Annotated in this window: 47 protein-coding genes (1 of these 47 running past the window's edge); 26 read left to right on the top strand and 21 right to left on the bottom strand. The window is 42.3% G+C overall.

Annotated features, from left to right (window positions below; genetic code table 11):
* The 3 genes from ABH008_RS14700 to ABH008_RS14690 form a co-directional block, all read right to left on the bottom strand.
* Positions 1-443, bottom strand: the 5' portion of a protein-coding gene (locus ABH008_RS14700; protein WP_347986367.1) for an NAD(+)--dinitrogen-reductase ADP-D-ribosyltransferase. Its footprint begins 424 nt before the window's first position; the window shows 443 of its 867 coding nt (coding positions 1-443); its start codon is at positions 441-443; its stop codon lies beyond the left edge, outside the window.
* 321 nt (positions 444-764) lie between these two features.
* Positions 765-3,560 carry a phosphoenolpyruvate carboxylase gene (ppc, locus tag ABH008_RS14695; RefSeq protein WP_347986366.1) on the bottom strand — a complete coding sequence of 932 codons (2,796 nt, stop codon included), beginning with the start codon at positions 3,558-3,560 and terminating at the stop codon, positions 765-767.
* A gap of 2 nt (positions 3,561-3,562) precedes the next feature.
* Positions 3,563-4,228, bottom strand: a complete 666-nt coding sequence (locus tag ABH008_RS14690) for a carbonic anhydrase (protein ID WP_347986365.1) — start codon at positions 4,226-4,228, stop codon at positions 3,563-3,565.
* A 111-nt stretch (positions 4,229-4,339) separates the two neighbouring features.
* Between ABH008_RS14690 and nhaR the strand changes: the two genes are divergently transcribed.
* Entirely contained in the window at positions 4,340-5,275 is a 936-nt protein-coding gene (nhaR, locus tag ABH008_RS14685; protein ID WP_347986364.1) for a transcriptional activator NhaR, read from the top strand.
* A gap of 131 nt (positions 5,276-5,406) precedes the next feature.
* Positions 5,407-5,601, top strand: a complete 195-nt coding sequence (locus ABH008_RS14680) for a hypothetical protein (RefSeq protein ID WP_347986363.1) — start codon at positions 5,407-5,409, stop codon at positions 5,599-5,601.
* Positions 5,602-5,936: 335 nt separating this feature from the next.
* On the opposite strand, the gene ABH008_RS14675 is transcribed toward ABH008_RS14680, so the two are convergent.
* The 3 genes from ABH008_RS14675 to nagZ are packed head-to-tail and all read right to left on the bottom strand — an operon-like array spanning position 5,937 to position 8,226.
* Positions 5,937-6,677 carry an S-methyl-5'-thioinosine phosphorylase gene (locus ABH008_RS14675; RefSeq protein ID WP_347986362.1) on the bottom strand — a complete coding sequence of 247 codons (741 nt, stop codon included), beginning with the start codon at positions 6,675-6,677 and terminating at the stop codon, positions 5,937-5,939.
* Complete coding sequence (locus ABH008_RS14670; protein WP_347989984.1) at positions 6,674-7,219, bottom strand: hypoxanthine-guanine phosphoribosyltransferase; 546 nt, start codon at positions 7,217-7,219, stop codon at positions 6,674-6,676. Before ABH008_RS14670 ends, ABH008_RS14675 begins: the two co-directional genes overlap by 4 nt.
* A 5-nt stretch (positions 7,220-7,224) precedes the next feature.
* Positions 7,225-8,226, bottom strand: coding sequence for a beta-N-acetylhexosaminidase (nagZ, locus tag ABH008_RS14665; protein ID WP_347986361.1), 1,002 nt, complete (start codon positions 8,224-8,226; stop codon positions 7,225-7,227).
* A 70-nt stretch (positions 8,227-8,296) separates the two neighbouring features.
* Here nagZ and ABH008_RS14660 point away from each other — a divergent pair, with 70 nt between their 5' ends.
* On the top strand, positions 8,297-8,704 hold the full coding sequence (locus tag ABH008_RS14660) for a flagellar basal body-associated FliL family protein (protein WP_347986360.1): 408 nt from the start codon (positions 8,297-8,299) through the stop codon (positions 8,702-8,704).
* A 237-nt stretch (positions 8,705-8,941) separates the two neighbouring features.
* On the top strand, positions 8,942-9,418 hold the full coding sequence (locus ABH008_RS14655; RefSeq protein WP_347986359.1) for a hypothetical protein: 477 nt from the start codon (positions 8,942-8,944) through the stop codon (positions 9,416-9,418).
* A gap of 262 nt (positions 9,419-9,680) precedes the next feature.
* Here ABH008_RS14655 and ABH008_RS14650 read toward each other — a convergent pair whose 3' ends face one another.
* The gene (locus ABH008_RS14650) at positions 9,681-10,124 is read right to left on the bottom strand and encodes an HIT domain-containing protein (RefSeq protein ID WP_347986358.1); all 444 of its coding nucleotides are present in this window, start codon (positions 10,122-10,124) and stop codon (positions 9,681-9,683) included.
* A gap of 315 nt (positions 10,125-10,439) precedes the next feature.
* Between ABH008_RS14650 and ABH008_RS14645 the strand changes: the two genes are divergently transcribed.
* The 3 genes from ABH008_RS14645 to ABH008_RS14635 all read left to right on the top strand — a co-directional run bounded on the left by ABH008_RS14645 (position 10,440) and on the right by ABH008_RS14635 (position 12,121).
* Positions 10,440-10,679 carry a hypothetical protein gene (locus ABH008_RS14645; protein ID WP_347986357.1) on the top strand — a complete coding sequence of 80 codons (240 nt, stop codon included), beginning with the start codon at positions 10,440-10,442 and terminating at the stop codon, positions 10,677-10,679.
* Between the two features lie 5 nt (positions 10,680-10,684).
* Positions 10,685-11,245 (top strand): 2OG-Fe(II) oxygenase, encoded by a 561-nt coding sequence (locus tag ABH008_RS14640; RefSeq protein ID WP_347986356.1) that lies wholly within the window; start codon positions 10,685-10,687, stop codon positions 11,243-11,245.
* Between the two features lie 132 nt (positions 11,246-11,377).
* Complete coding sequence (locus ABH008_RS14635; protein ID WP_347986355.1) at positions 11,378-12,121, top strand: DUF2076 domain-containing protein; 744 nt, start codon at positions 11,378-11,380, stop codon at positions 12,119-12,121.
* A 184-nt stretch (positions 12,122-12,305) separates the two neighbouring features.
* On the opposite strand, the gene ABH008_RS14630 is transcribed toward ABH008_RS14635, so the two are convergent.
* Positions 12,306-12,848: a hypothetical protein gene (locus ABH008_RS14630; protein WP_347986354.1), complete on the bottom strand. Its 543-nt coding sequence runs from the start codon at positions 12,846-12,848 to the stop codon at positions 12,306-12,308.
* A gap of 598 nt (positions 12,849-13,446) precedes the next feature.
* Here ABH008_RS14630 and ABH008_RS14625 point away from each other — a divergent pair.
* Entirely contained in the window at positions 13,447-14,517 is a 1,071-nt protein-coding gene (locus ABH008_RS14625; protein WP_347986353.1) for a transglycosylase SLT domain-containing protein, read from the top strand.
* Between the two features lie 60 nt (positions 14,518-14,577).
* Here the strand turns inward: ABH008_RS14625 and ABH008_RS14620 are convergent, their stop codons facing one another.
* A complete protein-coding gene (locus ABH008_RS14620; RefSeq protein ID WP_347986352.1) occupies positions 14,578-15,744 on the bottom strand; it encodes an ABC transporter substrate-binding protein in 1,167 nt (388 codons plus the stop codon).
* 140 nt (positions 15,745-15,884) lie between these two features.
* On the opposite strand from ABH008_RS14620, the gene ABH008_RS14615 reads away from it, so the two are divergent.
* Together ABH008_RS14615 and ABH008_RS14610 are read left to right on the top strand one after the other, a co-directional pair.
* A complete protein-coding gene (locus ABH008_RS14615) occupies positions 15,885-16,280 on the top strand; it encodes a PilZ domain-containing protein (protein WP_347986351.1) in 396 nt (131 codons plus the stop codon).
* Between the two features lie 11 nt (positions 16,281-16,291).
* Entirely contained in the window at positions 16,292-17,113 is an 822-nt protein-coding gene (locus tag ABH008_RS14610) for an MOSC N-terminal beta barrel domain-containing protein (protein WP_347986350.1), read from the top strand.
* 88 nt (positions 17,114-17,201) lie between these two features.
* Here ABH008_RS14610 and ABH008_RS14605 read toward each other — a convergent pair whose 3' ends face one another.
* From ABH008_RS14605 to ABH008_RS14595, 3 genes are all read right to left on the bottom strand, one after another.
* A complete protein-coding gene (locus ABH008_RS14605; RefSeq protein ID WP_347986349.1) occupies positions 17,202-17,705 on the bottom strand; it encodes a DNA-deoxyinosine glycosylase in 504 nt (167 codons plus the stop codon).
* Positions 17,705-18,814 (bottom strand): tRNA guanosine(34) transglycosylase Tgt, encoded by a 1,110-nt coding sequence (gene tgt / locus ABH008_RS14600; protein ID WP_347986348.1) that lies wholly within the window; start codon positions 18,812-18,814, stop codon positions 17,705-17,707. The genes ABH008_RS14605 and tgt overlap by 1 nt, the downstream gene beginning before the upstream one ends.
* Before the next feature lie 144 nt (positions 18,815-18,958).
* A complete protein-coding gene (locus ABH008_RS14595) occupies positions 18,959-19,609 on the bottom strand; it encodes a hypothetical protein (protein ID WP_347986347.1) in 651 nt (216 codons plus the stop codon).
* Between the two features lie 329 nt (positions 19,610-19,938).
* Here ABH008_RS14595 and ABH008_RS14590 point away from each other — a divergent pair, with 329 nt between their 5' ends.
* The 3 genes from ABH008_RS14590 to ABH008_RS14580 all read left to right on the top strand — a co-directional run bounded on the left by ABH008_RS14590 (position 19,939) and on the right by ABH008_RS14580 (position 21,921).
* A complete protein-coding gene (locus tag ABH008_RS14590) occupies positions 19,939-21,330 on the top strand; it encodes an OFA family MFS transporter (RefSeq protein WP_347986346.1) in 1,392 nt (463 codons plus the stop codon).
* Positions 21,331-21,338: 8 nt separating this feature from the next.
* The gene (locus tag ABH008_RS14585; RefSeq protein WP_347986345.1) at positions 21,339-21,470 is read left to right on the top strand and encodes a hypothetical protein; all 132 of its coding nucleotides are present in this window, start codon (positions 21,339-21,341) and stop codon (positions 21,468-21,470) included.
* Between the two features lie 298 nt (positions 21,471-21,768).
* Positions 21,769-21,921, top strand: a complete 153-nt coding sequence (locus tag ABH008_RS14580) for a hypothetical protein (protein ID WP_347986344.1) — start codon at positions 21,769-21,771, stop codon at positions 21,919-21,921.
* 242 nt (positions 21,922-22,163) lie between these two features.
* Here the strand turns inward: ABH008_RS14580 and ABH008_RS14575 are convergent, their stop codons facing one another.
* The 9 genes from ABH008_RS14575 to ABH008_RS14535 all read right to left on the bottom strand — a co-directional run bounded on the left by ABH008_RS14575 (position 22,164) and on the right by ABH008_RS14535 (position 33,512).
* Positions 22,164-22,769 (bottom strand): PEP-CTERM sorting domain-containing protein, encoded by a 606-nt coding sequence (locus ABH008_RS14575; protein ID WP_347986343.1) that lies wholly within the window; start codon positions 22,767-22,769, stop codon positions 22,164-22,166.
* Positions 22,770-23,190: 421 nt separating this feature from the next.
* Complete coding sequence (locus ABH008_RS14570; protein ID WP_347986342.1) at positions 23,191-25,542, bottom strand: penicillin acylase family protein; 2,352 nt, start codon at positions 25,540-25,542, stop codon at positions 23,191-23,193.
* 160 nt (positions 25,543-25,702) lie between these two features.
* Positions 25,703-27,043, bottom strand: coding sequence for an exodeoxyribonuclease VII large subunit (gene xseA / locus ABH008_RS14565; RefSeq protein ID WP_347986341.1), 1,341 nt, complete (start codon positions 27,041-27,043; stop codon positions 25,703-25,705).
* Between the two features lie 216 nt (positions 27,044-27,259).
* Complete coding sequence (locus tag ABH008_RS14560) at positions 27,260-28,549, bottom strand: adenylosuccinate synthase (RefSeq protein ID WP_347986340.1); 1,290 nt, start codon at positions 28,547-28,549, stop codon at positions 27,260-27,262.
* 12 nt (positions 28,550-28,561) lie between these two features.
* Positions 28,562-29,755, bottom strand: coding sequence for an ATP phosphoribosyltransferase regulatory subunit (locus tag ABH008_RS14555; RefSeq protein WP_347986339.1), 1,194 nt, complete (start codon positions 29,753-29,755; stop codon positions 28,562-28,564).
* A gap of 75 nt (positions 29,756-29,830) precedes the next feature.
* The gene (hflC, locus tag ABH008_RS14550; protein WP_347986338.1) at positions 29,831-30,685 is read right to left on the bottom strand and encodes a protease modulator HflC; all 855 of its coding nucleotides are present in this window, start codon (positions 30,683-30,685) and stop codon (positions 29,831-29,833) included.
* 1 nt (position 30,686) lies between these two features.
* The gene (gene hflK / locus ABH008_RS14545; RefSeq protein WP_347986337.1) at positions 30,687-31,898 is read right to left on the bottom strand and encodes an FtsH protease activity modulator HflK; all 1,212 of its coding nucleotides are present in this window, start codon (positions 31,896-31,898) and stop codon (positions 30,687-30,689) included.
* A 465-nt stretch (positions 31,899-32,363) separates the two neighbouring features.
* Positions 32,364-32,615: a hypothetical protein gene (locus ABH008_RS14540; RefSeq protein ID WP_347986336.1), complete on the bottom strand. Its 252-nt coding sequence runs from the start codon at positions 32,613-32,615 to the stop codon at positions 32,364-32,366.
* A 570-nt stretch (positions 32,616-33,185) separates the two neighbouring features.
* Positions 33,186-33,512, bottom strand: a complete 327-nt coding sequence (locus tag ABH008_RS14535) for a hypothetical protein (RefSeq protein WP_347986335.1) — start codon at positions 33,510-33,512, stop codon at positions 33,186-33,188.
* 663 nt (positions 33,513-34,175) lie between these two features.
* Between ABH008_RS14535 and ABH008_RS14530 the strand changes: the two genes are divergently transcribed.
* The 13 genes from ABH008_RS14530 (at position 34,176) to ABH008_RS14470 (ending at position 57,665) form a co-directional block, all read left to right on the top strand.
* On the top strand, positions 34,176-37,091 hold the full coding sequence (locus tag ABH008_RS14530) for an EAL domain-containing protein (protein WP_347986334.1): 2,916 nt from the start codon (positions 34,176-34,178) through the stop codon (positions 37,089-37,091).
* A gap of 365 nt (positions 37,092-37,456) precedes the next feature.
* Positions 37,457-40,009, top strand: a complete 2,553-nt coding sequence (gene acnB / locus ABH008_RS14525; RefSeq protein ID WP_347986333.1) for a bifunctional aconitate hydratase 2/2-methylisocitrate dehydratase — start codon at positions 37,457-37,459, stop codon at positions 40,007-40,009.
* Positions 40,010-40,505: 496 nt separating this feature from the next.
* Positions 40,506-41,126 (top strand): GspH/FimT family pseudopilin, encoded by a 621-nt coding sequence (locus tag ABH008_RS14520; RefSeq protein ID WP_347986332.1) that lies wholly within the window; start codon positions 40,506-40,508, stop codon positions 41,124-41,126.
* Entirely contained in the window at positions 41,126-41,563 is a 438-nt protein-coding gene (gene pilV, locus ABH008_RS14515; protein WP_347986331.1) for a type IV pilus modification protein PilV, read from the top strand. Before ABH008_RS14520 ends, pilV begins: the two co-directional genes overlap by 1 nt.
* The gene (locus ABH008_RS14510; RefSeq protein WP_347986330.1) at positions 41,560-42,795 is read left to right on the top strand and encodes a PilW family protein; all 1,236 of its coding nucleotides are present in this window, start codon (positions 41,560-41,562) and stop codon (positions 42,793-42,795) included. The genes pilV and ABH008_RS14510 overlap by 4 nt, the downstream gene beginning before the upstream one ends.
* Entirely contained in the window at positions 42,795-43,388 is a 594-nt protein-coding gene (locus tag ABH008_RS14505) for a PilX N-terminal domain-containing pilus assembly protein (protein WP_347986329.1), read from the top strand. Before ABH008_RS14510 ends, ABH008_RS14505 begins: the two co-directional genes overlap by 1 nt.
* 20 nt (positions 43,389-43,408) lie before the next feature.
* Positions 43,409-48,364, top strand: a complete 4,956-nt coding sequence (locus ABH008_RS14500) for a PilC/PilY family type IV pilus protein (protein WP_347986328.1) — start codon at positions 43,409-43,411, stop codon at positions 48,362-48,364.
* A gap of 27 nt (positions 48,365-48,391) precedes the next feature.
* On the top strand, positions 48,392-48,835 hold the full coding sequence (locus tag ABH008_RS14495) for a type IV pilin protein (RefSeq protein ID WP_347986327.1): 444 nt from the start codon (positions 48,392-48,394) through the stop codon (positions 48,833-48,835).
* A gap of 166 nt (positions 48,836-49,001) precedes the next feature.
* Positions 49,002-50,405, top strand: a complete 1,404-nt coding sequence (gene argH, locus ABH008_RS14490; RefSeq protein ID WP_347986326.1) for an argininosuccinate lyase — start codon at positions 49,002-49,004, stop codon at positions 50,403-50,405.
* 148 nt (positions 50,406-50,553) lie between these two features.
* On the top strand, positions 50,554-53,361 hold the full coding sequence (locus ABH008_RS14485) for a class I adenylate cyclase (protein WP_347986325.1): 2,808 nt from the start codon (positions 50,554-50,556) through the stop codon (positions 53,359-53,361).
* 267 nt (positions 53,362-53,628) lie between these two features.
* Positions 53,629-55,215, top strand: a complete 1,587-nt coding sequence (gshA, locus tag ABH008_RS14480) for a glutamate--cysteine ligase (RefSeq protein ID WP_347989983.1) — start codon at positions 53,629-53,631, stop codon at positions 55,213-55,215.
* A 5-nt stretch (positions 55,216-55,220) separates the two neighbouring features.
* Positions 55,221-55,946: a phosphoadenylyl-sulfate reductase gene (locus ABH008_RS14475; RefSeq protein WP_347986324.1), complete on the top strand. Its 726-nt coding sequence runs from the start codon at positions 55,221-55,223 to the stop codon at positions 55,944-55,946.
* Between the two features lie 738 nt (positions 55,947-56,684).
* A complete protein-coding gene (locus tag ABH008_RS14470) occupies positions 56,685-57,665 on the top strand; it encodes a WecB/TagA/CpsF family glycosyltransferase (protein WP_347986323.1) in 981 nt (326 codons plus the stop codon).
* Positions 57,666-57,671: the final 6 nt, after the last annotated feature.

The raw sequence follows: 57,671 nt of genomic DNA, 5'->3' as shown, positions 1-57,671 counted from the left end.
GGCTGTTTATGAAAACTTGGAAACAAACCAAATCGGCTTTCCACCCAACCTTTCAAAACCGCAGCCTGTGCATTATTAGAATCCAGCCCCCAATCCTGTATCAAACTTAAATAACTGTTACGGTAACGCCGCCGTCCTGAGGCGTCTTTACACTTCTGTTCATCTTCATATCCAAACACATCGCACATATAAGCCTGAAACAACCGCCCGCAATGCAAACGTAGGCTGGTATTGTTATCAGGTAATTCTTCATCAGAACGTTCAGTTTGTCCAAGCCCTGTGGCAACCAGTTTTGTCAATGCCGCAAACAAACTGACTGCTGCCTCGCGGGTACCAGCAATATGTAATCCCCCTGGCTGTACATTAAAACCTTCGCAGGCCAAAAATGCCGTAGATATACCCAATAGATTACTGCTATAGCCGCCCAGATAGTTATTACTCATGTTTAAATATAAATCGTTGTAAAAGCTTCTACAGCCAAATTTCCAAGGCTGATGATGAAAATTTGTTGATTGAAATTGAAAAAAAGGCCGTTCGTGCTTCGACATGATCAGAACGAATGTTGATAAATGGTAACGCTTTCTAATCTTTCACTCCATCAATTCGTTACTCACCCGCATGTAGTCTGGATGTAATGAAATGGAATCCGGGGATCGAAGCTAAGATGTTTAAAGGTTATCGAAACATGGAAATGACTTGTAGGGTGTCAGCTGTATTAAAACCGACACCCCGTATTGTGTATACACTCCATACGGGATACTTTATCAACCCGTATTGCGCATCCCTGCCGCAATGGCATTGATGGTGCGTAGTAATACCCGTAAACTAATATCGTCTTCCTGATTTGCTTCCCTCGCTGCTCTAACCCGCCGCAATAACGATACCTGGATATAATTAAGTGGCCCCAAATAACTGTTACGGCTGCGTAACGAGGTAGCCAGCATGGGATTGTCTGCCAGCAATTCTTCGGCACCCACAATATCCAGTATCCAGTCCACACACAATTGATATTCCTGGGCAATTTGCTTATGTACGCGTTTGCCAACATTGCTGTCCACACACAAACCAGCATATTCTTTGGCAATATCCATATCGGTTTTGCTTAAAGCCATTTGCACATTACTGAGTAAGTTTCTAAAAAATGGCCATTCCTTATACATGGTTTGCATGGTTTTCATGCGTTCTGGTTTACCCGCACAACAAGTTGATAGACTGCTGCCCAAGCCATACCAGGCCGGAAAGGTTTGTCGTGATTGCGCCCAAGAAAACACCCAGGCGATGGCGCGTACCGATTGTTTAGAACGATCCTGGTGTTTGCGATGCGAAGGGCGTGATCCCAGATTAAGCTGACCAAACTCGCTAACCGGGGTGGCTTCGTAAAAATAATCCAGAAAATCGCTGGTATGTTCGGTTAATTCCCTAAAACTATGCTCACCTATGCGCGCCAATTCCGTCATCATGGGATGATAGGCGGTATAGTCCATCACTGGGCCTTGGATTAGCGTGGTGCTGGCCTTGATTAATCCAGTTATCCCCAATGTGAGTTCGTAAACAGCGGTTTCCATATTGTTATAGCGATAAAACAACATTTCACCTTGTTCGGTAAACTTGATTTGACCGCGTACTGTATCGGGTGGCTGGGCAAGTATGGCTTCGTGGGTAGGGCCGCCACCGCGACCCACTGTACCACCGCGGCCGTGAAATAAGCGGCATTTAATACCACGTTGATCGCAAATCTCAATAATTTGCAGCTGCGCCTGATATAAGTTCCAGCCCGAAGCGATAATGCCACCATCTTTACAAGAGTCCGAATAGCCCAGCATAATTTCCTGGCGTTGACCTGACGCGTTGAGTAATTCCCGATAGGCGGGTACATCAAATAAGGTATTTAGAACGCTAGCTATATGTTTAAGATCTTCGATGGTTTCAAATAAGGGGCTAACGCCAATACTGCAATACCAACGACCCGCAATTCGTCCCGCCAAGCCGTATTGGGTTGCCATCAGTAACACTTCTAAAATATGGCTGGCAGCATGGGTCATGGAAATCACGTAACGACCAAAACAGGCTACACCTAATTCAGAGCGCATTTGTGCAACGACTTGAAATAAATCCAGTGTTTCTCGAGTTGCGGCTGACAAATCGTTTCTGTCATACAGCAAGCCGCCGGGCGCACCTATGGCCTCACTTAATACATTCAGCCTTTCCTGTTCATCTAATTGATGATAATCAATTCCCAATGCCAAATTAAGTATTTCCGCAACCGCCTGACTGTGGCGGGTGGATTCTTGTCTAACATCCAATTGCATTAAATGATAGCCAAAGGTCTCGACTAAGTGGATCAAATCCTGCAAATCCAGTGCAGCAATGTCAGCATCGCCATGCGTATTTAAAGAATTGCTTATCAGCTTAAGATCGGCCAAAAAAGTAGAACAAGGATATAAATAGCCAGCCGTCATGCCAGAGCCTGTTTCTATACACTGTTCTATCTGCGCCAAAGCATGTTCCATGCGATGTTTCATGATAACCAGTTTATGCCGGTAAGGTTCTTGTAAATAACGATCTTCCAGGCTTTTTACCGCCTCGCCTATATAATCCTGATCCGCTTTCAGGCTGGCTAGAAATTCAACGCTGGGTTGGCATAAGCCATAAGAAAAAGACAGCTGATCACAAAGTTCCGCCAATCGGCGAATATATTCTTGCAATACGGTGCGTGATTGCAAACGTAATGCCAATGCAGTGGTTTCAGGTTTTACATTGGGGTTACCATCACGATCACCCCCTATCCATGAACCAAAATTTAAAAATTTGGGCAGATGAATTCGTTCGGCTTCTTTACCATAAACATCGTGCAGAGCGTTCTCAAAATTACGGTAAACCTGTGCCGTGGCAGCAAATAATGAACTAGGAAAATAAGACAAACCAGTTTCAATTTCGTCTACCACGCCCATACTGTGCGCCCGCACTTCATCGGTTTTCCACAAAAGATGAATCTGGCTTTCTAAGGTCTGTAAAACCTGTTGTCGATAATAACCTTTTAGCCTGGGATCAGTCAGTTTTTCATAGGTTAGGAAAATATTACGCAAACTGCCTTTGATCGTTCTCCGTTTTGATTCGGTAGGATGAGCGGTTAATACAGGTAAATATAATAATTCGTTGCATAGAGTCTGAAGTTGATCGCCCGTTACGCCGGCTTGTTTCATTGACAGTAAGGTGTCCTGAAAAGAACCGGGCCAATAATGCCCACCGTGTTCGGTTAAAGAACGTCTAAGTTTTAAGGCATAAGATTCTTCGGCAATATTAACCAAACTAAAATACAGATTAAACGCACGTACCACTTTATCTGTCAGTTCCGGGGATAAGCCTTCTATGGTGTCTTGCAAATGTTTATGAAGGTTGGTAGAGCCATTGTCATGAATCAGGCCATTAAAATCACGTTGCAGTTTTTCTACTATGCTAGCCACTTCGGGACCGGCAGCAATTTTAAGCCGTTTTGCCAGCAAAGAAACTAGCACTCGGCGACTACGACTCAGTTCTTTGTCATCATAGACTTTCAGCATTATTAAATCTCCGCATTATTAAAGTGTTTATCAGCAATAACATCATGACGATGTAGTTTTAGTAACTCAAATTGGTCATGCTTCGGTGAAAAGTTAAACACTTCGCCCGTTTCAATTTTATAGACCCAGCCATGCAATTTCAATTTTCCTTTGGCTATACCGGCAGCCACTACTGGGTGGCTACGTAAATGCTCCATTTGCACCAACACATTTTCCTGGATAGTCGCCATTAGCAAGGCTTCACCGCTTAATTCGGGATATTTATTATCAATAATTGTGCGATTGATATTTGCATGATTTAGCCAACGGGATAAGGCCGGAAATTTTTCCCTTAGTGTTGGATCAACAACCGCATTCATAGCTCCACAATGCGAATGGCCGCAGATAATAATATCTTTAATGCCCAAGCCAGACACTGCAAATTCTATTGTTGCCGCTTCTCCTCCCCATACTTCACCGTAAGCAGGAATGATATTGCCCGCATTACGTAAGATAAATAACTCACCCGGATCAGTCTGGGTAAGCAGATTAGGGTTGATCCGCGAGTCTGAACAGGTAATAAATAATGCCTCAGGCGATTGTTTTTTGGCTAAACGTTCGAAAAGCTCGCGCTGTTTACCGAACAGTGTATTCTGAAAATGATGAATACCTTGTATCAATTTTTGCATGATTTTTACCGATTCTGTTATGAGTGGATGATTTGTAGTCTAACTTTAGTTAAATTCATTGTAAAATAGAATATATCTAAAACTTTTATAGAAAAATACGATGCAAAGGTTATGGAACGCATAAATTATCAACATTTATATTATTTCTGGCAGGTGGCCAAAGAGGGCAGCATCATGCGTGCCTGTGAAAAACTGCATCTTGCCCAACCTACTATCAGCGGTCAGTTAATCGTTTTTGAACAGGCTATTGGCGAAAAGCTGTTTTTCAAAGAAGGCCGAAAATTAGTACTAACTGATACAGGCAGAACTGTCTTTCATTATGCCAATGAGATTTTTGCCATTGGACGTGAGTTAACAAACACATTAAAAGGTCGCATTGGTAGTAAAGGCTTAAGGCTTAGTGTCGGTGTAGCCGACGCTTTGCCTAAATTGATTACCTATCGCTTACTCGAACCCGTAATAAACAGTATTGAACCTGTGCAATTAACCTGTTTTGAGGACAAGGCAGATCGGCTAATTACCGAAATAACCTTGCATAGTCTGGATCTGGTATTGTCAGACCGACCCGCATCACCGGCAGTGGGTGGCAACGTATTTAATCATTTGCTGGGGGAGTCTTCGGTAGCAGTGTTTGGTTTGCCAAAATTTGTCGAAAAATATGCTCAAGATTTTCCGCGCTCTTTGAACGGCGCACCCTTTTTATTGCCTACAGCCAATACCGCTTTACGCCGTTCTCTGGATCAATGGCTTGATAGCGAAGAAATTTGCCCGGATATAAAAGCAGAAATTGAGGATAGCGCTTTATTAAAAACCTTTTCATCTGCCGGGATTGGTATGTTTGTCGCACCTATTGCGGTGGCGAATGCCATTCACCGTCAATATGGTACACCGATTGTTGGACACATTGATAACGTCTTCGAGCGCTTTTATGCCATTACCGCACAACGCAAACTTAAGCATCCAGCAGTAATGGCAATACTGGAACAAGCGCAGAATCGATTGTTTGGTTTGTTGGATTTACCGTCCTCTCTGTGCGCAGAAGAATAGCTATCTATTTAAGCATAAGACCAAAATGCAGATTTGTTGATCTGCATCAAATTTGATAAGGCTTTTATTGTTATTCTGATATCCGTTGAATTACTTCAGCGCCATCAAAAACAACAAAAGGAAGGTTTACAATGAACGAAACACAAGAAAAAGACAATTTTTGGTTGTATATCGGTCTGGCAGTCGCATTATTTGCCGGCGGTATTTTTATGGTAAAAAGTTCGGAGCATGATAAATATGCCGCTTCTTCCAAAGCAATTGCGGAAGACTCAAGTAATTCAGCCTATCGCAATGATGTGCTGCATAACAAAGGCGCTACAAAATAATTTGTCATTACTCAGTGAACGGGCGTTACTTGGTGTAGGTTAGATGTGCAATTTAAGCATTGACGTCGAATCTCACCATGGGTAGAAGAAACCCGTTAGCTTTATTTAAAGGCTTAACAAACGTTATGCTGAGCAGTACAATAAATTTTGAGTGTCAAGCAATATCGGCATGGTCATAGCGCATACCGGTACTGTTTAAGCTGTAGGATGTGTTGAACGATCTGTCGCGATGATGCTCCTCTTGGCATCGGCACATCCTATACAGGCTTATCGTTACGTTTCATGCTAAGTAATTAGGTAGAACATTGCGCGGAATGTTAACCCTTTCATTATGCTTATGCGTTTAACGTAGCGATACTTTTTAATAACGAAATTGCTTTTTGCATGCCAGATTCAAGATTTTTTTCAATTTCTTCCATGGTAATTTCACCTTCAATTAGGCCTGCGCCCCAGTTGGCTATCACAGAGATATTGGCGTAATCTAATTCCAATTCTTTAGCCAGCGCTGCTTCCGGCATACCTGTCATACCCACCAGATCGCAACCATCATTAGCCAGACGTTTAATTTCCGCAGCAGTTTCCAATCTTGGTCCTTGTGTGCAGGCATAAGTGCCATGCGCAATAACGTCTATTTGTGCAAGTTTTGCGGCTGTTAAAATGCGTTCACGCAAGGCTTGCGCATAAGGCAGGGTAAAGTCAATATGGGTAACATGCTCTAGATCGTCGGCAAAAAAGGTATGTTCTCTACCATAGCTGTAATCAATAAGTTGGTCTGGAATTGCAATCACCGATGGAGCCATGGCTGCGCCAATACCACCCACTGCTGCTACGCCAATAATCTGTTTGGCACCTAGCTGTTTCAAACCCCAGATATTGGCGCGGTAGTTGATTTTATGCGGTGGGATACGGTGGGGGTTGCCGTGACGGGCCAGAAAAATTAGAGGTACACCGTTTAATTCTGCTCGTAAAAAGGGAGCAGAGGGTTTGCCAAAAGGTGTGTCCAGATCACAGTGTTCTACTATGTTTAATTCTGCAATCTGGGTTAAGCCTGTGCCGCCAATTATTGCCAATGTCATAATATTTCCTTGCAGGCATATACGCCCGCTGCATTTCTGAGATAACCTTTGTAATCCATGCCATATCCAAATAGATAGTGGTTTTCAACCTGTAAACCAACAAAGTCTGCAGTAATAGGTTTAACACCAGGTAATTGTTTATTTAGCAAGGCGGCTGTGTAAACGGCTTCTGCACCTTGTTCTACACAATAGTCCACAATGGCGCGTAAGGTGTGTCCTTCGTCCAGAATATCATCAACAATCAGTACGGTGCGATCTATTAATGGTGTGGTAGGCGTAAATAACCAGTGTATGTCTTTGCCTGACGTTGAGTTACGGTAACGGCTGGCATGGATGCTATCCAGCATTAACGGAAAATCTAGTCGAGGTAACAGTTTACCTGTGGCAATGATTCCGCCGTTAATTACGCATAAAATCAAGGGATTTTTGTCGGCCAGTTTTGCGGTGATAGCGATTGCCATTGCATCTAACGCCGCTTCAACCGCTTGTTCATCATGCAAACATAAGGCATGGTTTTGGATTTGAGCTATTTCATTGAGCATAAAAATTAAAGGCTGTTGAGTTGAGCTGAAATGTTTTGCCATTGCTCAGAATGCTGTAAATCCTGATGGCTAATCGTATTATAGCCACGCATGGTCTCTAAGCGCTGTTGACGGAATTGGTTTGCCTTAGGAGTAAAACCATCTAGCACCTGTTCAGCTGCTGTAGCATTATTGCATACTAACAGCATATCACAACCAGCCTGATCAGCCAGTTTGGCTCGTTCTAAATAATCACCCATAACGGCTGCGCCCGCCATACTCAAATCATCGCTGAATACTGTGCCGGTAAAGCCCAGTTCCTGGCGCAAAATCTGATCGACCCATATTTTTGAAAAGCCAGCGGGTAATTCGTCTACCTGAGGATAAACCACATGAGCAGGCATGATGGCTTCCAGACCTTCAGATATTAGCTTCTGGAATGGAACTAAGTCTTGATGTCGTATGCTGGCTAAGTCGCGCTCGTCTATCGGTAAGGTTAAATGCGAGTCCAGTGCAACAGCACCATGACCTGGAAAATGTTTACCCGTAGCAGACATGCCTGCACGGCGCATACCGCGTCTAAAGGCACTGGCAAGTAGGGCTGCTTGTTGGCAATCGGTAGAAAATGAACGATTACCAATAATTTCACTAACGCCAGTATCAACATCCAATACCGGGGCAAAACTAAAGTCCACGCCCATTGCAAGCAACTCAGCGGCCATTAACCAACCGGCACTTTCCGCCAGCTGTGGATAATCAGCATAGCGTGCGGCAGGGGGTAAGCGGGTAAACCCATTTTGAAAACGTTGTACACGTCCACCTTCCTGATCGACAGCAATTAATAATTCCCCCGATCTGGCTTTGCGAATGTCTTTGATCAGTGCTTGTATTTGTTCTGGATTCTCAAAGTTTCGGCTAAACAGAATTAAAGCACCGGTATTGGGGTGAGCAATTTTCTCTTTATCTAAAGCGGTCAGGGTTAGACCACCTATATCGATCATCAGCGGACCAAAAGCAAGTTGTTTCATAGTAAAAAAATGAGTAAAAAAATGGACTATACTGATTAACAGTTACCATCACATTATATGAGGAATCAAGGTGCGAAAGCTTATTTTATTAATTGCATTAACGTTGCTGCCGATGCAGGCTTATGCCAATTCTGAAGAAAAAGCGCCTGACGAAAGTGCTGGCCCGGTTATTGAGTATATGGAAATGAAGCCTAAATTTACAGTTAATCTGGCCGAACCCAAAAAATACTTGATGATTAACATTCAGTTAATGGTAGAAGGCGCGGCGAATGTGGCAAAAGTAAAAAAATTTATGCCTGTATTGAGACATGAAATGATCATGATGCTCAGCGGTTTACATGTGGATGAGTTACAAACCATGGAGCAACGTGAAAACCTGCGGGTAAAAACCAAACAGCTCATTACCGATAAACTGACTAAACTGGAAAATAGTGATGGGTTTAGAGATGTATTTTTCTCGGAATTTTTGATTAATTAGGGTTAGTAGTTAAGCCGATTATAAAAAGTCACAATGCTTAGCGTCATTCAGTCTGTTCGTGGTGAGCTACATCGAACCATGAATAGACTGAGCGATCCGATACATGAGTTACATGCTGATTTATCACTAAGTGCTTAAGTTAAAGAAAAGTAATTACTCAGCGTGGGTTAGAATTGATAACGGAAGAACAAGCCGAACACGTGCTTGAAAACCTGTTAATCAAAGAAGGCTTTAAAAATGAGTAAAAATGACGAAATTGTTGAAACAATCATCCAGAAGTTTACAAATGAATTAAAAAACCAAGCATCTCTTTCTTATGCGGGTCATAAAAATCTTTGGATTGATTTAGGTTGTGATCTTTCCCAAGGTGACAGAGAGATTTGTAACCATGTAGAAGAAATGCTGCGCTTGCTGGTTGTGAATCTACCTGAAGATATAAATGAAATAATATGGTCTGAATCTTGGGGTGGAAAAACCAAGATAAACGATATTATGGAAAGCCTAAACACTAAAAGTTACGATTTCAGTAAAGAGGGTAGTGCTGAAGCTGATGATATATTTGAAGATATTGTTGAATATCTTAAAGATAGAATATTTATAGCCGCTGAAACAGCGTATGTTCAGAATCAAGATATCGACAGTGAAGAAGAATTTGAGGATGATGATAGTGAAGAAGAGGATGATGAAGATGGTCACGAAAATTATGATGATTAAATCGATACTCATTGTCGTTGCCAAAGGGTAGAGAAAGCTTTTATAAAGTGTATTAGTGTGATTACACAAACCTTAATAGAAATGGGTAAACCCCTAGAATTTTCCGTAGTGGCGGAAGGAGTGGAAAACTTAGCGCAACTGGAAATTTTAAGACATTATCGCTCAGGGTTATTTTATTTCTCAATCGCTACCGATAGACTGAATGAGCCAATTACTGAATAGAAACCAAGCTTTATAGGCGATATTAAAATTCACTGAATAGTTAGTAATCAATTAAATAAGCTTGTAAAGCCATACGCATTCGAGATATTTCTGCTTCTGCTTGTGGCTCTGAATAGGGAAGGGCTGGTAGTTTCCCCCAAACCGGTGCTGGCCATGTGCTGTCTTTCTGATAGCGTACTATGTGATGCATGTGTAATTGTGGTACCAGATTACCGATAGTCGCTATATTCAATTTGTCGGGTCGGTAGATGAGTTGCAACTTTTCTGCCAGTAGGCTGGATTCTGCTAATAATGCCTGTTGATCAGTAATGGCTAGTTGATAAATTTCGTTGATGTCAGGACGGGAAGGTACCAGGATATACCAGGGATATTGGCTGTCGTTCATCAACATCAGTGTGCATAAAGTCATTTGTCCAACGGTTAAGCAGTCTTGTTCTAATCGTGGATGCAGTTTAAATCCTGACATAATTTTGTTTTTACTCATCAAAAAATCAGTATTACTATAGCAAATTATGTGGCTCGGTATGATTTTAGACATAATTGCTGTTTAGGGTATCCAGAAGAGTAAATTAAATAAATCAAGTTTGCTGTTTTTTAAGGTGATGAATTCCTGATTGAATAGCCATTATTATTTATTTTAGATGTTAGGCAAATTTGCCATGTAAAGCATGTATAAGTTATTATCCAAAAAAGGGCATTTGGATTTAAAGTGCTAACTACCCATGCCTTTTTCAGGCTTAGTTATTTTGCTGTTTAACGCTGTTTTTATAGCAGCTTTTATCTATAACCAGGATATGCCATGGAATTAATAAACCCATTTGATCATGAAGCATTAAAGCAAAAAATTAAAGCGGCTGAACCCTTTCCGCATTTTTGTATCGATAATTTTTTGAACGAAGAGTTTGCCAACGAAATTTACAATGCTTTTCCCTCTTTTAACGATGCGCAGGCGATTGGGTTTGAATTTAGTGCAGTTAATGAGCAGAAAAAATTCAGATTACCGATGCTAGTAAATTTCCACCCGCCATCGCCAAACTGAATAAATTGCTTGCTTCTGAACAGTTTGTAAAAATGATGTCTGATTTAATGGAGATACCTGATCTTATTGCCGATGAGGAATTAAATGGTGGGGGCATTCATGAAACCAATACTGGTGGTCGGCTTGATGTGCATGTGGATTTTAATTATTTAACCCATAAAGCTTATCATCGGCGACTGAATATTCTGATTTATTTCAATAAGGATTGGAAAGAGGAATATGGTGGATATCTGGATATTTGGGATAAGGATGTTAAAAAATGTTATGGCGAATTTGCACCTGTTTTTAACCGGGCATGTGGTTTTGCTACCAGTGAAATCAGTTATCACGGCGTAACACCGTTAACCTGCCCACCTAATATGTTGCGTAAATCTTTTGCTACATACTACTATACAAAAGAGGCGCCAGTAGGATGGGATGGAACTAAGCATTCAACCATTTTTAAAGCGCGTCCTGATGAATGGATGCGTGGTCATTTATTAATGCCTGCAGAAACTTCGTATAACAAGGTTTTGCACGGATGGCACTTAGTTAAAGATAAGATTAAAAAAGCAATTGGTCGGTAATTTTTGGAATCATAGCTAGTGCGTTCTCTTGATTTTTTTTATTTCATGCCTCATTTAGGGAATTATTGTTAGATTTAACTATCTTAGCCAATAGTGGCATTTTGCCATTTTTAATTCAACACTGGAGCGACTATGAATACACAGGAACGCGATCAACTGACTCAGTTACTTAAGTCTTTGATTGAATATAAATTACCGACTAAAGATGCGGAGGCAGAAGGCCTTATCCGTGACGCAGTAGCACGTCAACCCGATGCAGCTTATTTACTGGTACAAAGAGCATTATTAATGGATCATGCCTTGAACAGTGCTAAAGCTCAGATCGATCAATTGCAAAAACAATTGCAAAGCGTGCAAAGTCCAATTGGTTCAGGTAGCTTTTTAGGTAGCGATCCCTGGGCGCAACCAGTGGCTAGCTCTGGTCCAGTTCCAGGTGCAACCAACTATCAGCCCGCACCGCGTTATGCGCCACAAGCGCAAGCACCTGCGCCACAACCTGCACAAAGTGGTGGTTTGTTTGGGGGCGGTTCCAGTTTTCTTGGAAATATGGCAACCACTGCAGCAGGTGTCGTAGCGGGGGGCTTTTTGTTTCAGGGAATTGAAAGTCTGATGGGGCATCATGGCGGTGGCTTTGGCGGTGGTGGTTTTGGTGGCGGCGGCTTTGGTCAGCAACCTTTTGGTGGTGAACAAATTACCGAAAATACAGTCGTCAATAATTATTATGGAGATGATGCTGGATCGCAACTTGCCGATAATAATCAATACGGTGCCGGACAGTACGCTAACGACAGCTATTCCGGTAATGATTTTTTAACCAGTAGCAGTGATGATAGTTTTATGGATGATAGTGGTAGCAGTGATTCTGACTGGATTTAATGTGTAACCACAAAAAACAACTTCAAAATCTAAATATGTTGGGTTAGCTCAGTAGAGCATAACCCAACAAACATAGGGCTATACGTTGAATCGCTAAATGAGAGAGAGTGGGTGCTTACTCAATCAGTTTTTCTAAATTAATGTAACTATATCAACGTTAATTAACACTTTATATCGGGTTGTTTTACCAGTGTTTATGGTGATCTGGAACATTATTAATTTGAATTGTACAATTTAAAGTGTTGTTTGCTGTGCCTAGAGCTGTTGAATTAGGGCAGGCAGGTTGTGACCAAGCTGACCAATAATTATTATCACCATCTCTATCAGCACCCACATTCAGAATTAATTCATCACCCACTGTGGCGCCGGTAAGATTGGTCTGTAATTGTCCTGCGGCATTAACGTTATAAGTTGTGATGCCAACTGTTTCTTTGCCAGGTTGTAATTTTAAGGCAGCCCGAATTTGCCAAGCATTGGCGTGGTCGCGGTAGGAGGTGTTGCCAAATACACCTAAGGCTCCCACTTTTTTACCATTCAGATATAGTGCCAATCCACCGCCAAACTCATTAACACCGCCAATGCGATTACCAATTAAAGGGTCAGATGCGCTAACTTGTACACCGGAGGTGTTGTTAACGCTATAGTCTACTGGATTGCCGCTATAGGCAATAGCAGAGTCAACCGGGTTACTGTGTTGTAAACCGTATAAACTGCCGTCAGGATGCACGGCGCTATACAGGTTTGCCGTTGATATAGCATAACCATCAAGACTAAAATCATTGGCTGTATTCGCTTTTGGGCTGAAATTATGCGGCTACCTAACCAGGCATGGTTACTGGCAGCAGCACCTGCCTGGCCGGTTGTCACCACTGCGAAGGCTACACCAGTTTCGTCAATTACGGTTGCCCCATGGGTAAGCCATATCCACCGGTATTTTGGGTATTTTTAGCAGCAGTCAATAATTTATATCAGAGCAAGCAGCTGTGATTGCCTGTGATATCGGTAATGTGCAAAGTAGGGCTAGCATTGTTTTTTATAGATTATTAAATTCCTCATCAATTTAGCGTTAATAAAATGGTGTACCCTATATTCTATAATGTATTTATGTTCCAGCTTTTTTCTGGTAAAAGCTTTATAAATTAAAACGATATCGAATACAAGTATGATTATTTACTGTTTATTTGGCACAATATTTGTTACCTAATATCACGTCGCACCGCGTGGTGTCCCCCTTTAATAAGCATATCTGCCGACAGGATAGGCGGTTAGTAGTACAATAAATTAACCCGTTGGAAAGAAGCCAACATCGTTACTATACTATTGGCATGATCAAACCAAAACCAACAATCAGGCCATCAGCTAAATCTGCACAACGTAAAGGTAAAACCAAATCACATAAAAAAGGATTGACCTTACTGTCCAGTTTTAAACGGAATATGCCTTTATTCATTATGGAAAGTTTAGGCGTGATCATCAGCGCTAGTTTGGCAACCATGATTGCGTTAGGCTTTGCAGCAAATAGTTTTACGGGTACTGAGTTTTTTGCCAATATATTACCGTTTACATTGGGTGTGGTTTGTTGGATTGGTTTGGCTGCGCTTGCCTTAATTAGTTGGATTAAACTGCGTAGTTGGTTAGTTAAGCGTGCCGTTTTCTTACCCGCTTGTTTGGCAGTCATCTTGTCTGGTGGGGTGATTTGGTATGTGGCTCATGCGGGTTACACTTCTGTATTTACGCATTTTCGTGGTTTGGTGGGGGGAAAACAGCAAGCAGCCAGAACCACACTGGCGCATCAGGTTTATGCAGCCTATCGGCGTTATGATCAGACCGATTTGCAGAAAATGATGGAACGCTCAGAAACCTTTAAAGCCGATGTTACCGATGCTGCCGCCCATTTCGATCTTGATTTGGATATTTTATTAGGTGTTGCCGCTACAGAGTCTTCTTTTTTACCCCGTGATAGCCATGACGGTGGGCACGGGCTATTTCAAATTACGGCAGTACCCAAATTTTTGCTGGAACAGGCTAAACAACAACTTAAGATTGATAAATTATCGTTGTTAGATCAGCGACATAATGCTTTTGTAGCTGCAGCTACATTAAAGTATTATTTAGCAGAAATGAATAATGATTTATTTTTAGGCTTACTAGCCTACAACATAGGCCCAAAAAATGGAGGCCTAAAGTTTATTATGGATCAATACGGTGCCAACGATTTTATCAGTATGCAGCCGTATTTACAGCAGTTGCCGCGTGATTATCCGATTAGGGTGTTGTCTTATTCGCTGGCTTTCAGACTTTGGCATCAAGAAGGTAAATTACTAGCTTATCAGGACGGTGATAATGCTGTGCATATCCAGCGTATGGGCATTCCAGGTTTAGTGACTGTATTTTAACTAATCAGCGAAATATCGAACACCCACCCGTATTGGGCAATTCGACAGATTTCATACACCTTATTTACAACTTGTTTCCGGCTGATCATAACCCAGTGTATCTAATTCTGTTTTTGGATGTAAAAAACCATCTAAGGGTGCTACGGACACCAATTCGCGAGGTGCAGCCAACAGAACAGGTTGCCTCAATTGCCCATCCCAAGCCCTAAACGACAAAGGCACACCTTTGTAACCCTGTAATGCAAAGGTATTGGATAGCAGGTAATCTTTTATGGATTGCATTTGATTCGACTTGGTACGCAAACTGGCTTCGCCGATAGCTCTTACAGCAATATAGGCAGCATAATCCTGTTCTTCCATCCCGCGTCCACTAAATGCCCGAAAGCGGTTTTGCAATTGTGTTGCACCCCATAGCTCATGGGTTTTGTGCCAGGCAGTCGCAATCAACCCTTGTGTACCTATAACCGGGCGTGGACTCCAGGTGCGATAATCCAGATATTCTCCAAACACGCCTTCCTCATCAGCGACCACTAATACGTCATAATCTACCCCTTGAGTAAACTCAGGAACATCTGATTGAGCAGTGCGTCGCGAGTCAAAGTTATTCGTCCAGCTTTTTTCGGCGACTATCTTCATACCAAAATGTTTTGCGGCTCGTTTTATAGCCTGTGCATATAATTGATCGGCAGGACTTTGACCGGTGACCAAAAACCATTTTTGCCAACGCTTTTTTAACATGTACTGGGCCAGTGCATCAGCACGCATTGCGCGGCTGGGTAATATATGTAACACCTGATGCCGACACAGACCATTACGTAACTCATCATCACTGGTGGCCACATCAAACCACAGTTTTTGCTGGTTGTTTGTCAAATCAGTCAATTTCAATAATTGTTCGGCATTTACCGCCAGCAAAATCAAATTGGTATCATTATCAATTTGTTTTTTATAGGTTTCAACAACATCAGCACCCAGCGGTATATTGATAGTTTTTAAAACGTATTTCTGACCCGTAAATTCTCCCGTGGTATTATTATCACTGATAGCTAATTCTGCGCCGCTTATTCCTTTGTTAGGTACAAGCACATCCAGATTGGATAAGGCAACCGGTGCAGGTAGTTCTTGTATAACATATGCAATCTTAATGACTTGATTATTCGATGCACTCCAACTCGGCGTATGGATAAAAAGCAATAAGGAGAATAGGTAAAACTTGGCGTTACACATTAGTTAACAGTGGGTGATATCAAAGCATCGATTGTACCTAAAAATTAAAATATTGTACTAGTTCTCTTAATGGTACTTTGACACTTGTATTTTTCAAAGGAAGTCTTAATACTTGGCGAATAATTTCAATCGGTTTTTTTATGTCAGAATCAGAACTTCCCGTCGATATTTTCGATGAATTGGATAAAGAAATACCTCTGTTCGACGACTCTAACGTCAATAAAAGAATGGCTGTGCGCTATCGACGTAATGATATAAAAGCAGTGGTAAAACTGGGTAAACTGATTCTGCCACAGTTGGTGCCAGTCATAATTGAAGATATCAGTAGTAAAGGGGCGGGTATCAGGACAACTAAAAATTTTGGTCGTAGTAAGCAAGTTTTTCTTTATCTGTTGTTTCAGGATGGAAAACGCTTTGATATTGAAGCGATTGTCGTCTATACAGCCACAAATAAATACGGCCTTAAATTCAAACGTTATAATAAACCCTTAGGCGACCATATTCTCAAAACTCAAACGGATTTAATCTTCGTTTAAACGCCATTCTTATGCCAGTTCTTAGTCAAATTCACCTATACCCAGTTAAATCTCTGGCTGGTTTTCAGGTCTCCACATGGCCAGTCGACCAGAATGGTTTACGTTATGACCGCAAATGGATGCTGGTCGATGAGCAAGGTGATTTCCTATCACAGCGCCGTTTGCCGCGCATGGCTTTAATTAGTACACAAATCAAAGAACAACGCTTGTTTTTGACTGCTCCGGGTCATTCTGAGTATAGCGTGGCTTTAGAGACTGAAGACGGAGAAGAGCTAACTGTGCAAATCTGGCATGATCAGTGTATTGCCAAAACCTGTGATGCTCGACTAGATAATTGGCTAAGCGATTATTTAGGTACCTCATGTCGTTTGGTTTATCTGCCAGAACACAGTATTCGTCGTGTCGATCCAAACTACGCGTTGTCTTCCGATCAAACCGCATTTTCAGATGGATTTCCATTTTTGTTGGTGTCCGAAGCTTCATTGCAGGCTTTAAATAACGCCATGTCACTGGAACTGGACATGATCAGATTTCGTCCTAATCTGGTAGTGGCAGAATGTGCTAGCTATGCAGAAGACAGTTGGCGACAAATCATCATTAATGATATTCACTTCAGGCTTCCCAAGCCCTGTTCACGTTGTTCTGTTCCGACCATTGACCCGCAAACAGCATTAAGTGGCAAAGAACCTTTAACTACCTTGGCCCGGCTTAGAAAATGGCAAAACAAAGTGTATTTTGGCCAAAATGTACTGCATGATCAGCAGGGTGTATTAAGCGTAGGCAGTTTAATTGAAATTGTAGAGACAGGTGAAAGACAGCCACCTTTAGCATGATACAAGGTTTAACTTAACTCAAAAAGCCTCGTTGGAAGCCTGTATACTCTTGTTGAGGTGCTAGCCGAAACCTGGCAAGATGCTACTATTATATATATTCAAGTATTACCCGCCAGCTTTCCAGTTTTTGTGAATAACTGAGTGCCGCGTGTGCTGGGCTGGTAGAAGGAAGTCGTTGTAAATGCAAAGCCTTGTTATTTAAATGTGCTAATACGAAATTTGAAAATGTTTTTTCCGCCGTACTACCATTAAAAAATATAGCTTTTATCTGTGGATAGCCACTTAAAAAATCGCTAAAGTCATTATTGACCATCGATGACTTATTGATGGCCGCATCCAGGCTTCCAGTGCGTGAACAACTCTTTAATACATCCCATACCGCAATACCTTTACTGGTGAGTATGCGGGTGCGTTCCTGATAAGAAAGTGTGGGGGCAGCTCCCAACAGTTCACCCATGATAGGCCAAAATAAATTGCGCGGATGCGCATAATATTGTCCGGCCGTCAGCGAAGCCGTACCCGGCATACTACCCAAAATTAAGAGTTTGGCTTCTGCGCTAACCAAGGGAGGGAAACTGTATACAGTCGCCATTAATCTAAACAGCCTTTTGTACGTAATGCGTAAAAGCGTGCTACAAACTGCGAAAATTGCTGTTCTTTAATGGCTGTGCGTATTTCCTGCATAAGCTCTAAATAATAATGTAAATTATGAATAGTATTTAGGCGGGCGCCGAGCATTTCTTTACATTTATCCAGATGCTTTAAATAGGCGCGTGAGTAATTACGACAAGTATAACAACTGCAGTTTTCATCTAACGGTCGGGTATCGTATTGATATTGTTGGTTTCTAATTTTAATTACGCCATGCCGAGTAAATAAATGACCGTTACGCGCATTACGGGTTGGCATCACGCAGTCAAACATATCAATGCCACGACTCACTGCTTCAACAATGTCTTCTGGCGTGCCTACGCCCATCAGATAACGTGGCTTATCATATGGCAGATGTTGATGTATGGCTTCCAGGGTGGCCATCATCTCGGCTTTTGGTTCTCCTACCGACAAACCACCAATTGCATAACCATCAAAGCCAATTGCTTTTAAACCTTGTACCGATTCCAGACGTAAATCGGCATACATGCCGCCTTGCACAATGCCAAACAAAGCATTTGGGTTACCCTCATGCGCACGTTTACTGCGTTCTGCCCAACGTAACGATAAGCGCATGGAATCTGCTGCTTCGTTATAAGTAGCCGGATAGGGGGTGCATTCGTCAAAGATCATTACGATATCAGAGCCCAAATCGGCTTGAACCTGCATGGATTCTTCGGGTCCCATGAAGATTTTGCTACCATTAATGGGGGATTTAAAGGTGACACCTTGTTCCTTTATTTTGCGTAAAGCACCTAAACTGAAGACCTGAAATCCACCTGAGTCGGTGAGTATCGGCTTTTGCCAACGCATAAAATCATGTAAATCTCCATGCGCTTTCACCACGTCCATGCCAGGTCGTAGCATTAAATGAAAGGTATTTCCCAATATAATTTGTGCGCCCAAGGTGGTTAAATCCTCAGGTGTTAAGGCCTTAACGGTACCATAAGTGCCTACAGGCATAAAAATGGGGGTTTCCACCACGCCTCGAGCAAAGGTTAACTGTCCACGCCGGGCATGTCCGTCACTATTATGTAAATCAAATTTCATTAGTTGTTGGGCAAAAATTCGCTAATTATGCTTGCTTTTGAGCAGACAGGCTAGTTTAAATGTGCTCTGAACAGTAAATCTCACTGCTAATGAAATTGTTAAGAGACCTCATAGTCTGATGGTTTGAATTACTTTTTGTGATAGTTAAGCCTGTTTTACAACCTCTCTTAAAAAGAAAGTTCCTCCATTTTTCCAATATTTTTGCGTATAAAACTCCCAAGTCATTGCTTTTCGATAACCGAAAGTAGTTGATTTAAGCTCTAAAGCACCATCAAAGTCTGCCATATAGTTAAGTGGATTAATGACTTGAATGTTGTTACCTAATTGATGTTTTAATCTTTGTTCCTGTTCCGAACGTTGAAATTGCCGAGCTCCATCCATTCCAAATATATTTTCATGTTTTAAACCAAATCCTGATTCGTTTGCATGGGCAACCCGACAAGCACCATCACCCGTTTGCGAACCAATGCCAAAGCTACAGCCATCCATTGTCGCGGTAAACATATAACGTGATTCCGTGTTGAGTACACAAGTTAAAGTTTGGTTTTGTGAATATGGACACCAATAAGCTTCAAATACTCCCCCTAATGTAGCTGGGTTTATTCGTGATGAATATTTCATCAAAATCCATTTGTCGACATCTTTACCATTTTGTCTGGCAGGAACACTGGACTTAACCAAGCACATTGTATGTATACCTGAGTCAGCTTGGTTTGAACCAATTTGCGCATGATGAGGAACAACTAGGTTATTCTTCATAAAATCGATTGGGTCAATCAAAAAATTACCTGGCATTGAAAACTCCTTATTATGAAATTGAAATGAAAAAATGGGTATCAGGTTTTGTATTTTGGTTCTTCGAAATTACTGTTAAGGTTATCGCTGTCAAAAAAGATATAAAAAATACCAAACTAATGAGGATAATGCTTAGCAACTACCTTCAAAAATCGATTGTTACCGAACGTCACAGTTTTAAATAGACAGTAAGATAATCCACAAATTATACATCGTTACTTTTTGATTGTAGGTAATGAAAAGTTTATGAATTGCAAAAGCTGTGTTTACAATCTCTAGCATTACTCGGCATAATTGCAGTAATTTTCATAACAAAAGGAGTCTGGGTGATGCCAGGGTTTTTTTCTAAGCAACGTATAACAGCCAAGCCGGGTTTTAGTCGTTGGCTAGTACCTCCGGCGGCTTTATCTGTACATTTGTGTATTGGGCAAGCTTATGCGTTTAGTGTGTTTAATGAACCGCTGAGCAGAATTATTGGTGTGACCACTAGTGCACCCGATGATTGGAAGCTAACCACCCTGGGCTGGATTTTTAGTTTAGCTATTGTATTTTTGGGATTATCAGCAGCTTTTGCTGGTAAATGGTTGGAAAAAGTAGGACCTCGCTTAACCATGTTTGTGGCTGCCTGTTGTTTTGGTGGCGGTTTTTGGGTGGCGGCATTAGGGATTTATTTACATACAATCTGGCTGGTTTATTTGGGTTACGGTGTGATAGGCGGCATCGGTTTAGGCTTAGGTTACGTATCACCGGTATCTACCCTGATTAAATGGTTTCCAGACCGACGAGGGATGGCAACGGGTATGGCAATCATGGGCTTTGGCGGCGGAGCCATGATAGGGTCGCCCTTGTCGGTATTATTGATGGAGCATTTTAAATCAGCTAGCTCTGTGGGTGTTATGGAGACTTTTTGTGTGATGGGAAGTTTCTATTTTATTTCCATGCTGATAGGTTCACTCACCATTCGAATACCTCCTTCAGACTGGCAACCCGCTGGCTGGACGCCTGCGATAGTCGAAAATCGTATGATTACCGATAAACATGTGCATATCGATCAGGCCTTGAAAACACCGCAATTCTATTTGTTGTGGTTGGTGTTGTGTATGAACGTTAGTGCGGGTATTGGCGTATTGAGTCAGGCCTCTGTGATGATACAGGAAATGTTTAAAGGCTCGGTTACGCCTGCTGCCGCAGCAGGTTTTGTTGGTTTACTCAGTTTATTTAATATGGGTGGTCGATTTTTTTGGTCTTCCACATCCGATTATCTGGGGCGTAAAAATACCTATTTTATATTTTTTGTACTTGGTGCTTGCCTGTATGCCACCATACCCAGTATGGGTATGCATGGCAATATGCTGATGTTTGTGTTGTTGTACGCAGTGATTATGAGTATGTACGGTGGCGGATTTTCTACCATTCCAGCCTATTTGGCAGACATATTCGGCACCCGATTTGTGGGTGGTATTCATGGTCGCTTGTTAACCGCCTGGTCTACAGCCGGTGTTTTAGGGCCTGTATTAGTCAATTACATTAGGGAATATCAGATTCAGCAGGGTGTCGCCAAAGCTGAAGCTTATAATGTCACCATGTATATCATGGCGGGATTGTTACTGATTGGGTTTGTCAGTAATTTGCTGATACGTCCGGTACATGAAAAACATCATATGAGGCATGATGAGTTTGATGAATTGGATGGTGCTTATCCGCATACACAAGTTAAATAGGAGTTTATATGATGCAACCTACCGAAATACCTGTTTCAACACCACTCTGGCAAATACTACTGTTTTGGTTGTATGTGTCCATACCCTTAACTTGGGGAGTATGGTCAACTGTTAAAAAAGCGATGGCATTGTTTAATTAGAGTGGCATCTGGTTTTATTCAAGATAGAGAATAATGAGCTTAGGCCATTTATATCTGCTGATTTTTATGTTTAATGGTGAGCCCGACTAAGTCAAAGTCGGGTTTTTTACAGGTTTCATAAATATTTTTATATATTTATCATAGATATAAATAAAAATTCAAAAATTTATCCGTTGTATTGTACTTTGGTCGGTATTTATTTAAGAAAAAATTATTAATAATAGATTCTAACAAATTCTTTCACGCATTCTGTGTACAACATGCTGAAGTATTGTTTTTATTAATTATGAGGATTTTTATGTACGATAAAACCCCTATGCAAATGGTGAATGAACTTAATTCTGCAGGTTATAAAGATGCAGCAGAGTTAATAAAATTGCTTTGCAGACAGAGTTCACAACTGGTTAAACAAAGAGATGTGTTATTACGATTACTTGAGAAAAACACTTAATCTAGTACAGTATTTATCTTATCGTCTATTCTAGGGTAGTTTATGGAATATGTTGGCTAACTTGGTAATGTTTATCCTTACAACTTGCAGGCAAGCACTGATATAAGCAGGCACTATGGCTTAGTATATTTTTGAATTAATACTGCACCATACTGCCTTACATCATTAACATGTCTCTATAAGATATATGTCGAGTAAACATACATAGGTACGATAAATTCCAAGTAAAACTTAACTGTTATTTAAGCTACTTTAATCATTTGTTTGCGACGCACCAACCAAGAAATTAAAGGCAGGCCAATTAGAAACAGAGACAATTGTTCTGGTTCTGGTACTTGTCCGGTAATGCCGCTCGATGTAATATCTATCGTGTAGTGAGCACTGGTTCCTGCATTAAGTGATTCAGTACCTTTGATTTCAAGAGTGGTATCAGTCGTAAAAGGCACACCATTTGCCGTTGATGTAGCAATAGCAGTAGAGATAACATCATACGCACCATTAGCAATGGGAGCATTAGAAAAGGCCGCACCATTAAAACTGGATTGAATATTGCTGAAAGCACCCTTATCGAAAGCAAAATTCCATGATTCATTTCCGGATTGTAATACAGCATTAACAATAGGATCTTTAAAATGGATGATGAAATCAAAAGCACTTCCATTTGCTGCACTTAAATAACTAGCTATGGTTCCGTACCCTAGTGTATCGGTAATTGTTGAAGTAGGCGTATAGGTGCCAGCGGCACTAACAGTAAAGGTATCAGTTCCTAAAGCACTGGCTGTTGGCAAATAAACGGTAGCTGTCAAAGCGATAGCACTGGCTAATAAAGTTTTTTTTCGCATAATCATATTGAATACTCCAAAAAGTTAAAATCGTAACGCTAGAATTTAAAATTCGACAGATGCAGATTGTCCTAGAAACTGTAAGGTTCATAGTTCATCAACATGCTGCCACATACTGCTGGTGTTCGGTGTTAGATTCTAATGAGTTTATACAGAATGAATATACGTAGAAATACCTATAGAGTGAAGAATTTAGGCGGTAAGATTAGAGTTTGTTATGTATAGGGAGCTTCGAAAAACCACCCTTCGACAAGCTCAGGGCGAACGGTGGTATTTATATATCAATAGCCTACCGTTCGTGCTGAGCCCTTCGATATAACTCAGAAGAGCTCTATCGAAGCACAAAAGCTAGGTTTTTCGAAGTTCCCTATAGCTTGCTACTGACATTGCTCAGAAAACTTAGGCTTGGCAACATTATTGGGCAAATTTAGGGTGTAAATTGCAGGGTTTGTACGCTTTCAGTAGGGGTAAATGGCGTTATTCCTCCTGCATACCAAAACGGATGCTGATCTCGGTAATGTCTGGAAAACGGATGTCCTGATTGACCGCCTGGCATTTGCAGTATGCCGTCCTCTGGATGTGCTGGCGATACCACTAGGCGCTCACTTGCTCCATGCGCATTTGCCAATACCTTGATACAGAAACCTGCACAACCATCGCTATTAAAATCATCAATGTTCAATAGTGTCGCCAGCATGGGCAAACCTTTACTGAGGGGATGGGTTAGAGAAACGCGATTGACGGTTTTCCAATCAAGTTGATCTATTGTAGTCTGAGGATATTTATCTGCTAGATTAACAGCGGATGATTGCAATGTTTGTAAAATGAATTGATCCCAATCATCTTGATATTGGGCAGGAAGAACACCAGCAGGACGTTGCGTTAGCAGTGCGCGGAGCGGAGTTTCCATTTCTCGCCAAGCATAAACAAAATCTGGATCAGATTGTCGGCAGCGCTCAACCACTTTAGCGAATAAGGCTTCTGCTAATTGACTGCGAAACGCAATTAATAAGGCAATGCCTTTACTATCGCTATGCATATGGCCGTCCCAGGCGCGTATGGCGGATTCTATTTGGCTATTTGCTGAGCCATTTAATACTTTCAGTGCCAGATCACGATAAAAATCAAAAATTTCTGAGCGGGTGTCTAGCTGAATTTGCAGCATATCCTGTTCGGTGATTGCGTTGTTTTGTCCCAATAACTCTGAGATACGATAGGCTCTATAACCAAGTGCCCAGTTATAACCCATAATATAAGGATATTCTTTCCCTAGTGTGCGGTTATTAGCCGTGGCAATAAATCCGGATGCTGGATCGAGCAGGCGCGGTAATTCCTCTGCTGGAATAAATCCATCCCAAATTGAAGACGCCTCAGACCAGGATAGACTGACAAGACCATCAAATCCCTTGCGCTTTGGAAAACGTCCCATATACGTCCAGCCTATATGGCCATCACTATCGGCTAGCACCACATTTTGTGGTGGGCCACCAGCTTGATTAAGTACCGTCATAGCTTGTGCTACGGATTTAACTTTATCCATATCCAATAAGCCAAAATCGACAGCGTTGGGTTCAAGAGCAGTCCATTTAATAGCAACTGGTTGCTCTAATAAAGGTTGATTAGATACCGGTCCCCAAATAGTAGAGCGCAGTTCTATCGGTATTTCTTTACCCCCCTTAATCTTGATGATGTCAGACTGTTGGGTAAATCTACGCCAACCTTGCGGAGTAAGGTATTCCTGATTATTGTCTGGATTAATGTTTAGGCGAACTAAATCCAGCAAATCAGCTGTTGCATTGGTAAAACCCCAAGCAACATATTGATTACTTCCCACAATTTGTACCGGCAAACCCGGCAAAGTCACACCGTTAAGAAAGTACTCTCCATAGCGTAATTCGGCGCGGAACCAAATATTAGGTGTGTTTAGTTTTAAATGCATATCGTTAGCAATGATGGCACGTCCATCCAAGGTTTTGGTACCCGCGACGACCCAATTATTTGAACCGGCAATGTTGGTTTCCGTGTCGACTGCACCTTGTGCTAATTTGATAGTTTGACTAGTGAGTTGTTTAAAATCGGCAATTGGAATTGCCGATGCCGGCCGATGCGATAGCGCCCCGCCCACCAAAACGGTTGCGTATTGATCCGTATCGGGTGTCAAAAATTTAACTAGCGCTGGTGAAAGCATTTTATCCATCACGCTTAACATGCGTTCATCCTGTTCTTGACCATTAAGCGTTTGAAACATGTGTAGAGCAACCAATAAACTATCTTCTGCACGCCAGGCATCAGGGCGATAATTGAGTGCTATAAATTCAGGGGGTAAAATTGGGGCTTGAGCGATAAATGCATTCACTCCTTCGACATAGGCAGAAAGCACGGCAAGTTGGTTTTTAGGTAAGTTTCGAACGATGGATGCTGCTGTCTGATTGAGTTGGTAATGACGTTGAGTCTTATCAATGTTAATGGCTTTTTCGCCAAAAACTTCAGCCAAACGCCCGCCACTCATGCGGCGCATCAAATCCATTTGGAAGAGTCGATCACGCGCATGTAAAAAACCTAAAACGCGAAAAGCATCATTACGATTGTTGGCCTGAATACTGGGTATGCCTAATTTATCGGCATTAACGGTAACGCTAGCGCTTAAGCCAGTTAGTTGCTGCCTACCATTTTCTATGGGCAATGAAGCAAATAGTAAATAGGATAAGCCAATAGCTAATAAACAAACCAGTAATACAAAACTGATGAATAGTGATTTCAAGGGTTTGGGAACAAACACTGTTTTTCTCAATTAGGATGCGAAACTAGGATAGTGGTTTTGCAAACTGTTCTTAATTGTCCTTGATTCATTTGGTAATTCCACCTTGGACTAAAAACGGGATAGGGGCAAAAGTGAATACTAGGGCTATTTTTTCATATTTAGAATAAGCAAGATAGCTTTAATCAATCACTATTTTTTTTACCTGACTCACTATTTGACCATGCGCTAAGCGATTAACGATTATATCGTCCACTTTTAGTTGTGTTGCGTGTTTTACGAGTTGCAAATTGTCCTGACGTTGTGTAATGGTATAACCGCGCTGTAAGGTAGCCAGGGGACTGACTGCATTGAGGGTTTGACTTAATGCAGCTTGGGTATTTTGCAAAACCGTCAGTTTGGCTTTCATGGCAGTGTGCAAGCGTTGCTGAAAAAAAGCCAGTTGCTGCTGGTGGCTGGTTATTCGTTGCTGCGGTTGCCATTGTTTAAGTTGGTGACTGTAAATTGATACCTGCTGGTTTAAAGCTTGTATTTGCCGATACATTGCTTGTTTGATACGCAACTCCAGCTCATCTAGCCGTTGAGCATTGCGTTGCAATTTTTGCCCAGGATGTTGTTGTTGTAACGCTTTTATCAGCCAGTGCAATTTTTGCTGTTGTTGCTGAAATCGACGTTGCAATTGTTGCGTTAAATGTTGTTCGTAGGCCTGAAAGTTCTGTAACCATTCGTTTTGTTCAGGTACCGCATGTTCTGCGGCAGCAGTTGGTGTGGCGGCTCGTAAGTCGGCTACAAAATCGGCGATGGTTACATCCACTTCATGTCCGACGGCAGAGATAACAGGAATTTTACTGGCAGCTATAGCACGCGCTACCCGTTCTTCGTTAAACGCCCATAAATCTTCTAGCGAACCACCGCCACGACCCAAAATAATGACATCGACCCGCTGTTGTTGATTTGCCGTTGCCAGCGCCTGCTCAATTTCCGTTTTGGCCGCATCGCCTTGCACAGCCACGGGATAAATGATGACGGGTATGGCTGGAAAGCGACGTTTTAATACACTGAGAATATCGTGAATAGCTGCTCCGCTAGAGGAGGTTATAACACCAATACAACTAGGCAGTAACGGCAATGGTTTTTTTCTGTCCTCGGCAAACAGACCTTCTTGTTGCAATTGGTATTTTAGTTTTTCAAACGCCAGCCGCAAAGCACCATCGCCAGCTTCTTGCATATGTTCAACCACGAGTTGAAAATCACCGCGTGGTTCATAAAGACTGACCTGAGCGGTCACTACAATCTGTTTGCCGTTGTCAGGTTTAAAGCGTAGGCGTAGTTGCTGGCCCTTAAACATGGCACAACGGATTTGCGCTTGCGCATCTTTGAGAGTGAAATAAATATGTCCCGAAGAAGGCATGCTCAGATTAGAGATTTCACCGGCTACTTGTACGCTTAAAAAATGACTGGCCAGCAGGCGTTTGGTTTCACGGTTAAGTTGCGATACGCTGTAGACGGTTTCAGCTTGCATGGTTGGCTGTATGGTTTTGGGAGATTTCAATGGCGTTGGGTTAGGCGCAAGCGTAACCCAACAAGTACAGCTATAAAATACATTAAAGCTGCACTTATTGGGTTCTGTGCTTCCGGGGCAATACGCTACGCTATAGACGCCCTATAAAATACCGATTTAAGGTGAATTTTTCAAAACACCAACATCGGTTTTTTAAGTAAGCTACACAGTGCAGGGTTAGAAAGGGCTCTCTAAAATAATGGTTTCGTTACGTTCCGCACCAGTAGATAGAATAGTTACCTTAACACCAACTAATTCCTCGATACGCGCAATATACTTTTTAGCATTTTCTGGCAAATCGTCATACTGTGTAATACCTGCTGTGGTAGTGTTCCAGCCTGGCATTTCTTCAATTATCGCCTCGCACGCTTCATACTGATCCGCGCCCAGTGGCGCAGTAGCCGTCAGCTTGCCATTGATTTTGTATGCATTACAAATACCAATTTTGTCCAGACCATCTAGTACATCCAGCTTGGTTAAGCAGATGCCACTTAAACTGTTTAGTTGTGCCGATTTACGCATAGAAACGGCATCAAACCAACCGCAGCGGCGTTTGCGTCCGGTAGTTGCACCAAATTCATGACCTTTAACGCCTAAATGCTCTCCGTACGCATCGGTTAATTCCGTCGGAAAAGGGCCGTTACCAACGCGAGTGGAATAGGCTTTGGTAATGCCAAGCACATAGTCTATTGCAAGTGGTCCAACCCCAGTACCGGTAGCAGCGCCACCTGCAGTCGTATTTGATGAAGTGACATAAGGGTAGGTGCCATGATCTATATCCAGTAAAGCGCCCTGAGCACCTTCAAATAAAATGTTACTACCTTGTGATTGCAGCTGATGCAATTCTTCACCCACATCTGTAAGCATAGGTTTTATCAGTTCGGCCATTTGCAGGGTTTCAGTTAGAATTTTTTCATAACTGACTGCTTCAGCATGATAATAATTAACCAACATGAAATTATGGTAATCCACCAAATCTTTTAAGCGTTTGGCAAATTCTTCACTATTGTTAAGATCTCCAGCACGTAAACCACGACGCGCCACTTTATCTTCATAAGCAGGGCCAATACCACGGCCCGTAGTGCCAATGGCTTTATTGCCTCTGGCTTTTTCACGGGCTTGATCGATAGCCACATGTACTGGCAATATCAAAGCACAGGCTTCACTGATTTTTAAGCGTGTACGTACAGGTACCCCAGATTTTTCCAGAATATCGATTTCATTTAACAAAGCTTCAGGACACAATACTACGCCATTACCGATCAGGCACTGTACGCCTTCGTGTAATACACCAGAGGGTATTAGATGTAAAATTGTCTTTTCACCATTAATCACCAAGGTATGACCAGCATTATGACCACCTTGAAACCTGACAACAGCAGCTGCCTGTTCTGTTAAAAGATCGACGAGCTTACCTTTACCTTCGTCGCCCCATTGTGTACCGATTACTACAACATTTTTTCCCATGATTTATAAACCTTATAATAATTCTTTAACAATCCAGCGGTGATCCTGTTTTTCCAGCGTAGCGGTACAACCCAAATCCGCGGCGCTCCCTGATTGATTGGGCAGAAACTGAATGACGCGGCTGCCTTCAGCACGCAAGTCACGTATGGTTTCTGCCAGTTCGTGATCATCCACAAAAGGTGCGAATATCACGGGTATTTGTGCAGTTGTCTGGCTTTGTTTGTAGATGCCGACCAACACTTTTAAATCGGCACTAAAACCTGTAGCAGCCCGGGCGCGTCCAAAAATTTGGCCGATATTGTCATAACGACCACCGCGAGCAATCTCCCTGCCAATCGCCGGTATGAAAGCTGCAAAAACCAAACCGGTATGATAGTGATAACCACGTAATTCAGCCAAGTCAAAACTGACAGGTAGGGCAGGGAAGTCGCGACGCAGTTTGTTCCCTATATTTTGCAAATCTTGCAATGCCTGGTTGATATGCACATTGTTGATACCTTTAAACAGATCGATTGCTTTATGTAATACATCAGCACTGCCATTTAATTTGGGTAGAGCGATTAACAGCTCTTTGTAAACTTTATCAATAGCCAGTTCCTGTATCAACTCTTGTAGTTCGCTGCCCGCCTTGCGTTGTAAAATATCAAACAGCACACTTTCTTGCTGACTATTTAATCCCGCCTCGGCAATCAGTGCGCGGTAGATACCCACATGTCCCAAATCAAGGTGTACATTTTCCAGACCACTGATCGACAAAGTTTCCAGCATCAGGGAGATGATTTCATAATCGCTTTCTATGCCCGCATGACCATACAATTCGGCACCTATTTGCATAGGGCTACGGGTTTTTTCTAGCGGATCACCCAGAGTATGCAAAATGGTGCCGACATAACATAGGCGGGTTGGCCAGTTATGTTTTAAATTATGTGCATCAATTCTAGCCACCTGTGGAGTCATATCTGCACGTACCCCCAGCATTTTTCCGCTTATCTGGTCCGTCAGTTTAAAGGTTTGCAAATCCAGATCGTGTCCCGATCCAGTAAGTAGCGAATCCAGAAAGTCCACAAAGGGCGGAATAACCAGATCGTAACCCCAGCAAGCAAAGGTGTCGAGTAGTTGGCGGCGTAAACGTTCAAGGGGTTCTGCCTGTGCAGGCAAAACTTCATCAATACCTTCCGGTAAAAGCCAAGAGTCTGATTTTTGCATATTTTGTATATCCCAATCGCAGAAAACGCCCCATCGTCAGACGGAGCGTTTATGCAGCATTTCGAAAGTGTAAGCTTATTTCTGATTCTTGAAAAATTTGAAGAAATCCGAATTTGGTTCCAATACCATAATATTTCCAGATTTACCCAAGCTGAGTCTGTAGGCAATCATGCTGCGATAAAAAGCATAGAAATCAGGATCTTCACTATAGTTTTTAGCGTAAACTTCTGCGGCTTTGGCATCACCTTCGCCGCGTAATACTTCAGAGTCACGATAAGCATTTGCTAGAATGATAGCCTGTTGTTTGTCGGCATTGGCACGAATGCGCTCAGCTTCTTCAGAACCCTGAGAACGAAATTCACGCGCAACCCGAGCGCGTTCCGCTTCCATACGTTGATAAACAGAGTTGCTGACTTCAGGGGGCAAATCAATACGCTTAACCTGTACGTCTACAATCTCTATGCCCATTTTTTTTGCATGTGGTGAAACGTTGGTAATCAGGGCTTCACGAATAATGCTGCGGTCGGTAGATACCAGTTGCTTAATTTCTCGTTTGCTGAATTCACTGCGAAAAGAGTCTTTGATAATTTGATCCAGACGTACATTGGCCTGATTAACATCACCAGATACTGTCGTATAAAACACTTTTACATCGCCAATACGCCATTTAACAAACGAATCGACGATGACGTTTTTCTTTTCGGCAGTTAAAAAACGTTCGGGAGTGGAATCCATGGTCAGAATGCGCGAATCAAACTTGATTACATTATTCACAAACGGCCATTTAAAGTGCAGTCCAGGCTGAAAATCAGTGCCTATAATTTCACCTAATTGAAATTTAATGACACGTTCAGTAACACCTACAGTGAAAACCGACATGGATAAGAGTAAAAGCAATGCGCCAGCGGCGACTAAAATCTTATTCAGCATCTTAACGTCCTCTTAAATCGTGTTCACGGCTGGCCGCTCTGTCATCAGTTTTTACGGTTTTTACCGGAACTGAAGTTTGAGCTGCGGGGGCAGGGACAGGTTCGTGGTTGATAACCTGTTGCTGTATTTCCTCTGGTGTTTTTACACCTATTTTATCCAGAGGTAAGTACATGATATTATTGCCGCCTTTTACATCAACCAGAATATTGTTGGAGTGTCCAAGTACCGACTCCATGGCTTCTATATACATACGTTGCTTGGTAACTGCAGGTGCTTTTTTGTATTCTGATAATAATTGCGAAAAATGGCTGACATCGCCATCAGCTCGCGCAATCACATTTTGTTCGTAACCTTCAGCTTCCTGAACGATACGTGATGCTTTACCACGTGCTTTGGGTACCACATCATTCGAATAGGTTTCTGCTTCATTAATCAGGCGTTGTTTGTCTTCACGAGCTTTAATAGCATCTTCAAAAGCACCTTGCACTTGTTCAGGAGGCTGAGCATCTTGTAAGTTAACACTGGTAATTAAAATACCGGCTTGATAACTATCCATCACCGTTTGAATTTCAGTTTTAATGGCTTGTACAATTTCGCTACGGCCTTCGGTCAGAACAAAATCCATATCACTGTGACCAATTACGCCACGTAACACACTTTCTGTTACCTGTTTTAAAGTAGATGCGGGATCAAGGACATTAAAGGCAAAGTCTTTAGCATCTTTAACCTGATATTGCACCGCCAAACGCACATCAACGATATTTTCATCTTTGGTAAGCATCATAGCTTCTTTGGGAACCGACCCTGTTGCCTGGCCACCACCGGAACGATAACCGATTTCGATAAAGCTTTGGTGTTCAACATTAATATTTAATTGTTGTTCAATCGGATAGGGAATATGCCAGTTTAAGCCGGGTTGTGTCGTACCTACATAGGCACCCAAACGCGTGACAACGCTACGCGTACCTTCGTCTACTGTGTAAAATCCAGTTAACCCCCACAGTACTGCGGCGGCTGCACCCAGAAATGCTAAGCCTTTGAAGACGGAATCATTGCCGGGTGTCTGATCACCACCACCCGAACCGCCACCGAAAAGGCCGCCTAATTTTTCCTGTAACGAGCGCATTACCTCATCCAAATCCGGAGGATTTTTATTATCGTTGCGACCACTCCAAGGGTCTTTTTTGTCGCCACCAGGCTCATTCCAAGACATACAAAATACTCCAATTGGATATTAAAACTTTACAGATGACTGCATAAAACAAATTTATCCGGCCAGCAAAAAAACAGGGGGTTAAATTCAGCGTAAATCCACTCTGACTAGAACTAGATAACTGACTTACACCGCCCGCTATGAGCAAGTGCATAAATTGACATCTCAGTACAGCTAGGGCGATTATGCAGATAATCCGCTATTCTATCGTAAATTAGTTTATCGGGTTGCGCAGAATGTTATCAATAGTAGGTTAGAAAAATAAAAATACGTAAAAACAGTGGATTAACCAGTAATAAAAAATAGTCGCTTGTTTGAATGATCGAATAAATAGCATGCGGAGAAATCGGGGTAGTCAGTTTCTGCTAGCCCGATTTGAATAGGCAATATATTGATTTCAAGCGCTTACTTGATCGCTATAGGCATTTTAAAAGCTTTTGTGTGAAATATTCAGTTATCGGATATTCAATGGTGATGATGTCCCCATCCCCCTCTAAAACCAAACATAGGGCCAATGCCTATGCCAACAGCTGGCGGATAATAGGTCGGTCCATAACCATACGCCGGATAGGCGCCATAGTTATTATAATAACCGCCATAAGCTGGATATGCAGATGTAACAGCCATTGGTCGGGGTGGCGGAACATAGCCTACGCATCCCTGTGCGATTATCATTAATATGATAATGCCAAAACATTTAAACAATACAGTTTTCATAATAGTTAATCCTCGCTAACCTTGTTAATAGAGCATTCGTATCGTTAACAGTCAGTATTATCACTATTAAAGCAGCATGTATGCCAACTTTTTTGGTGAGAACTATCTGGTTGTTAAGTCTTTAATGTTCAGAAAATCAGTGCATTTGCACCATTCACATGGTGGATATAAACCTTATTTAATTATTCCGATAACAGTAGGTAGGTCAGAAAGCTTGAATGTACGCAAAATTATAAGAATGGTGTAAATGTTGCTTGTTATTGCAGAGAGGCTAAGTGTCACAATGTTTTAGCCGTCACAATTGTAAGTAATTAAGCTTTAAGGGAGTTCATCATGAAAACCTTCATTGATACTGTTATGCGTAAAGTCGATTATATTTTGGAAAAAATTAAAAGTCTTGCTGAAGTCTGATTCGGTAGGTAAATCTTTAGGAAACTTCGAAAGACCGCCCTTCGATACAACTCAGGAGAGCTCTGTCGAAGCACAAAAGCCGGGTTTTTCGAAGTTTCCTTTACATTGCTACGATCAATCTGGCTAGAGAAATCAAGAAAAAACAGTCGGACGCAGGTGTTACTGGCTTGGTGTAGCTTTGAAGCGCACGTTAGCTTTACCCATAGGAATGACACGTTTTGTCGGCGCTTGTTGCCCCATTTCGGGTATATGACGACCATTGTTGCTTAGTGCTTCCCCCATCGGTAGCATTTGCCTATTGGCATGTGGGGCGTTTTTGGGGATTTGTTTGTTATTTTCTGGAATGTTAACTGTAGGTGTACTGTTAGCAACTATGGGTGTATTTTTCTTATTAGGAACCAGTTCAGCAGTTAATCCTGTCTGTGTTGGTGCCATAGTCATACCGCTTGTCAATAACAGTGCTGGCAATAATCTAGGCGATATCATACTGTTTCTCCTTGCTAAATTTAAGCATCAAGTTAAGTTTTATAGGATTGATGAGCATCTATATTGTGATGGGTACACTTCACCTCATTCAGTACACTCTATAGCTCATTGTTTTTTTAATAAAAAACTGTGCTGTATAGTGACTCTTTGGGCTTATTATTGTAAATAGGCAGGTCTTATGCCGCTCGGCATCTTTTTTATATCTCGGTTTATTTTGCACTGGGTTTTACCTGTCACAATCGATATCAATTTTGCTGATTATAGTTAAACCATTAAGTAAACACGCTGTTGGTTATGCTGTAGCAACGACTTAACGTAAAACCTCTGCTTGTATTATTGTAATTGTTGGTTATCATTCTAGTAATAATGGTGATTTGCTTTGGCGAATCTGATTAATTTTAATTTTTTTGTGTGCCTAATAGACATTGCAGATGAATTTGCACGGTGTTCATGATAACTTATCCCCCAATTTTGGTATTATTATTTCAGTTAAGAATAATCTGGCCGCTATAGGCTGTAAGCATAATTAATTTTTCTGTACTGATAATGCCTTTTCTAATAAAAAAATAACTATGTTGTTGATGTTTATAATCAATTGTATTCCTGTCAACAGGGGTTGTCTGTGAATAGATCAAAATTAAATTTGTCAGGTACTCACAGCTAATGTGGTATCACGACAGTCATAAATTAGAAATACAAAAAGTGATCAATATCATAGGGTTGCTGTTGTTTATTCTGGTTACTCTATTTGCGGGTGCTGTACTTGTAGATATCCCGGTTATTCCAGACTATCTGGCCTTACATACCTTTTTGGAAACCATCACTGTTGTTATCGCCTCTCTGATATTTTCAGTCGGTTGGAATGCTTATCGGCGTGGATTACCAGGAAATTTACTTGTTATTGCCTGTGCCTTCTTGGGTGTGGCGACGCTTGATTTTTCGCACATGCTTTCTTATTCAGGCATGCCAGACTTTTTTACGCCTAGTGGTCCACAGAAAGCGACCAATTTTTGGCTATTTGCTCGATTTCTGGCTGCTATTACCTTGTTATGGGTAGCAGTCAGTACCTGGCGACCCGCTAATTCCATTCGATTTCGTTATACCACTCTGGGATTGGTGTTTTTTTTTGTTGTCATCGTACATTGGTTGGTTTTGTTTCATGAAAATTGGCTGCCAATCGCCTATAAACCCGGAAAGGGGCTGACAGCCAGCAAAATTTATTCTGAATACTTTATTATTTTTCTTAATCTGATTGCTGCAGGTTTTTTGTGCAAGCGACTCGGTCAACAGCTTAATTTTAATGCGGCAGGCTTAATCGGTGTGGTTTCTTCTATGGCAATGAGTGAATTATTTTTCACTCGTTATCAGGATTTGACTGACTTATTTAATCTGATGGGCCATCTGTATAAAGTGGTTTCTTACATTTTTCTTTATTATGCCGTTTTTGTCGAAACCATAGAATATCCCTATAACCAGTTACGTGATTCGCAGAATCAGTTGCAAGCTACCTTAGATGTGTTGCCTGATATGTTGCTTGAAGTGAGCAGGAATGGACAAATTGGTTTTTATCGCACCACAAATAATCATTTATTGACCGCCATTGTAAAACATAATCTCAGCAAATCGGTGGGCGAATTTCTATCACGTTCTGCTGAAGAGGTGTTTATTGCTGCATTATTAGAAGCTGAAAAAAAAGGGCTTTCGCAAGGTAAACAAATCGAGATTGAAACTGCCGAAGGTAATCGCTGGTTTGAACTGTCTGTTTCTCGAAAACCAGTTAAACCGGGGGTTGAATTGCGTTTTATTGTACTACTACACGATATTACGCAACGAAAACAGGTGGAAGCAGAGCTGCGCATTGCAGCGACCGCGTTTGAGTCTCAAGAAGGCATTATTATTACTGATGCGCATAACGTCATTCTACGGGTAAACAAATCGTTTACTCAAATCACTGGTTACACCGCTAAAGATGTGATTGGACACAAGCCCAGTTTATTAGCGTCTGGTCGTCATGATGACAAGTTTTTCGCCGCCATGTGGACGCAGCTAAATACGAATGGTACTTGGGAAGGTGAAATCTGGAATCGACGCAAAAATGGTACGATTTTTATCGAATTATTAACCATTACAGCGGTGACAGATCATAAAAACAAAGTCAGTAATTATGTGGCTTCATTTTCTGATATTACGCAACGTAAAAAAGCCGAGGATGAGATTCAGAATCTGGCGTTTTTTGATCCTTTGACGCAGTTGCCTAATCGGCGCATGTTACTCAATCGTTTACAACATACCATGGTAACCAGTAAACGAAGCGGTAAAACCAGCGCATTATTATTTATCGACTTGGATAATTTTAAAACTCTGAACGATACCTTGGGGCATGGCGTAGGTGACTTACTTCTACAATTGGTTGCGCAACGCCTGTTATCGACAGTGCGTGAAGTCGATACGGTTGCTCGCTTGGGCGGAGACGAGTTTTTGGTCATATTGGGCGAACTATCCAGACTGCATGTGGATGCGGTCAATTATGCCGGTGGTGTAGGCGATAAAATATTACAGGTTTTAAATCAGTCTTTTCAGCTAGGGCCTTATGAATATCATATTACCCCTAGCATTGGTATAACCTTGTTCAACGATCAACACCCAACTGATGAATTGTTAAAACAAGCCGATATTGCAATGTATCAGGCTAAAAAATCAGGACGCAACACGATGCGTTTCTTTGACCCACAAATGCAAGATGCCATTAATAATCGTGCCGCTTTGGAAAACCAGATTCGTCAGGCAGTTGAATTGCGTCAATTTCAGCTTTTCTATCAGATACAAGTTGATCTATACAAAAGACCCATCGGTGCGGAAGCCTTAATTCGTTGGATTCATCCTGAACGAGGATTTGTATCGCCTGCAGACTTTATTCCACTGGCTGAGGAAACCGGGCTCATTCTATCTGTTGGTCATTGGGTATTAGACAGTGCCTGTTCACAACTTAAATCCTGGCAACACAACGATTTTTCCAGAGAGTTGGTGCTTTCTATCAATGTGTCTGCGCAGCAGTTTCGCGAGGGTGATTTCGTGGCACAGGTGGAATCGGCCGTTAAACGTTATTCAGTTAATCCCCGGCTGCTTAAACTGGAACTGACTGAAAGTCTGTTGCTGGATAATATTGATGATACGATCAATATCATGAATTCGCTAAAGCAACTCGGCGTACAATTTTCTTTGGATGACTTTGGAACCGGCTATTCATCTTTGCAGTATTTGAAATTGTTACCATTGAATCAACTGAAAATAGATCAGTCTTTTGTGCGAGATATTTCCATAGACAGTAATGATGAAGCAATTGTCAGTACTATTATCGTCATGGCTCACAGTCTTAATTTAGATGTGATTGCCGAGGGTGTGGAAACCGAGTTTCAGCGAAAATTGCTGGAAAATATGGGATGTAAACAATACCAGGGCTATTTCTTTGGCAAGCCAATGGCTATAGAGCAATTTCAGATAGAGTTGCAGAAAATGACTATTAATACCCCAAAAAAGACGAGTCCACACTTGCAAGAAAATCACACGGGATTTATTTGATTGGCACTGACTAGTACTTATAATGACTTAGCGTTGGCTGGGGGGGGGGCGCAATTTTTAGATTGATGTTTCATTACCCATTATGAGTATTATAAGGCGACTAGCTAATATTCAACTTGAAAGGTGTGTGAGTATTGTTGAGTTGTAACCTGCAAATATCTAGTTCTAATGCTTATTAGGAAACAAGTTATTAATAGTCAGTAAACAATCTGGTCAAAAATGTAGAAAATAGCTATTTTTTTATAATAATCCTGGATAAATGCGCTCACAAGCAGTGCTGATGTGGTTACAATAAGCTAGAAGCCAACGGTGTTTAGATTGCCGATAGCACCCAGCCTAACTATTTCACTATCAGAGGAACAGCCATGCTAGATAATTACCGCAAACATGTAGCCGAACGTGCCGCCGAAGGTGTGGTGCCAAAACCCCTGGACGCCTCGCAAGTTGCAGCCTTAGTTGAGTTACTCATACAGGCACCGGAAAATGAGAGTGAATTTTTACTGGATTTACTGATTAACCGCGTACCAGCCGGTGTGGATGAAGCGGCTTATGTAAAAGCCGGATTTTTAACCGTTGTTGCAAAAGGCGATATCAAAACAGCTGTATTAACGCCGGAAACAGCCACTTCGTTATTGGGTACCATGTTGGGTGGTTACAATGTGGCACCGTTGATTGAGTTGCTGGATCATCCACAGCTGGCCAGTATAGCTGCTCAAGCTTTATCGGGTATTTTACTGATTTTTGATGCGTTTCACGATGTGCAGGAAAAAGCAGCGGCAGGTAATGTTTATGCTCAACAGGTACTGAATGCCTGGGCAGAAGCCAAGTGGTTTACCGAGCGTGCCCCGGTGCCCGAAAAATTGACAGTCACCGTATTTAAAGTCAGCGGCGAAACCAATACCGATGACTTGTCACCTGCTCAGGATGCTTGGTCCAGACCGGATATCCCTTTGCATGCCAAAGCCATGTTAAAAATCCCGCGCCCGGGTATTGATAATGCTGAACAACAAATTACCAACTTAAAAAAACTGGGTTTTCCAGTGGCTTATGTTGGTGATGTGGTTGGTACTGGCTCTTCACGCAAATCAGCCACGAATTCCGTGTTGTGGTTTATGGGCGATGATATTGCCAATATTCCTAATAAACGAGCAGGTGGCGTGTGTATCGGTGGCAAAATTGCGCCTATTTTCTTTAATACCATGGAAGACTCTGGCGCTTTACCCATAGAATGCGATGTTACCCAGTTACACATGGGTGATGTAATTGATATTTATCCTTACGAGGGTGTGATTAAAGCGCACGAAACTGGTCATGAAATTTGTCGGTTTAGCCTGAAAACCGAAGTGATATTGGATGAAGTGCGGGCCGGAGGGCGCATTCCGCTTATCATTGGTCGTGGTTTGACCGATAAAGCCCGTAGCGTGTTGGGATTGCCCGTTTCTACGGAGTTTCGTCGCCTGTCTAATGTGGCTGCATCCAATAAAGGCTATACGTTGGCGCAAAAAATGGTGGGACAGGCTTGCGGTGTGGCAGGTGTACGTCCCGGTAGTTATTGCGAACCGCGCATGACAACAGTCGGTTCGCAGGATACGACTGGCCCCATGACTCGAGATGAACTAAAAGATTTGGCTTGTCTGGGTTTTTCTGCTGACCTGGTATTGCAATCTTTTTGCCATACTGCCGCTTATCCAAAACCAGTCGATGTTGCCATGCAACATAGTTTGCCCGATTTTATTATGACACGTGGTGGTGTATCGCTACGTCCTGGTGATGGCGTAATTCATTCCTGGTTGAATCGTATGCTGTTACCCGATACCGTAGGTACTGGTGGTGATTCGCATACCCGTTTTCCGATTGGTATTTCATTTCCAGCAGGCTCCGGCCTGGTAGCGTTTGCGGCAGCCACGGGTGTGATGCCGTTGGATATGCCGGAATCGGTATTAGTGCGCTTTAGCGGTACTTTGCAGCCCGGTATCACCTTGCGCGATTTGGTGAATGCTATTCCCTATGCGGCCATACAACGTGGATTGTTAACGGTAGCCAAAGAAGGTAAAAAAAATGTGTTTTCCGGACGTATCCTGGAAATAGAGGGCTTGCCAGACTTAAAGGTAGAGCAGGCCTTCGAACTGTCCGATGCCTCGGCTGAACGTTCAGCCGGTGGTTGTACCATCAAATTGAATGAAGCACCTATTCGAGAGTATTTGCTTTCTAATATCAGTCTGTTAAATTGGATGATCGCTCAAGGTTACGGCGATGTTCGTACCTTGCAACGTCGAATTGCTGCTATGCAGGACTGGTTGGCTAAACCGGTATTGCTGGAAGCAGATGCCGATGCAGAGTATGCGGAAATTATTGACATTGATATGAATCAGATCACCGAACCCTTATTGGCTTGTCCAAATGATCCGGACGACATCAAACCACTGTCGGCCGTTGCGGGTACCAAAATTGACGAAGTGTTTATCGGTTCTTGTATGACTAATATTGGTCATTTTCGGGCTGCGGGTAAATTACTGGAAAAAGCCACCAGCCTACCAACCCGTTTATGGGTAGCGCCACCCACCAAAATGGATCAGAACCAGTTAGTTGAAGAGGGCTATTACAGTACTTTTGGTAAAGTCGGTGCGCGTACCGAAATGCCCGGTTGTTCTTTATGTATGGGTAATCAAGCACGGGTTGCGGATGGTGCAACGGTAGTGTCTACCTCTACACGTAATTTTCCAAACCGCTTGGGAAATGGTGCTAATGTGTTTTTATCTTCTGCTGAATTGGCAGCGGTGTGTTCATTGTTGGGTAAAATCCCCACGCTGGCGGAATATCAGCAATATGCCGGTGTATTAGATGCCACCAGTGCTGATACTTATCGGTATTTAAACTTTAATCAGTTGCCTGCTTATCAGGAAGAAACCGTAGCGTAGGGCCGTATGGCGGGTTAGCTGCGCGGGTGTATCTTCGCTAAGCCAGTTCAGTTGTGTAAGATTCGCAACGTAACCCGCCATAGCCTAAACGACGTCATTATGCATTGCTATTTACTTGCTGGCATTTGTTAGTCTTCAAGTAAAGAGTGATAGCAGATTAAAGGCTTGGCGGGTGTCGATGCGTAGGATGTTTTTGGCATCAAAGTCAAGGTGCACACGCATCTAACCCGCCCGCTTTACGCCATTTTTCCATTTCTCGACTAAACTTCATTTAGCGGTACTCCGTCTCAATTTTACTCACTTCAGGTTTATCGCAGCATCCAAGAATGGTGTATAATTCGAGTACTGTAGCGCTAGTGTCGGGCTTATACTTTTTATTGGTTATGGGTTTGTGTTAAGTTATTTTCTTATTGTGGTTCTCCCTGCTATAGGTGGCATCGACTGTCTGGCCTGATTATTTATGATCAGTATTGTTTAAGCTTAAATTGAGTCTATCATGCCGCGTTTATGTCTAGGATTTACGTTACTGGAACTACTGGTTACCATTGCTATTGTAGGTATTCTTAGCGCGATGGCTGTACCGTCTTTTAATGTGTTATTACAACAAAACCGTGCGGTTAGTTATACCAATCAGCTGACGGCTGCTTTAAATCTGGCTCGTTCTGAGGCGGTTAAACAAGTGCAGCCGGTTACGGTCTGCCCCGCCTCTGCCGGTACTTCCACTTGTGGTACAAACTGGAGTAATGGTTGGATGGTGTTTGTTGATACTAGCACAGTAGGTACTTTTGACGGAACCGATACAGTCATCAAATATGTACAGCCGCAAAATAGTGGGGTAGCTGTGGCGGCTATCTACAATTCAGGGAATGCGTCTATTGGCAGTTATGTACAATATCTGCCCACTGGTTTTGTCAATTCCAGTTTTTATCAAAATAATAGTAATGGCAGCTTTCTGATATGTGCCATTGATCTTTCCGGAAAATATCCTGGTTATCCGAAACTGATTAGTTTAAATATTCTTGGACGGGTTAGTTTGACGGGATCAACCAGTGGTAATACCTGTGGTATTGGCACGGGTGGCTACTATGAGTTATGTTCTGGAGGAACTTGTAATTGATGAAACGTAAACAATCCGCTTTTACTTTGCTGGAAGTTCTGGTAACCATGGTGGTAGTGGGTCTGGGCTTGCTCGGTCAGGCTGCTTTGATGGCGCAATCGTCAAAATCTAATAATTCCGCCTATTATCATACTCAGGCTAGTTTGTTGGCTAGTGATTATCTGGAACGTATGCGTATGAATCAGACTTCTGCTATGGCAGGTGGCTATGATATTACCATTACCACTACAGTTCCCACCAGTACTACTACCCTTCAGGATTTTGAAAAGCATGACTGGTTAACTAATGTAGACAGTATGCTGCCGGGTTGGCAGGCAACGGTTAAGACAACTACGAACAATGTTGTCATCACCCTTACTTGGACCGAGCTGTCAAAAGGTGCCAATTCATCAGGCGGCGCATCCACCACTACCTTTATTACCAATAGTACTTTATGACAAGTTTAACGCAACGTCGCCGCCAAACGCCTCAAGCTGGTATGACACTGCTAGAGCTGCTGATTTCCATGTCTATTGGCTTAATCATACTGGCTGGCTTGGGTTATTCCTATCTTGCCGCGCGTAACACCTTTCGCGAACAAGATGCGTTGTCACGTATGCAAGAAGGCGCACGGCTGGCATTTGATGTGGTGTCCAAGGATATCCATATGGCTGGTTTTACCGGCTGTAGTTCAACCCTTAGTACTGCCAATAGTCCAGCAAACGCTGCAGCTGAGTGGTATCAGTATTTTGACAATAATACCAATACCAGTAATCTGACCAAAACTTATTTCCTGACAGGTTATGAAAATAGCAATGAAGCCACCATTGCCTTTAATTCTACCAGTAACTATAAATCAACCTTTCCAGCAGATGCTAACTTCAAAACTAACGTTGCAGGTGTTACCGGTTTTGTGTCGCAAGGCGATGTGTTACTGGTTAAACATGTCGATCCTAGTCAGCAATATATCGTTACCACGGGTGCGCCAGCAAATCCACTGGTACTGAATACCACCAATAATTTTAAAAACGGGCAAATATTAATAGGGGCAAACTGTTTTTCCGGGACGGCGGGTATAGAAATATTTAAAGATAGTTGCACGACTTCGACTTGTACCGGTAACAAGCTTGCATATACCTCTACAAACGCTTTGGCAACTACTGTAACGAATTCGGTGGTTTATCCCTTGAGTGCCAACGTGTATTTTATTTGCCGGCCAAAAACTGATCCTACCCTCACTTGGACAACACCGACAGGCTATGCCTGTACCAACAACACTGATCCCGCCCTTTATCGTGTCAGTTTGGCGGCAGATGGTACGCTTAGTACGCAAGAATTGGTGGAGGGGGTGCAGGATATGCAATTATCGTATTTAGTTATAAAATCGGGTGACACCACATTTACACCACAGTGTTATGCAAACGCCAGTGATATTACAAACAATACGGTTAAATGTAATGGAACAAGTATTACGACCGACTGGAATAGTATTCTAGGCGTGCGTATCAGCCTGTTAATGGTGTCGCGTTCCACCGAGGCAAACATTACGACCGAGGCGCAGCCATTTCAACTAGACACAAATGGTGATGGGGTAATCAACACGAGCGATACACCTTTGGAAAAAGTGACACCCACTGATAACCAGCTGCGTAAAGTGTTTACAACCACTGTAATGGTAAAAAACTATTAATGACTACAGTTTGCATAATCCCTAGCCGTACATCAGTTAAATTACCCGGTTTTCAGCGGCAGGGCGGGGCGGTATTGCTAACCGCATTGCTGCTGTTAGTCATGCTGGCTTTGCTGGGAGTGAATGTTGCTCAGACAGGTAGTTTGGAAGAACGCATGGCAGGTAATGCTCGTAAGCGCGAACTGGCATTTGAGCAGGCAGAAGCGGCTCTGGCTTATGTACAGAATAATTTGACCACCAATGCCAATATTACCGCCATTCCAGCGCCGACAGGTCTCACTGGAAATACCTGCGGATCTGTTTGTAAAACAGGCATGTATCAAATTAATCTATGTAACCCTAATACCGCCAATTATTGGAATGGCACAGGCGATTTGGATTGTAATGGTACAAAGCAGTCTTTTGCCTGGAGTGACACCACTGCAGCCTTACCATTATCTGTAACCGCTGGCCCACCCTGGTATATTGTGGAGCGCTTGCCGGATACCACGGTTAGCTCCGGTACGCAGAAGAATTACCGTGTTACCGTGTATGGCACAGGGGATAGTAATACTAATCAGAGTGTTATATTGCAAGCTTTGTTTACTAAATAGATATTGTTAAAGGTATAAACATGACACAACAGATAAGTCACACATATTCGCTGAACAGATTCATGTTTATAGCGTTAAGGAATTTGGCTATCGCTATTATCCTTAATAATCCTGTTTTTGCTGCCACCACAACTCCAACCGCCAATCCAGCCAATCCGCCTGCAAATACACCGCCCCCTGTTGCAAATGGTACTACACCCTCTGCTTTGTTGACTATTTCTAAGGATCACGAGTCGTTTTATAAAGCGTTTGATGATTATTCCGACCTGACCGGCGATGGAGTGCCTGATACAACCTATATCAACAGTGTTATCTATTATGGCTATTTCGACAGTTATAAGTGTTATACCTATAATACGGCGCCCAGTTACAATTATTCACTGACAGGTACTAAACAAGCAACATTTGAACCGACTACGGCTGTAGATAGTAATAATTACTGCAACACGGGAACTATTACTTTAACTTGGAGCGGTAATTTTCTTAACTGGTTAACCATGACACGCATGGATGTAATCCGTAAAATTCTATATGGAGGTTTACGCACGACTGATACCGGAAATTCCACCAGTACCGATAGCACTACTAAAGTTACTACCACAACTCCTGGCGTCACCGTGCTGGCTCGTAGTTATTTGCCAACAGACGCGCATAGTTTTGCCAAATTCTATAATGGTTCGGATATCACTAAGTTAACACCTTATAGCTCAACAACTGTAAGTAATGGGATAACTTTTTGCAATACCACTGTCGATAGTGTAAGTCCCAGTCAGGTTTATTCACAATCTATCACCGCGCCGCCCGTGTTTAGAGTGGCGTTGGGTAATTACAGTATGTGGGCCAATAATGAAGGTTGGCAATGCAAGTGGAGTTCGGAAACCACTTATGCGAATGGTAATAACCAAACCTACTCGGGTTTGCCAGCAATTTCCACTGTCCCTGATAGTACGACTATTACCCCCAATGTTTATAATGTGTTGGTAGCCGTGTGTGCATCGCCAACGCTGATAGGGCATGAAAACTGTAAAACTTATCCAGACGGCACACTGAAACCTATCGGTTTACTGCAAACCTATGGCGATAATAACCAAATGAATTTTGGTTTGATGACCGGTTCTTATGCCAAAAATACGAATGGCGGGGTATTACGTAAAAATCTAGGTACATTTACTGATGAAGTGAATATCAACACCAACGGCACATTTAACGCTGCACCCACTGGCACCGCGCCCACGGCCAATATTAAGCCTAGCGGTACTGGACCGGTTGGTATTGTTAATACGCTGAATTTGCTGCGTTTATATGGTTATAACCACAGCACTAGCCAGTATTTTAAAACGGCAACCACTAGTGGCGGTGGATATAGTGTGACAGCTTCAGCCTTTAATGATAAAACCGCTAATTGCAGTTGGGGGTTGATGAGTGCGACCGGTGGCAGTTTTCCAGATGGCAGTTGCAGTAACTGGGGTAATCCACAGGCGGAAATGTTTTTGGAAGCGTTGCGTTATTTAGGTAATCAGGATGCAAGTGGTGATTTTTTACCCGCAACCAGTTCTACCTCCATGTTAGATTCCTCTTATATATCCGGTTTGTCGGTTGCCGCAACCAATTACAGTACAACAAACAAAATTTTGAGTGTACCTAGTTCGCAGTGGTGCGCCAAACAAAGCATTATCAATTTTACCTCCAGCTCTACGTCGTATGATGCTAATAAACTGAGCGGTATTGCCGATATTAATGGAAATTCCTCTAGTGATCCCAGTTCCTTAACTGATACAGTGGGAACGACTGAAAGCATACCTGGAACGTCTGTTTTTGTCGGCTCGTTAAATACTAGTCTAACCGACGCAAATAATAATATATTGTGTACGCCAAAAACTGTTAGTAAAGACGGTACCACAACGGTTAGTTTAAGTACCCTGAATGGTACTTGTCCCGATGCTCCCTCACTATTGGGTACGTACCAAATTGCTGGCCTAGCCTGGTTTGGTAATACCACCGATTTGGAGCCCACTGGAGTACAAGGCAATCAGACTGTCACCACTTTTGGTGTGGCTTTAGCGCCGAATTTACCCTCTGTTACTGTGGCCGTGCCAGGCTCTAATACTCAGACTGTTAGCATAACTCCAGCTTGTCAGGACAATACAACGGGCCTTAATTGTACAGCGACTGCTTTTCAAATAGTTTCGCAAAGTTGTACGGCTAATTCCATTGTCAGTAGCAAGGTTACTAACATCATAAACACCAGTGGATCAGGGTTGACATCGAATACAGCGATGAATTGTGGCTTACTGTATGCCAACTTCGATGATAGTGCACAGGGCGGTGATTATGATATGGATCTGTGGGGTACTTTAATTTATGTGGTGACCTCGACTAACGTTTATATCACCACGCAAGTATTTTACGAATCAACAAACTATTCGATGAGCCTGGGTTATATACTCTCGGGTACTAATCATGATGGTTACCATGCGCATAGTGGTATCAATGGTTATGCCTTTTCCGATACAAATTCTGGTACTTTGTTAATAGGTTCGTCAGGTACTGGAAGTAATGCCTATTGTACTAACTGTAATCCTAATACGCCATTTGCTCAACAATTAATAGGTAATCCTACTACTTGTCCTAGGAATAACCCAAATTGTAATACCTATCAAGGTGATGTGGCCACTACTGTTATGTATGCTCCAGCTGCGACAGGCACTACCTCTTTTTTAAAGCAACCACTCTGGTATGCCTCTAAATGGGGTGGATTTACTTATGATTCTTCCAGTACTGTTGCTGCTACACCCACCTCTAATACACCAACCAAAACAACGCAGTGGGATAGCAATAACGACGGAGTGCCGGATCATTATTTCTACGCAACTAATCCAAGTTCTCTGTCCACTTCGCTAGCTTATGCTTTTCAAGCGGCATTAGGTCAAATTACTTCTGCCTCATCTGCGGCATTAAGCTCGACTACGCTGACACCAACAACTTCCTCTACTGAGTTTGCCGCTCAATTCAGCTCAACTGACTGGCATGGTGATTTGTTTAATGTCACCATACAAAGCAATGGTTTGATTAACTATAAAGCCAATGGCAACACCACTTGCACTATCGATAACCTGGACTCAAACTGGGATGCCGCCAATAAAATACCTGCCGCCAGTGCCCGTAATATATTTACCTTTAATGGTACCAAAGGCGCTGCATTTTTATGGCCAAGCCTGTCGACCGGGATAACCTCTGCCAGTACCACGTGTAACACGAATCCAAGCGGTAGTACTACAGCACAGATAAGCTGCGCACAGATGCATACACTGGATACTGGGCTTAATGGTACGGTCGGTCCGGATTCCTTGGGTGGTTTACGTTTAAACTGGTTACGCGGCGATACTTCACAGGAATTACGCAATAATGGCGGTATCTTTCGTAATCGAGCTGTTTCTGCATCAGGCCAAGTCAATGTGTTGGGTGATATTGTCGATTCATCGCCCGTGTATACACAGGCGGAAGATTATGGCTTCAGTAAATTACCGACTTCTACCACAAGTACCGAACAATCCGGTTATGCTACTTATGTAACCAATAAAGCCAAGCGCACCCCAATGGTCTATGTAGGTGCTAATGACGGTATGCTGCATGGCTTTCAAGCCGATATAAGTCAGACCAATTCCGGTGTTGAACAGCTGGCGTATATTCCCGCTGCGGTGTTTGGTAATTTGAGTAGTTTGACCGATCCTTCCTATACACATCATTTCTTTGTGGATGGTACACCCACTGTGAGTGATGCTTATCTGAATGGTAGTTGGCAGACGGTATTAGTGGGTGGCTTAAATTCAGGTGGAAGTGCCATTTATGCCCTGAATATTAGCACTCCAACCAGTTTTACTGCCACAAATGTGATGTGGGAGTATAGCGATACAACTGGCAATTTAGGATTAACCTATTCACAGCCGCAAATTGCACGACTTAACAATGGTTCGTGGGCAGCAATTTTTGGCAATGGTTATATGAGTGCCAACGGCCATGCCATTTTATATATTGTTAATTTGAATACGGGAGACTTGATTACTACTATTGATACTAATTTTGCCAATGCCAACAACGGCCTTTCCACTCCAGTACTTTATGATAGTAATAATGATTCCATCATAGATTATGTGTATGCTGGTGATTTACAGGGCAATTTATGGAAGTTTGATTTAACAGATTCGGTTAAAGCAAATTGGGCGGTGGCAAATAAAGCTAGCCCATTATTTACTGGCATTGCTAATAATGTTTATCAACCCATTACGGTTAAACCTACTTTGGTAGCCAATTCTATAGGTGGTGTTAATATAAGTTTTGGTACTGGTAGTTTCATATCACTGGCCGATATGTCAAATACCAACCAACAAACTTTTTACAGTGTTTGGGATAATCCTAAAGCGAAATCGGGAACTACGCTTTTACGTAGTAATTTAGTAGCGCAAACGCTAACGGCTATTACTGGTACAAGCACAACAACATCAACGTGTCAGAATGATTCAATCACCAATAATCTGCGAACTATTACCAATAATACGGTTGATTACACCAATAGCAAAGTTTCTGGATGGTATATTGATTTCATTTCTTCAGGAGAGCGTGTTATTTCGCAAGCCGTGCCTTTGGGGGCAGGGATTCTAATTTCCTCCGTTGTACCATCAATTGATCCTTGTAGTGCGCAAGGTAATGGCTGGTTAATGGATGTGAATGCGTTGTCTGGCGGTACAACCTCTCCATTTGGTTCAACTGTCGCTAATTTAGCCGCTTATCAGCTGAGTTTTGGTATGGGCAGTACGCCGTTCGTATTAACTTCAAGCACAGGGGCGACTTCTATTGGGGTGCAAAGTGGGGCTTCGGGTGGTGGTACAACCAATAACACGACAAGTATTCCAGGACCCACCTCTTCAGGTGCCTGTGTAAATAGTGTATGCAGGCAGTTTTGGCAACAAATTCAGTAAGCTAACGGAAAATTGTGAGAAAATAGAATGCAGATTAAAACAATGGCGGGTTTTACTTTACTGGAGCTAATGATAGCAATAGGGATTATTGGTATTTTGACCTCTATTGCCATCCCCAGTTATACCGGTTATATTGCCCAATCCAATCGTACCGACGCAAAATCGTCTTTATTGCAACTGGCTCAATTACTGGAGCGAAACTACACGGAAGCTGGCTACTATAATAAAGATTCAACGGGTACCGCATTTTCTGCCTCTCCACCAATTACTAACTCACCACAATCGGGTACAGCTTTGTATACGCTTAGTTGGTCCTTGTCATATGGCACCTATACTTTGACAGCTACGCCAGTAACCGGTACCGTTCAGGCAAAGGATAGCTGCGGTTCTTTTGTTTTGGATAATTTTGGCACTAAATCCATTGCTAGTGGTGGCACTAACGCTACCGCTTCGAGTTGTTGGGCGCATTAATGGCTGCACCGCAAGCTATTTAGACTCAACCGATGCAGCAGGGTAGGTTAGGCTGACCATTAGAGCAGCTTGTCATAATCAAACATTTGCTCCTGAACCTACTGATTTATGCTAAACCACCTGCCATAACGGTATAATTGCTTATTTTTTCCAATACTCTACAACGATGACCACTGTAAATACCGAAAAACTTTCCAGCGCCCGCTTTGCCGAAGCCACTGATGCTTTTGTGGAAGAATTTACCGCCTCGGTGGGTTTTGACTGGCGCATGGCGCAGCAGGATATTCAAGGCTCGTTGGCGCATGCTGCCATGCTGTGTAAAATTGGTATCCTCACCGAGCAAGAGCTTGCCGATATTCAACGCGGATTGGCACAAATTAGCGAAGAAATACAGCGCGGTGAGTTTGTCTGGTCGGTTAAGCAGGAAGATGTGCATATGAACATCGAAGCGCGCTTAACCGATTTAATCGGCATTGCTGGTAAAAAATTACATACGGGTCGTTCGCGTAATGATCAGGTGGCGACCGATATTCGCTTATATTTGCGTAGCGAAATTACCACCATACAACAGCAACTGCGCCGCTTACAGCTCGCATTGTTAACAGTAGCTGAACGTGAGGCCGATACCATCATGCCCGGCTTTACCCATTTACAGGTGGCGCAGCCAGTGACCTTTGGTCACCATTTGATGGCATGGTTCGAAATGCTCAGTCGCGATCACGAACGCTTGCAAGATTGTTATAAGCGCGTCAACATTATGCCTTTGGGTGCTGCTGCATTAGCGGGTACCAGTTATCCGCTGGATCGGTTTATGACGGCTGAGTTATTGGGTTTTAGCCGACCATCTAATAATTCCCTGGATTCGGTGAGTGATCGTGATTTTGCCATTGAATTTGCTGCAGTCGGCAGTTTGATTATGCTGCATTTATCGCGGTTTTCGGAAGAACTGGTGTTATGGGCCAGTGCGCAGTTTAATTTTATCGATATACCCGATGCCTTCTGTACCGGCTCTTCCATTATGCCGCAAAAAAAAAATCCCGATGTGCCGGAACTGGTTCGTGGTAAGTCTGGTCGGGTTACCGGGCATTTAATGTCGCTGTTAATGCTGATGAAAAGTCAGCCACTGGCTTACAATAAAGATAATCAGGAAGATAAAGAGCCGTTATTTGATGTCGCAGATACCCTGATTAATTGTTTACGCGCCTTTGCTGATATGCTGCCACATATTCGTGCCAAACACGAGAACATGTATCAGGCGGCAAAGCGTGGTTTTGCAACGGCTACCGATTTGGCGGATTATCTGGTACGCAAGGGTATGGCTTTCCGTGATGCACATGAAGTTGTTGGGCAGGCAGTGCGCTTGGGTTTAGATACTGACCGGGATTTGTCCGAATTAAATTTATCAGAATTACAAGCGTTTTCCCAGCTGATAGAGGCTGATGTATTTGCTATTCTGACTTTGGAAGGTTCGGTGGCTTCACGGAAATTGATCGGTGGCACGGCACCTGATACCGTGCGGTTAGCGATTGCAGCTGCTAAAAAGGCTATGGAAGCTCAAAATAACGGGTAAGAAAAAGTTATTGGTAGCTGCTGTCATGTTAAGTCTTTATAGGTGTTGATGCGATGAGACGCATCTATCAGCAATGATGGTTTGCTAGCTAAAAAAACCAAGGGTTTAACTGGCCGGAGGATAGAGTGACAAACATGAGAAAAGTGACTTGAATCGTCTTCCTCCTATCCATTTAGGCGCTCCTGGCGAAGAAATCGGTAAAAAGGATTTGCTCGCCATTACTCAGCGCTTTAAATACTTTAATTTTTGCCGCTTACAACGTTTGCAAGAATTTTTGCAACCCAAACAGTATGAGTTTTTACAGTTATTACCTTTACTGTTACACATTAATCATCCGCTGTTACCGGGATTTGTTTCTTCTAGCACTCCGCAGGGTATTTCCGGATACCATCCAGACAAACTGACACTGAGCATTGCCCGGCAATTTTCCAGAAGTTTTGACTATAAACCGCAACTGAGCAAAAAGCCACAACTGTACAGTGTGTTTTTGATGGGCAGTGTGGGGAGCATGGCTTTTTCCAAGCACAGTGATATCGATATTTGGTTATGTCATCAACCCGATCTGAATGCAGTAGAACTCGATTTACTGACTGGCAAATTACAAGAACTGGAAAAATGGGCTGCCAGTTTAAAAATTGAAGCCCATTTTTTTTTAATCAATAACGAAAAATTTAAACGTGGCGAAAATGCGCCAATTTCTGCCGATAGTAGCGGTTATACCCAACATTTTTTATTATTGGAAGAATTTTATCGTACCGCAATTTATATAGCAGGGCGGATTCCAGTGTGGTGGTTAGTGCCGCCCAGTCAAGAGTTGAAGTATGCTGAATATGTGCAGCATTTACTGGCTAATCGCTTTGTTACTGATTATGATCTGATTGATTTAGGCGGCTTGCAGCATATGCCGCTAACCGAGTTTGTGAGTGCAACGCTTTGGCAAATCTTTAAATCCCTTAATTCACCCCATAAATCGCTATTAAAGCTGTTTTTGATGGAAAGTTATGCAAGTGAGTTTCCGCAGCAACAGTGGTTATGTGTCAGTTTGAAGCAGGCAATTTACTTAGGTGAGTTTAGTGTGGATAGTCTCGATCCTTATTGGCTGATTTACAGTAAGGTTCAATCTTATTTGCAAGCACGGCAGGCTCCAGAACGCTTGCAATTAGCCAGGGAATGTTTTCATTTGAAAATTATGGGGGCCAGCGATGCCGAACTAGACCCGAAAACGCGTTTGCTGCGTAACGATTATTTACATAATGTTGCAGCGCAATGGGATTGGCCTGCGGGTTTGTTAGATAAAATGGGTAGGCAACGCTTTTGGACTATTGAAAAAGCCTGTGTTCAACATAGTATTATTCGCGAGGAGCTACAGCAGTGTTTGCGTATGATGCTTAAGCTGGTCGGTAATCCTGTCGATCATAATTATCTGGAACATCATGATTTAAAAGTGATAAGCCGTAAGCTGCGCGTTGCCTTGGATGCGTTGCCGGAAAAAGTAGAAGTGTTAACCACGCGTAGCATGGTGCAGGACAGTGTACCCATGCTGTTATTGGTGGAGAAGCCGCAATTGTCAGGCGAGAGTGTCTGGCACTTATACCGGGAAAGCCGCTCCAGTGCTGCTGGTAACTCTCAGTCTATCAAGCAGGCTGGCAGTTTAATCGAGCTTTTGTGCTGGTTGGTGGTTAATGGTTTATATCATAAACACATTAATTTAAAACTGGTGTCAGCTACTTTACAGTTAAGCCAAAACGATCTAAATGCACTGGTGAGTGAAATTAATGCGTTTTTAAGCACGCATTTATCGGGTGCGGCTGATAGTCTGGAAGTTTATACTCAACCCAGTCATTGTGTTGCAACGTTATTAGCGGTTAATTTAACGGTACAACCGCATTTCGATGCCAATGGTCAGTTGCATATCAGTAAACGTTTCGATGCTTTTAGTTATGGGGAAGAGCGGCTAAGTTTGTTGGAAACGGTAACGAAAATTGCTGTATCCAGTTGGGGAGAGGTGAGTTTATATTCTGCTAGCGGATTAGCCGCCTGTTTGGAGAGTATGCTGGCTATTTTTAATACGACTCCACAACCCATAACAACTGACCAGCTTGTGGTATTGTGTTATACACCGGCACTTGCCAAGAGTATTTGCGAACGCATTCGACAGTTGTTTGCTGTTTTTCAAACCTGTTTTGTACAGTCAGGAAAACTTTTGCGTAACCGCTATTTTATGGCTGCTGAAAATGTATATTATGTCTTTCAATATGTTGAAAACTTACTCAACTATACCTGTTTGCATAATCAAGCCGAATTACTGAAAGAACTCGGTCGCGCTCAAACTGAGTTTTCATTGCCTGTGTTCGATGCTTGGGTTTTGGAACAGACCTGTATACCAGCACTCTATAAACAGATACAACCCGGTTCATTGCAATTGTTTTATGCCGTTGGTAGCGAATCTGTCAGTGTTTATATCATTGATGAAAAAGCAGCATTGTTCATTGCGCAACATACTAAGGCTCATCCCCAGCAAGTTCTAAAACAATATGCCTTGTTTTTAGGCACTCTGGCGTTACAGGCAAAAATGCCCGCTATCGCCGAGATTAAATGCTTCGAAATACAAAAACAGGCTAATCGTACACTGAATTTACAAGCGGTGAATTTTAAGCTGGATCAGAGTGCGCTGACTATGCGTGTAGGCATTCGTTATTCGGCAACAACTAACAGTTATGTATTGTATTGCAATGAAGATACTTTTGCCTTTGAAGATGCACAAAGTTTCAAGGCTGTTAAGCAGCAAATATTTAGTTTTCGGCAAAGTCGTGATGATTTTCCAATTTATCTGACCGATATTGATGTGCCTCCCCGGGTGTTAGGGGTAGACGCTGCCGAAAAATTACAAACTGTGCATTATTTACGCTACAAACAAAAGCTGGAAGAACGTTTGAATATGCATGGTGAGCTGTAGGCGATAATGATTGCTCCGTCGCGATTGATGCGCTAAAAGCAGGGTGACAAGTATTGCTAGTTATCGCGTGCTGTATATCTCATTATGGTGGGAGTGCGTTAGGTCAAGGTATTGAATAGTCAGGCATACTTGTTCAGTTAGAATGAAACCCATTTTCTGGGCATGAGTATTTTCGACACATTATTGGCCGATTATTTCACCCTCTCATACTGTAGACCTTATAATTGCGTATTTATAGTCGTCATAGCTGGGTTAAATACCATAACCATGAATTATCAACACGCTGCTTTACCTTGTCGATTACAAGGTCTTATCGATCTCAATTACCATCATTTACTCAAACAAGGGTTAAAAGGGATAGAGAAAGAAAGTCTTAGAATTACCGATCATGGCGCTATTGCGCAGACGCCTCATCCTGCTCCGATAGGGGCTGCCTTAACACATCCGTATATCACCACCGATTATTCGGAAGCCTTGATGGAGTTTATAACACCGCCCTTCGCAGATATTAAGCAAACGCTGGATTTTATGCACCAGTTACATCAGTTTTCTTATCCGCTATTGGGAGAGGAAATGCTGTTGGCTACCAGTATGCCTTGTGGTATTGAGGGTGATTTAAGTATACCGATTGCACAATATGGTCAGTCGAATATAGGTAAAATGAAACATGTTTACCGCAAAGGTTTATGGCACCGCTATGGTCGTACCATGCAGGCCATTGCCGGTATTCACTTTAATTATTCGGTACCGGAAGGCTTATGGCCGGTGCTTTACCAGCTAAGTGGTGAAGATTCTGGGCTGGAACAGTTTATCTCATCGGCTTATTTTGGACTGATCCGCAATTTTCATCGTCAGGGCTGGTTGATTCTGTATTTGTTTGGTGCTTCGCCGGCCATTTGTAAGACGTTTTTTAGTAGTCGTCCCAGTTTAATGGACGAGTTTCAGGAGTTTGATGCTTATACGGTTTACCATCCGTATGCGACTTCGTTACGCATGAGTGATATTGGCTATAAAAGTAAAAATCAGGCGGGATTGCGCATAGATTACAATTCGCTACAGGGATATGTTGATAGTTTGGGTGCGGCAATTAATACCCCTTATCCTGAATATGAAGCTATTGGTGTCAAGGTAAATGGCGAATATCAACAGCTGAATGCCAATATCTTGCAGATCGAAAATGAGTTTTACAGCACTATGCGCCCCAAGCAGATTGCTCAGTCTGGCGAAAAACCCACGCTGGCACTAAAGCGCCGTGGGGTGTTGTATGTGGAAATGCGTTCACTGGATTTGAATTTATTCAATCCCATCGGTATAGACGAAAGTACTGCTCGATTTATCGAAGCTTTTCTCTTAACCTGTTTGTTACATGATAGTCCGTATCAGGCGCCAGAAGAGTTCTGCATCAATAATAATAATCAATTATTGGTGGCTAATCAGGGCCGTAAGCCGGGTTTAATGCTCAATAAAATGGGTACGGATATTAGTCTGCGTGATTGGGCCCACAGTATTCTGCATGCTATGCAACCTATTTGTGCATTGCTGGATCAAGGTAGTATCGATAAACACTATCAGTTGGCCTTGCAGCAGCAGTTAGCGGTAGTGGATAACCCCGCACTAACCCCATCGGCCAGAATATTGGCGTGTATGAAAGAAAATGATCAGGAATTTGGTTGTTTTGCTAAGAATACCTCTAATTTGCATAAGCATTATTTTATGGCTCAGCCTTTGGATGCCCCGCAACAGCAACAATTTGAAGAGATGGCGGCTGCTTCCCATAAAAAGCAATTGACTATTGAAAACAATGATCGTCTTAATTTTGATGATTTTTTGACCCATTATTTTTCGCAAAGTTGAATCCTATGACTACCTTTAATTTAGAATCCGCCTGTATCAATTTACAAGGCAAAAGTCCGCGCGCTATTTTAAAAGCTGCTCTAGCTGATTTTGAAAATATTGCCATTTCTTTTAGCGGTGCAGAAGATGTGGTATTGATCGATATGGCTTTGCAAATTCGCAAGGATATCCAAGTGTTCTCGTTGGATACCGGTCGCTTACATCCAGAAACTTATCGGTTTATGGAGCGGGTACGTAAACATTATCAAATAGAAATTGAATTACTCACCCCCGATTTTCAACGTTTGGATGCATTTGTAAAACAGAAAGGTTTATTCAGTTTTTATGAAGACGGGCATAGTGAATGTTGTGCTATTCGTAAAGTTGATGCTCTACGCCGTAAATTGGCAAACTGTGATGCCTGGATTACCGGTCAGCGTAAGGACCAAAGTTTGGATACTCGCGCAGATATTCCCGAAGTTCAGTTAGATACTGCATTTGCGGGGGTGGGTAAAACGCTCATTAAATTTAATCCCTTGTTAAACTGGAGTTCTGAACAGGTGTGGGATTATATTGAAGCCTATCAAGTACCGTATAACAGTTTACATTCCCAAGGGTTTGTCAGTATTGGTTGTGAACCGTGTACACGATCAGTGCTACCCAATCAGCATGAGCGTGCTGGGCGCTGGTGGTGGGAAGAGTCCGCTAAAAAAGAATGTGGACTGCATGCCACAAATTTAACAGCCGAATAATGTGTTGTGCTATTGCATGAGTGTAAATAAGCTTTGATCTAAGAGAACTTCGAAAAACCACCCTTCGACAAGCTCAGGGCGACAACGGTGTCTTTATGTATCAATAGCTTACCGTTTGTGCCTAGCCTGTCGAAGCACAAAAGCCAAGTTTTTCGAAGTTACCCTAAGTATGTCATTATAGCTGTTGCTAAATCAACAGCTGCTCAGCAACAATTGTTTGCTCGGCAGCATCTGTTAGTTAAAATGGCTATAAAAAGTTAAAGTAGGCATTCGTTTTTTTGCTCGCTAAGCAATAATTGCTTAATTAAATTCGATACGATAATTTATGCTAGTTTAATTACTGAAATTAGCCAATATCAGTCTGTGCGGTCAGTTAAGCGGTCATAGAAAATGGTGTCTTTTATTTCAACTTGTCATCAATTTGTCATTTCTGATATTTAAAATCAAAGTCTTAGAGTAAAGCAACGCCGTGTTTAAATACGGGTATGGAATTTGAATCCGAATATTTGTAAATCAATTACATAGGGCATTTGACCTACTTTTCCAATTAAAAATGTGTTTAATAACATAGTTTAATTAATTAAGCTTGGTTGAGCTGCGCGTAAATGGATTGGAAGCATTGTCTTTTCAGGTGTTTATCAACTGTTCAGTATTTTGGCATAAAGTTTGCAATGTTTAAGAAAGGCGCAACTCGTATCTGTAGTTGTATTTTTTAAAACCACTCAAGACTTTAGCGATATGAATATTACACATAAAATTGCATCGGCCCCCATTCTGTTGCCTAGTGTATTCACTTATCTATCGCTATTAAACTACCAAAAATCGGTTGAGGATACGCAAGCAGAAAATCTGGCTGCTACCGATTTATCGTTAGCTGTTGATAACGATATCGATGCCGTGCAATTATATATGGCGAATGATTCCTTGTTTGATAGTCTTAAACAGGTTTCTGCTATAGAAAAGCTTATTAATATTTTTGGTATCAAATTTCCTGCATTAAATTATGAAAAAGCCTTAGATATCTTTCAAAAATGGATAGAGGCAAAAACGGTCAATCAAGTGTGTATTGTCAATGTGCATACGCTGGTAAATAGTTTAAAAGATAAGGAACTGGAGAGTATTTGTAATAATGCTATGAGTACCATGGATGGTGTGCCACTGGTATGGTATTCCAACCTGATTGCGAATGCAGGGCTGGATACCAATGTGTGTGGACCTGATTTGATGCTTAAATGTATTGATGAAGGCCGTGACAAGGGCTGGAAACATTATTTTCTGGGCAGTACCGACGAAGTTTTACATGATTTGGTTGATGTTATGCATAATCGGTATCCTGGCGCTGATATTGTTGGATGGTATTCACCACCGTTTAGATCGTTGTCGGATCAAGAAGATCAGCAAATAGTGGATTTAATTAATGTTGCAGAACCACATTTTTTATGGGTATCCTTGGGCGCTCCAAAGCAGGAAAAATGGATAGCCCACCATCTGCATAGAATTAATGTGCCGGTACAATTGGGTGTAGGCGCTGCATTCTCATTTCATTCTGGACATATTTCAAGAGCGCCAGTTTGGATGCAAAAGTCGGGTTTCGAGTGGTTATACCGTATGTTAAAAGAACGTCGTCTGTTTAAACGTTATCTGTCCAGTAACCCTGTTTTTTTGGCAATCTTTATTAAAGATTTCGTGAGCAGCAAAATTAAACGGTTTAGTTTGTAGTTTTTT

Origin of the sequence: Methylomonas sp. AM2-LC (assembly GCF_039904985.1) — a bacterium.
GTDB lineage: Bacteria > Pseudomonadota > Gammaproteobacteria > Methylococcales > Methylomonadaceae > Methylomonas.
The sequence above is the reverse complement of the archived record's forward strand: the minus strand, read 5'-3'. Positions and strand labels throughout refer to the sequence as shown.

Excerpts from the sequence above, each read along its gene's own strand:
- ABH008_RS14580 (WP_347986344.1), top strand. The coding sequence starts at position 21,769 with ATGTACGATAAAACCCCTATGCAAATGGTGAATGAACTTAATTCTGCA.
- tgt (WP_347986348.1), bottom strand. The coding sequence starts at position 18,814 with ATGAAATTTGATTTACATAATAGTGACGGACATGCCCGGCGTGGACAG.
- ABH008_RS14680 (WP_347986363.1), top strand. The coding sequence starts at position 5,407 with ATGAACGAAACACAAGAAAAAGACAATTTTTGGTTGTATATCGGTCTG.
- ABH008_RS14495 (WP_347986327.1), top strand. The coding sequence starts at position 48,392 with ATGCAGATTAAAACAATGGCGGGTTTTACTTTACTGGAGCTAATGATA.
- ABH008_RS14615 (WP_347986351.1), top strand. The coding sequence starts at position 15,885 with ATGTCAGAATCAGAACTTCCCGTCGATATTTTCGATGAATTGGATAAA.
- ABH008_RS14595 (WP_347986347.1), bottom strand. The coding sequence starts at position 19,609 with ATGCCAGGTAATTTTTTGATTGACCCAATCGATTTTATGAAGAATAAC.
- ABH008_RS14540 (WP_347986336.1), bottom strand. The coding sequence starts at position 32,615 with ATGAAAACTGTATTGTTTAAATGTTTTGGCATTATCATATTAATGATA.
- ABH008_RS14650 (WP_347986358.1), bottom strand. The coding sequence starts at position 10,124 with ATGAGTAAAAACAAAATTATGTCAGGATTTAAACTGCATCCACGATTA.
- ABH008_RS14620 (WP_347986352.1), bottom strand. The coding sequence starts at position 15,744 with ATGTGTAACGCCAAGTTTTACCTATTCTCCTTATTGCTTTTTATCCAT.
- ABH008_RS14500 (WP_347986328.1), top strand. The coding sequence starts at position 43,409 with ATGACACAACAGATAAGTCACACATATTCGCTGAACAGATTCATGTTT.
- ABH008_RS14575 (WP_347986343.1), bottom strand. The coding sequence starts at position 22,769 with ATGATTATGCGAAAAAAAACTTTATTAGCCAGTGCTATCGCTTTGACA.
- nagZ (WP_347986361.1), bottom strand. The coding sequence starts at position 8,226 with ATGAAACAACTTGCTTTTGGTCCGCTGATGATCGATATAGGTGGTCTA.
- pilV (WP_347986331.1), top strand. The coding sequence starts at position 41,126 with ATGAAACGTAAACAATCCGCTTTTACTTTGCTGGAAGTTCTGGTAACC.
- ABH008_RS14610 (WP_347986350.1), top strand. The coding sequence starts at position 16,292 with ATGCCAGTTCTTAGTCAAATTCACCTATACCCAGTTAAATCTCTGGCT.
- ABH008_RS14625 (WP_347986353.1), top strand. The coding sequence starts at position 13,447 with ATGATCAAACCAAAACCAACAATCAGGCCATCAGCTAAATCTGCACAA.
- hflK (WP_347986337.1), bottom strand. The coding sequence starts at position 31,898 with ATGTCTTGGAATGAGCCTGGTGGCGACAAAAAAGACCCTTGGAGTGGT.
- ppc (WP_347986366.1), bottom strand. The coding sequence starts at position 3,560 with ATGCTGAAAGTCTATGATGACAAAGAACTGAGTCGTAGTCGCCGAGTG.
- ABH008_RS14590 (WP_347986346.1), top strand. The coding sequence starts at position 19,939 with ATGCCAGGGTTTTTTTCTAAGCAACGTATAACAGCCAAGCCGGGTTTT.
- ABH008_RS14645 (WP_347986357.1), top strand. The coding sequence starts at position 10,440 with ATGGAATTAATAAACCCATTTGATCATGAAGCATTAAAGCAAAAAATT.
- ABH008_RS14560 (WP_347986340.1), bottom strand. The coding sequence starts at position 28,549 with ATGGGAAAAAATGTTGTAGTAATCGGTACACAATGGGGCGACGAAGGT.
- ABH008_RS14605 (WP_347986349.1), bottom strand. The coding sequence starts at position 17,705 with ATGGCGACTGTATACAGTTTCCCTCCCTTGGTTAGCGCAGAAGCCAAA.
- ABH008_RS14530 (WP_347986334.1), top strand. The coding sequence starts at position 34,176 with ATGTGGTATCACGACAGTCATAAATTAGAAATACAAAAAGTGATCAAT.
- hflC (WP_347986338.1), bottom strand. The coding sequence starts at position 30,685 with ATGCTGAATAAGATTTTAGTCGCCGCTGGCGCATTGCTTTTACTCTTA.
- ABH008_RS14510 (WP_347986330.1), top strand. The coding sequence starts at position 41,560 with ATGACAAGTTTAACGCAACGTCGCCGCCAAACGCCTCAAGCTGGTATG.
- ABH008_RS14675 (WP_347986362.1), bottom strand. The coding sequence starts at position 6,677 with ATGACATTGGCAATAATTGGCGGCACAGGCTTAACCCAGATTGCAGAA.
- ABH008_RS14520 (WP_347986332.1), top strand. The coding sequence starts at position 40,506 with ATGCCGCGTTTATGTCTAGGATTTACGTTACTGGAACTACTGGTTACC.
- ABH008_RS14505 (WP_347986329.1), top strand. The coding sequence starts at position 42,795 with ATGACTACAGTTTGCATAATCCCTAGCCGTACATCAGTTAAATTACCC.
- ABH008_RS14655 (WP_347986359.1), top strand. The coding sequence starts at position 8,942 with ATGAGTAAAAATGACGAAATTGTTGAAACAATCATCCAGAAGTTTACA.
- ABH008_RS14535 (WP_347986335.1), bottom strand. The coding sequence starts at position 33,512 with ATGATATCGCCTAGATTATTGCCAGCACTGTTATTGACAAGCGGTATG.
- ABH008_RS14475 (WP_347986324.1), top strand. The coding sequence starts at position 55,221 with ATGACTACCTTTAATTTAGAATCCGCCTGTATCAATTTACAAGGCAAA.
- xseA (WP_347986341.1), bottom strand. The coding sequence starts at position 27,043 with ATGCAAGCTGAAACCGTCTACAGCGTATCGCAACTTAACCGTGAAACC.
- ABH008_RS14635 (WP_347986355.1), top strand. The coding sequence starts at position 11,378 with ATGAATACACAGGAACGCGATCAACTGACTCAGTTACTTAAGTCTTTG.
- ABH008_RS14670 (WP_347989984.1), bottom strand. The coding sequence starts at position 7,219 with ATGCTCAATGAAATAGCTCAAATCCAAAACCATGCCTTATGTTTGCAT.
- ABH008_RS14690 (WP_347986365.1), bottom strand. The coding sequence starts at position 4,228 with ATGCAAAAATTGATACAAGGTATTCATCATTTTCAGAATACACTGTTC.
- argH (WP_347986326.1), top strand. The coding sequence starts at position 49,002 with ATGACCACTGTAAATACCGAAAAACTTTCCAGCGCCCGCTTTGCCGAA.
- ABH008_RS14470 (WP_347986323.1), top strand. The coding sequence starts at position 56,685 with ATGAATATTACACATAAAATTGCATCGGCCCCCATTCTGTTGCCTAGT.
- ABH008_RS14555 (WP_347986339.1), bottom strand. The coding sequence starts at position 29,755 with ATGCAAAAATCAGACTCTTGGCTTTTACCGGAAGGTATTGATGAAGTT.
- acnB (WP_347986333.1), top strand. The coding sequence starts at position 37,457 with ATGCTAGATAATTACCGCAAACATGTAGCCGAACGTGCCGCCGAAGGT.
- nhaR (WP_347986364.1), top strand. The coding sequence starts at position 4,340 with ATGGAACGCATAAATTATCAACATTTATATTATTTCTGGCAGGTGGCC.
- ABH008_RS14585 (WP_347986345.1), top strand. The coding sequence starts at position 21,339 with ATGATGCAACCTACCGAAATACCTGTTTCAACACCACTCTGGCAAATA.
- gshA (WP_347989983.1), top strand. The coding sequence starts at position 53,629 with ATGAATTATCAACACGCTGCTTTACCTTGTCGATTACAAGGTCTTATC.